The following is a 47,795-nucleotide window of genomic DNA, read 5'->3' as shown; positions in this document are numbered from 1 at the left end:
TTTCCTGATTTTGCTACCTTTCCTCCCCTTCACAATGGACAAAGTCGAGCTTAGCTATTGTAGCTTTAGCCAAACCAAATCTGCGGGTCAATCAGGAGTCTGGTGATTTGCGTAAATTTTTTGCATAAATTTTCGACCAAGCTCTTTTCGGCTCTTTGAAGAACCGGGTCGAAAACCATAAAAGCCAAGTATTTTCGCGAAGAGCTGGGCACAATAGTAAGAGCTAGCTCACGCGCCTAGCGTTTCCTGGAGGCATCTGCTTTTGGGGGCATCGATAGACACATATAGCGATCCTATTTGAATGATGAGAATGATGCTGGTATGAGCAGTCGGCGGTCAGCGGTCAGCGGTCAGCGGTCAATAAAAAGCTAGTTGCTGGTCGCTAAATGATTAAGTCTTGCTTCCAAATGGCTTGTTACAAATGATTTAGGACTGCTGTAGTCGTATAGTCATGCCTAAAAGCGCTAAGCAAAATGAATCAGGTACAGGTAACAGAGACTTCTTGAGACCGTCAGGGGTCTGAGCCATGCCTGGTGCTTTAAGAGTGTGAGCCTCTAAAGCGCTAACCTCTTACTCAAACCGATTCGACAGAATGGTTTTTTGCGATCGCTCAGCTTAGCGACCATTGCACTGTAGGAGAGGTTGCCACTATGAGAATACTGTGAGAACCATGCTGGAACTGCTCAAAAATCTGCTTTCGCCCAGTGGATACATGCCTCATGGACAATGCTATCTCTGGCAAACGCCGTTGGTGGGGTTGCACGTTGTCAGCAATGCGCTGATTGCGATCGCTTACTTTTCCATTCCAGCCATGCTGGTCTACTTCATCCAAAAGCGCAAAGACATTCCGTTCTCCTTTGTCTTTGCCATGTTTGGAGCCTTCATTGTGCTCTGCGGCACCGGGCATCTGCTAGATATTTGGACACTGTGGCATCCTGCTTACTGGCTGTCAGGCGGTGTGCATGCGCTGACGGCTTTAGTCTCTTGCTACACCGCATTGCAGCTTGTGAACCTGTTACCCCAGTTTCTAGCACTCAAGACACCCGACGAACTTGAAGTGCTTAACGAAAAATTGCAGCTTGAGATTATCGAACGGCGGCGGGCAGAAGACACACTGCGCAATATTGTAGCTGGTACGGCTGCTGCCACTGGCAAAGACTTCTTTCCGGCGCTGGTCAAGCATCTGGCGATCGCGCTGGAGGTGCCCTATGTCATGGTGACAGAAGTACTAGGCGACCCACCCGATCGGCTCAAAACACTAGCTGTCTGGTCAAGCCAAAAATTGGCGGAGAATGTCACCTTCCCACTGGCAAACAACCCGTGTGAGGTCGTGATTCAAGAGGCTCAACGATGCTACTACCCCGACACACTGCAAGTCCGCTTCCCAAAGTCGTCTGTGATCAAAGCAATGCAGGCGAAGAGCTACTTTGGAGTGCCCTTAATGAGTGCAACGGGGCATGTCATTGGTCATTTGTGCCTGCTCAACACTCAACCACTAGCGGTAGATGAAACCAAAGCTGCCATTGTGAATGTGTTTGCTGCTCGCGCTGCGGCTGAGCTTGAACGTCAATGGGCAGAGCAAGCCCGCAGCGATGCGTATGAAGCATTGGAATTTCGAGTCGAAGAACGGACAACGGCACTCATTGAGATCAATACGGCACTCGAAACCGAAATTCAGGAGCGGATTGCGGCAGATGCAGAACTACAACGCATGGCAGAACGGGAACGTGCCACTACGAGCGTCATTCTGCGGATGCGACAGAGCTTAGATCTAAACGATATTTTTAGTACGACAACGGTGGAACTGCGGCAAGCGATGCGATGCGATCGTGCTCTCATCTACCGCTTTAACCCAGACTGGAGCGGCAATGTGGTTGCTGAATCGGTGGCAGCAGACTGGAACGCGATCGTGCCGTTTCGCCTTGACGATCCAGAACTCGCAAAGGTAGCTGTTGATCAGTCAGACTGTATTATCAAGCGGCTTGATGGCAATGAGGTCGTGATTCAAGACACGTACCTGCAAGCAAACGAAGGCGGACTCTACCGTGAGAAAACAAACTATTGCTGTGTGCCAGACATTTACGCAGCAGGTTTTAATGCGTGCTACATCGAACTGCTTGAATCGCTACAAGCACGCGCCTATGTTACCGTCCCAATCTTTTGTGGTACCCAACTCTGGGGCTTGCTAGCAGCCTACCAGAACGCTACTCCTCGCCAGTGGCAAGAGGCAGAAATCCGGGTTGTCTCTCAAATCAGCAGCCAGCTAGGGGTCGCGGTACAGCAAGCCGAATTGTTTGCCCAAACGCAGCAGCAGGCAGCCGCATTGCAACAAGCTAAAGAGCTTGCTGATCGTGCTAACCAGGCAAAAAGTGAGTTTTTGGCAAACATGAGCCATGAGTTACGGACTCCCTTAAATGCAGTGCTGGGCTTCTCTCAACTCATGGCGTGTGATTCATCGCTGACACAGACTCAACAAGAGCATCTTCACATCATCAACCGTAGTGGTGAGCACCTGCTTAAGTTGATTAACGACGTGTTAGAAATGTCTAAAATTGAGGCAGGACGTATCTCTCTAGACGTTGAGCGCTTCAATCTTCACACTCTTTTGAACAATTTAGAGGAAATGCTGCGGCTGCGAGCCGAAACTAAAAACCTACAGTTTACGATCGCATGTTCCAATGATGTGCCCCCATTAATCACCGCCGATGAAGGTAAACTCCAACAAATTTTGATTAACCTCTTAGGCAACGCGATCAAATTCACTCAACGGGGTAGCGTCACCTTAAGGCTTTCAAAAGCGATCGAACCAAACTCTTCCAGCAACGAACTACACCTCGAACCAGCGCCCTCTGAGCCACAAATAATGTTGTACTTTGAGGTGGAAGACACGGGCGCGGGGATAGCGTTAGCTGAGCAGCAAAAACTCTTTAAGCCATTTCAGCAAACTCGAACAGGCTTGATTTCGGCAGAAGGTACCGGGTTGGGGCTGGCTATCAGTCAGAAATTTGTGCAGTTAATGGGTGGCGAAATCACATTTACAAGCCAACAGGATCAAGGCAGTCTGTTCTCTTTCGCTATCCCAGTTGGTTACCTGCCGTCGATCGCCACTCCCGCGCTGCGACCAAGCACCCAAGCAGTCATCGGGCTAGTGCCCAACCAAGCGATTTACCGGATTCTGATTGCCGAAGACAACGCAACTAACCGCTATTTGCTTGCACAAATCTTGGATCTACCAGGCTTAGAACTAAAAGAAGTGGACAACGGGCTAGAGGCGATCGCGCTTTGTAAAGCATGGCAGCCACACCTGATTTTGATGGATATGCGTATGCCCGTGCTGAACGGCATCGAAGCAACACGGCAGATCAAAGCTGATGCTCAGACTAAAGACACGATCATCATCGCGCTGACAGCCAGTGCGTTTGAAGAACAGCGGCAGGCATTTCTTGCCGTTGGTTGTGATGATTTTCTCAGCAAACCCTTTCAGCGGCGCACATTGTTTACCAAAATTAGTCAACATTTGGGTGTGCAGTATCTTTACGAAGCGACCGATCGCGCACAGTCAAATCATCACGATCAACGTCATCAGCACACACCTCAACTCGATAAAACTGCTTTGCAAGCCACTTTGACTGAGCTGCCAGAAGCATGGAAAATACAGCTACATCAGGCGGCTTTGGAATGTAGCGACTCACGGGTGCTTGAACTGTTGCAGCAAATACCGCCTGCACACTCAGCTTTAAAAGAGGTTCTGGTTGAACTGGTTGAAGGCTTTCAGTTTGACCAAGTTTTGACACTGCTTGCCACACCTGAAAGTATGCTCGACGAAGCTGAACATTAAGGCATTTCAACCTCAGAGGTTGTTTGAAAAGTGTCTGGCGGTTAAAACCGCGACTACGTAAACAAAGTCCGCCTGCGCGGACTACCGAAACGTGAAGGCTTGGGAACCTGCGAAGGCAGGTTTTGTCCGTGTAGCCGCGACTTCAGTCGCCAGGGCTACAAGAACCTGGATTTTTAAAACATCCTCTCAGACTAACCTTCAAACTGGCGCTATTCTGATGCTTGTGATTAAAGCAGAAGGCAGGAGGCAGAAGGCAGAAGGAAAGCGCTGTGCTCTTTAACTTCTGCCCTCTGCCTTTTTACGACTGTACTTCACTGGATTAGGAACCGCTATAAACGGTCAACGATCAGCTTTTTTGCTGATTGTTAACTGCTAAATGAGGCAGTCTTGCTCACAAAAGATCTAGGACTGCTATAGCAAACTGGTATTAATTGCTGCTCGACCAACAATTTCTAATTTAATTGATTGATGTAAACATGCCCACTTTAGATAGGTACAAAGGGGAGCATGTCACCTTTGCGCCCTCACCCTTTTCTTGTATGCCGTAGGCTTTAAGCCCTCTCCCTGTGGGAGAGGGACTTTGAATCTTGCTCCCTTCTCCTTGGGGAGAAGGGCTGGGGATGAGGGCAAAGGCAGCAACTTACGAAAGTAACATGCTCCCGTACAAAGTCTGTCTGCAACTTAAAACGGCTAGTAGATTGTTAAAGGTATCTATGATTTTCTTAAGCGCTTTAGATGAGGCTACCCTTTAATTCCCCTGCACCGTCTTGCTAGTACGGGTGGCATTTAGGGCAATATAACGATAAGGACGATCGTGAAGTTGGGTGGAAATGCTACAGCAGGAGGTTCAAGGATGTCTACAGAAAGCGCGAATCGATTTCTTGAAGCGATCGCCTACGACGAAACGTTACGCGATCGGTTTGAAGGTGTAACGAATCCAGATGACTTCGTGAGAATCACGGAGCAGTTAGGCTATAGCTTTAGCACAGACGAACTGATGGCGATCGCAAAAGAGCAAAGCCAGGGAGTCATTGTCAGGAGACATACAGGCGTATGGAAATGGCTTCGCACCATTAGTTGGGTTTAAATAAGCAGGAATCGAGCCATAAAGCACTGAGCTTGGAGTCATACCCACACCTTGATGTGTGCTGCTGCTATAGCAAGTGCAAGCAAACGCAGCTGATCGATTGATTGACATTCTACTCTTTACCGTGTAAATTAATTGACAGACTACCGCACAGTGCCATCAGTAAAGTGCCAGTTAAGCTGGACTGTGCTACGGCTAACTAGCATTGCTATCAGTAAACAATACTCGGTAGTCAAGATCACATTTATGTCATCCTGGATTAGCTCTATGCCTGAAAATTTTTTGCTTTCTGCCAGCAACGCGTCTGATTTTACAGCCAGTAAGAAGTCTAGAGACCAAACGTCCGATCGTGAGTCGTTGAGAATTTTAGTGATTGGCTCTCGTCAAGGCGTGACTGGTACGATTCAAACTTTGCATCGCCTGCGGTTTGCTGAAGTGCGTGAATGGAGTCCCTTGTTACCGGGACCTAACCCCGGTGAAGTGATGAGCATTCTCGCTCGCTCTATCGCCCAGTACGGTGAATAAATGGATACATCTGTTTGAGCCGATACTGAGTTAGCTTCGGTGGCGTTTTTGCTTGCGCGTGTGATCCGGATACGAGCCATCGGTAGGCATAGCACTCTTTACAGAGTTGTCGATCGCCTTCACACAACTTTTACTCTAGACCAAAATAGCGCTCCAACTCAGACATTCTTGAAGGGTGAGGAATCAAAACGGTATAAAATAAGACCATAAATCTTCTTGGTTGCCCAATGTTCGTCGATTGCGACAATCATGCCTCTGACATTGCCTCACGCGCGGGTCAAAACTCAGCGGCAGCGCTGTTAACGTCAAGCCAGCCTCTAAATTTGAGCCGTCCTGCCCCTATCTTAAGTGCGCCGAACTTCAGCAATACCACTATTTCTGGGGCGAGTGCTGCCACAGCACCTGAATCGTCGCAAGATCTGGTGTCTGCTTTGCCGCTTGAGGCTCCAGCAGTGCGCCCTCTGAAGGTGGGAGCAGATTTTAATAGTGATGGTCAGACGGATTTGCTGTGGCGCAATTACGCGACTGGTCAAAACGAAGTCTGGCTGATGAATGGTGCGACTCGTGTTTCGACTGTCGCGCTAATGTCAGTTGGCGATCCCAATTGGCGTATGGAGGGGGCAAATGACTTCACGGGTGACGGTAAAACCGACATCATCTGGCGCAACTATGCCACTGGGCAGAATGTGACGTGGGTCATGGACGGTACGGTGCTGCGATCGAGCGTTTCTCTCACAGCGATCGCAGACTTAAACTGGCAAATTCAAGGCACTGTAGATTTCACAGGCGATGGGAAACCCGATCTGCTCTGGCGCAACTACGCCACCGGGCAGAATATCGTCTGGGCAATGAACGGCACAACAATGGGCAGCACAGTGTCTTTGCCAACCGCAGCCGGAACAAACCTTAGAATTCAAGCAGCAGCAGACTTCAACCGCGACGGTAAGCCAGAGATTCTGTGGCGCAATATCCTTTCAGGTGAAAACTTTATCTGGTCGTTGAGCGGCACCACGATCGCGAGCACCACTTTTTTGCCGTCTGTAAGCGACTCAAATTGGCAAATTCGGGGCACTGGCGATAGCAATGGCGACGGCAAAACAGACATTCTCTGGCGTAACAGCGCGACTGGAGAGAATGTTGCCTGGATCATGGATGATCTTAAAGACACCAGCCAGCGGCTCAATCTGTCACCTATGAGCAACTTAAACTGGCAGATTGGGCTACAGGATACGTTTATCGCTCCCAGTACAGTGCAGATTAGCGATCGCACCTTTAATGGTCAAGAAGGCAATACCGGGACGTTTGAAGTCCAGCTAACGCAAGCTCCTGCTAACAACGTGACTCTAACGTTCTCGTCCGGTAGCTTTGTGGTGGTTGATGCTGATGGCATCGTTAGCAACGGTACGCAAAACACGCTGACGTTTACCCCCCAAAACTGGAAAACCGTGCGTACAGTATCGTTCATTGCCGAAGATGACAATTCCAGCAGCGATCGCTTACTCGGCAACACCGTTGGCTACACACTGAGTGGCGGTTTGACGGGCAGCGCTGTGTACGACCTGGGTAAGGTGACCAACACTTATGCGCCTGATTCTACCCGCTTCAACATTGATTTAGATTTCCGCAACGACTCAATCGGCTTTTGGACATCTCAGCAGCGGGCGATCGCTCAAAAAGCCGCTGACGACTGGGCAACGCGAATTGCCAACGAATGGACTGATTTTCAGCTCAATAGCGCGATTAATAGACTGGATGCTAACTCCACTCGTTCTTACAGCTTTACCAGCAAACGGTATGTAGATGATCTCCTTATTTTTCTGAATCCCTATCAAGGTAACGCTGGGCTAGAAGCCGCAAACGGCGGACCCGATTATGAGTTTGGTGGTTGGATTTCTTCTCCAGATCTCATGCCACGAGTCGGGCAGGTTGCCATTAATGCCGATAGCTTCTCTGCTGCCAACGACCCTACAGGTTGGCTACTCTATCAGGTCGTGACGCACGAAATTGGGCATGTGCTGGGTCTGGTTGGGTTGAACTGGATTGGCTACAACCTGGTGGATCGTTCAACCCCTCAAACGGCTGTTTTCAAGGGAGAATACACCAGAGCAGCCAATGGAGGTAGCTATATGCCTCTACAATCCCAGGACGGAGCCAACCCTGTAACGGGCACCTATGACTACGCGCATCCTGCTAACAGCGTGCAGTCAATCTTGTCTTATGAGTGGCTCTACCGTCTGTATGCCCCTACGACAGTAGACTATGCCCTGCTCGCCGATAGTGGCTACCGCGTTGATGGGTTTAACGCGTAACGGTAGGCTGCTCTAACAACGTGTTGCCGAGTAATACCATTTCCCTAAACTGTAGCGACAGATTCAATCTTTGGCTGGCGGTCAGCGGTCAGCGGTCAGCGGTCAGCGGTCAGCGGTCAGCAGTCAGCAGCAAGAATGGATCTGTAGGGCAATTTTGTAGAATTGGTATAAACGTAGGAAGATACGACAGCAGTCATCCCTTGACGCAACACCGCTGGTGCCCAAGCAACGATTGTGCCAAAGACAGTAGATGCCAAAGACAGTAGATGCCAAAGACAGTAAGCCACTCAAAAAAGTACACGTGGAGTCGTACTTGGAGCTGACACTGCATTGCCCTCAGACTGTAGCTGTGAGGACATTAACGTTGCTTCACCAGCGTTGAGGGGCATATTGCTAGTCTCGTTGGTTTGTATACCGTGCGTTGCACTACCGTTCAGCTCAGCCTTTGTGTCTAGAAGGGGCAAGGTTACGATAAATGTGGCACCTTGATCCACACCTGCACTTTCTGCTTGTACATTGCCTTTGTGCTGTTCAACGAGGTGGCGAACGATCGCCAGACCAAGCCCCAGACCGCTTTGAGGACGACTGGTAGTACTATCTGCCTGCCGAAAGCGATCGAAGACATGCGGCAAAAAATCTGGGCTAATGCCACTGCCCGTATCGCTGATTCTGATTTGGGCAGAGCGTATATCAGGCTGTTCCGTTGCTGAGAGCGATCGTTCTTGAGCCAGCGATAGTTGCACTGTCATGCGACCATTAGTCGGCGTAAACTTAATCGCGTTGGTCAACAGATTCCACACCACTTGTTGCAAACGGATAGAATCGCCCCAAATCTCACCAACGGCTGGATCAAGCAACGACTCTAGCTGAATGGCTTTCACTTCAAGCATCGGGCGGACAGACTCGATCGCCGCTTCCACTACTGTCACCAGATTCAACACCTGGCATTTGAGTCGTAGTTTGCCGCGCACAATCTGAGAAACATCAAGAATATCGTCGATTAATTGTGCCTGTGCCAGAGCGTTACGTTCAATCGTCTCTAACGCGCGGACGATCGTCTCCTCATCTAACTGGCGCGATCGCAGCAGGCGAGACCAGCCCAGCATGGAGTTGAGCGGTGTCCGAAGTTCATGCGACAGCACAGCAAGGAATTCGTCTTTCATGCGATTGGCAGCTTCTGCTTCTCGCCGAGCCGTTTGCTCACAAAAAACCTGAGCGCGGGCTTCTTCTGCCTGCTTACGCTCGGTGAGGTCTTCCACGGTGCCAACATAGCCAGTCAGTTCACACAAGTCAGAAAACAGCGGCGAGGAGCGGGCATAGACCCAGCGCACAGTGCCATCACGATGCTGAAACCGATGCTCAGTGGCATATTCAGTTGCCTGCCCATTGATATAAGCCTGCCACGCTTGGACAACGCGATCGCGATCGTCGGCATGGATGCGTCTGACCCAACCGTTACCCAAGCTCTCTGAGAGTGTCAAATCGCCGATCGCCTGAAAGTGTGGATTGGTGTAAGTACAAGCGCCAGTTGTATCGTGCATAAAAATGCCGACGGGTGCATAGGCGCTAAGGGAACGAAACCGCTCTTCACTGTCGCTCAGTTCGGCATTAATTGCCGCAAGCTGGGCTGCCTGTGCCTTAACCGCTTCCGTTTTTTTGAATAAATCGACAAAAACCGTCACTTTAGAGGTCAGAATACTCGCATCGATCGGCTTCAGCAAATAATCAACCGCGCCTAACGAGTAACCTTTGAACATGAGCTGTTCGCTGGTACTAAAAGCGGTGAGAAAAATGATGGGGGTTTGGCGCGATCGCTCTCGATTGCGGATCAGTGTTGCTGTTTCAAAGCCATCCATACCCGGCATCTGCACATCTAGCAAGATGACAGCAAAATCCTGGTTCAGCAAACATCGCAGTGCTTCTTGCCCAGAGTTTGCCCGCACCAGATTTTCACCCAGACTGCCCAGAATCGCTTCCAGCGCCAGCAGGTTTTCGGGATAGTCATCCACTAGAAGGATGTTGACTTGAGACGACAACGTCATACCACTAACTCCGCACACGGGATAACAAATTGACTAAGTAGGGCGCAATCTCTGCTAACGGCAAGACGGCATCGACCGCTGTGGCTGCGATCGCGGCTTGGGGCATGATGCCCGTTTCAGCCGTTGCCGGGTCTTGAACGATCGCCACTCCCCCACACGCTTTGATGCGCGCCAGCCCGTTAGTGCCATCACGATTTGCCCCCGTTAAGATGACACCGATCGCACGATTAGCATAGGCATCCGCCGCTGACTCAAACAACACATCAATAGAGGGACGTGCAAAACAAACTGGTTCGTCAACCGAGAGCGTCATGTATCCTCGTTCTACAAGCAAGTGATAGTCGGCTGGAGCTACGTAGACATGTCCCGGCAGCAACTCGTCTTTATCTTCTGCTTCGAGCACGGGTAACGTTGTGTACTGCTGCATGTATCTACTCATCAGGTTGCCAGATTCTTTATGCCGATGTTGTACAACAGCGATCGCTACGGGAAAGGGTTCTACTAAACTTTCAAGCAGCACTCTAAGCGCCGATAAGCCACCCAAAGAGGTGCCAACGACAACCAGTTCAAAGGGCATTAGTCCAACCTCCGATAGAGCCGTTCCCCCTTCGCAATTTCTTCATAACATGGTTCGTAAGGCGATAGCTTCAGTGATTCTCGTTGTCCCAATCCCAGCACACCAAACGAACAGAGACTATCGTAAAACAGTTGATGTACCCGTTGTTGCAACGTGCGGTTGAAATAAATCAAAACGTTACGACAAAGGATGACATTGAACTCGTTAAACGAACTGTCAGTCGCTAAATTGTGTTGCGAAAAGACGATGTTTTCTCTCAGCGAAGCACGAAAAATCGCATTGCCGTACCCAGCAGTGTAGTATTCGGAGAACGATCGCATACCGCCCGCCTTTAAGTAAAGCTGCGTGTACTCTTGCATGAGTTCAATCGCATAAATGCCCTGTTTTGCCTTTTGTAAAACTAGCTCATTCGTATCCGTTGCGTAGATGCGACAGCGGTGATACAATCCCTCTTCTTGTAGCAAAATTGCCATCGAATAAACCTCTTGCCCCGTCGAACAGCCTGCGTGCCAGATGCGAATAAACGGGTAGGTGCGTAGCAGCGGGACAATCGTTTTTCTAAAGGACACAAAGAAACCAGGGTCACGAAACATAGAGGTGACGTTTACCGTTAGCCCCAGTAAGAACCGTTCCAAGCAGGCGACATCATGCAGAAGGCGATCTTGCAGGGCTGAAATAGTGGTGAGTCCTTCTGCCGCTAAGATTTTGCGAACACGCCGCCTCACTGATGACGGTGCATAGTCTCGAAAGTCAAAGCCGTAGTACCGATAAACGCCCTCTAGAAGCAACTGCACCTCAATATCTTCTAAATTAGGATTGAATGGAGTCATTGGTTAAGGGCAAAATTATTGACTCCAAAGCTGTAGCCTTTTGGGGTTCACTGCTTAAGACTTACTGCTTAAGACAGATTTATAGCCATGTCAACCGACCATAGCAGTTTTGGCTCTGCCTTCAGCACTATCTAAAGGTAGACGATGGCTAGGCAAATGTTTTACTATAGCAACATTTTCTGACGACTGTTTCAGCCGTAAGCAGGATGAACGTGGTGTAGCGATTGAGGTTGCTGGTAAAGCGGCTCAAAGCCACGCGATCGCTTCCTACAACCATGCGCGAGCAGCCGAGGCAACAGGGTCACGGCAGGAGTTGGCTCAAGCTGCATTTGAACACGCCAAAGAAAATAACGAAAAGATCAAAGCCACAGAAATTGATGGAGAAGTGGTAAAAAGTCGAAGCAGCAACCAGCAAAAACGCTAGAGTGTTTGCCAGTCAAATGGTTGGTTAGCTGTAGAGCCATACCCGTAGCAGCGATAGAAGCTGTTCGGTATCAACAGGTTTAGTGATGTAGTCTGATGCGCCTGCTTCCAGGCATTTTTCCCGATCGCCCTGCATTGCCTTTGCCGTAAGCGCGATGATGGGTAGCGATCGAAAGGATTCGATCCGACGAATGGCTTGCGTCGTTTCATAGCCATCCAGTTCTGGCATCATCACATCCATCAAGACGACATCAATATCAGGATGATTTTGGAGTGCTGCGATGCCGTCAACGCCATTCTCGGCATACGACACCTGCATCTGGTAGCGCTCTAAAAGACTGGTGAGCGCAAAAATATTGCGGACATCATCATCGACAATCAGCACTTTTTTATGTGCCAGCACCGGATCACTCTGGTGCAATTGCTCCAAAATTTGCCGTTTCGACTCTGGCAGTGCTGCCTGCACACGATGTAAAAAGAGAGCGGTTTCGTCAAGCAGGCGTTCGGGCGATCGCACATCTTTGACAATGATGGTTTCTGCCAGTCGTCTGAGCTGCGTTTCTTGCTGCTGCGTTAGCTCTCTACCTGTGTAGACAATGATGGGCAAGCGTGCAAACTGCTGCTGCTGTTTAATTTGCTCGATCAAGTCAAAGCCAGACATATCAGGCAAGCCTAGATCCAGCACCACGCAATCAAAGAGGCTCGATTGCAGCGCCCTTAGCGCTTCGGCTCCCGTCCCAACAACGCTTGTAGACACATCCCCATTGCCAATCAGCGCTCGAATGCTTTGTGCCTGCACGGGATCATCTTCCACCACCAGCAGGTTCTTCACCTGGCGTTCCACAAAGCCTTTGATATCCATTAGCGCTTGTGTGAGTGCTTCTGGCGAGATGGGCTTTTGCAGGTAGGCGATCGCGCCCAACTGTAAGCTGCGCTGCTGCTCATCATCCACCGAGAGAATGTGGACGGGAATGTGGCGCGTCTCTGGATTATGCTTCAGCCGATCGAGCACTGTCCAGCCATCCATATCGGGCAGACGCAGATCGAGCATAATGGCGGCAGGCTTAAACGTTTGTGCCAGGACTAATCCTGGCTGACTACGAAGCGAAGCCAACACCTTAAAACCCTGCTGTCGCGCCATATCCATCAAAATGCGCACAAAGTGAACATCATCTTCAATGATCAGCAACACACGATCGCCCGGTTGAATCAGGGCGCGATCGTCATCCACTTCATTAGGAGGTGAGGGGTGAGGAGTGTAGCCTGCTTCCGCTTCGCGGTGGAGTGAGGAGTGAGAAGGAAGGGGTGTTTTTGAGATCGTTCTCATAGCTGACGGCTGATCGCTGACGGCTGATCGCCCTCCCCTTTCCCCTCTCCCCTCACTCCTCACCTCGATCGGCAGCACCAGCGTAAACGTACTGCCCTGTCCGGGTTGACTGGTTAATTCAATGCGCCCACCCAACAGTTGAGCGAGTTCGCGGCTGATTGATAAGCCCAGTCCAGTACCGCCATATTTGCGACTGGTGGTGCCATCTGCCTGCTGAAACGCTTCAAAAATGACTGCCTGCTTATCAGGCGCAATACCAACGCCTGTATCGGTGACAGCGAAGGTAAGCATAGAGACTGAATCTGCTGCCAATAGAGGTGGGCGATCGCTCGGCGCAATTTGCACTGTGACACTGCCACGCTCTGTAAACTTGAAGGCGTTTGATAAGAGGTTTTTCAGAATTTGCTGGAGGCGTTTTGGGTCGGTCAGCATCGCTGGAGGTAAGTTTGGGGCAAGTTCAACGTGAAAGTCCAGCCCTGCATCTTGAGCCACTTGCTGAAACGTCCGCTCTAAAAATTGTTGCAAGTCAACAAACCGTAGCGCCTCAATGTCTAGCGAGACCGTGCCCGATTCAATTTTTGCTAGATCGAGGATTTCGTTGATGAGTTCGAGCAGATCACTACCCGCGGCGTGAATGGTGCGGCTGTACTCCACCTGTTTATCTGTCAGGTTACCCTCGCCGTTCTCACTTAGCAGACGTGCCAGAATCAGCAAACTGTTGAGCGGTGTTCGCAATTCGTGCGACATATTGGCGAGAAACTCAGATTTGTAGCGAGAGCTGAGGGTGAGCTGTGCGGCTTTTTCTTCGATCGCCTGTCTTGCCAGCTCAATGGCTTGATTTTTCTGTTCGCCTTCTTGCTTTTGCTCTGCTAACAGTTGCGCCTTTTCTTCCAACTCTTCGTTTAGCTGCTGCAACTCCTCGTTGTTTTGCAGCATTTCCTCCTGCTGTTCCTTCAGTTGCGCTTCCGATGTTTGCAGCATTTCGGTTTGTTCTTCTAGCAAGCGGTTGCTTTCTTGAAGTTCGTCTTGCTGCTGCTGGAGTTCTTCGGTTAGCGTTTGAGCTTCTTGCAACAGTTCGTTCGTCCGCAGATCAGTGGCGATCGTATTGAGTACTGCGCCAATGCTTTCGCTCACCTCCTCTAACAGCATCAGTTGAACCTCGTTAAACCGCTGTAGCGACGCTAATTCCATCACTCCAGTAACCGCTTGCTCAAACAGGATGGGCAAGACCACGATGTTGATGGGTGGTGTTTCGCCTAAGCCAGAGGCAATACGGATGTAGTCGCTGGGTACGTTGGTCAGTAAAATACGCTGTTTCTCCAGGGCGCACTGCCCTACGAGTCCTTCACCCAAACGAAACTGGTTTGCCAAATGCTTACGTTCTTGATGAGCGTAGCTATTGAGCAGTTTTAGCAGCGGTGGATTAGTATCGGTGTCCATCAGGTAAAAAACGCCTTGCTGTGCGCCAACGAGGGGTGCCAGCTTGGAGAGAATCTGACGCGCTACGGCTTCTTGATCGCGCTGACCCTGAAGCATTCGACCGAAGTCTGCCAGGTTTGATTTGAGCCAGGTTTGCTCATCGTTGCGTTGATTGGTATCTCGCAGATTGGTAATCATCTGATTGAAGGTGCGCGTCAAGATGCCGATTTCATCCTGACGATCGCTCAGCGGCACAGTCACGTCCAAGTCGCCTTCTCCAACGCGATCGGCGACTTCTGAGATTTGACTGAGCGGTCGTGAAATGTGACGTGATAACGCCCAGCCAAGGAGAACCAACAGCAGCGAGTAGACGGGAATGCCATAGGTCACGCTATCGGTTGTTTGCTTGGCAGCAGTCGCGGCGGCTTGCGATCGCTGTTGCAGGAGCGATCGTTCCTCGCTTTCCATCTCTGCCAGCACCTTGCGGATGTCGTCCATGAACTGCTTGCCTCGGTCAGTCAGCACCACTTTCTGTGCGGCTTCAAACCCTCTCTGCTGGCGTAGCTCGATCGTCTGATTCAGTTCAGCCATTTTGGCGTTCACTAACGGTTCCAAAGCATCCAGCTTGCTCTGCTGCATCGGATTGTCTGCCGTCAGTTTTCGCAGCCCTCTGAGCTTGCCATCTAGAGTATCGATCGCTGCGTTGTAAGGCTGTAAGTACTCGTCTTTGCCTGTCAGCAGGTAGCCGCGCTGTCCCGTTTCAGCACTTTTGAGTTGAGACAGCAAATCTTTAAGCTCACCGATCACTTCATAGGTGTGAGATTCATGCTTAGCTGTTTCAATCAGTTGATTGGTGCTGCGGTAAGAGATTGCCGAGAGTACTGCAAAAAAGAGTAATCCAAGTGCAAAACTGGCTCCAATTTTGGAACCAATTTTCAAACGATTCAACATGGCGATCGACAAATAATAGTTGAAAGCACAGATATTCAGGACAGAATGTTCTAACCAGAGCGGGCTGCTTTCGCGCTTTCGCTGAGGCTACAAGCGTTGCAGTTGCCGCAAAACTCAGGTCTGATGTGGCAGAATCAGCCATTCTTCGGATCCTTATTGTAAGTTCATGTTCTTGAAATCTGACTTCTAAATCTTGGTGCGTCGGTATGACCGTTTGAGTGAAGCAGGTGACGATAGAAGGGGAACGCAGACGCTGCAACCTTAAAGATCAGCCCTGAGGTAGAATAGATGTCTGCCCCAGGGACGAGCGTATGCCGATTGTTCTGAAGGTGTTGTCCCCGAAAGACAAGATTCGCGTTTAATGGGGAGCCTGTATGACTCTTTTTCAGCTATCACCGATCCTTGATTTGAGCCAGTTGCTCACCGAGCGATCGCAAACCATTACAGACCAATGGGTAGAGGCGGTATCTCAGGATCAACAGATTAAAAGTGCTGATCACCTTTCACCGACTGCGATTCGGGATCACATTCCCCACATTCTCGCAGCGCTGGCAACGGTGCTGGCAGAAGCGCAAGAAAATGATGTTGATACCATTATCAAAGCAAGCCTCAAACATGGCGCGCTGCGTGCAGGACAGGGCTTTGACCCGACCGAAATTGCGCGCGAATATCATCTGCTGCGATCGCAAATTATCCAGGTTCTCCGCACCGATTTGCTGCAATGCTCGGCTGAAGAAGTGCTGCGGGCGGTTACTCTCATTGATACGGTGGTCGATGGGGCGATCGCTCAGTGCTTTAAAAGTTACGTGACTGAACGCTTGCAAGAACTAGACAACCTCCGGGGACAGTTGCTGCTCACGAATCAAGAACTCGATCGGCTAGTGCAGTCTAGTCAGGAGAATCTGTCGGTGCTGGCACACGAGCTGAAAACGCCGTTAACCTCCATCATTGGCTACTCTGAGCTGTTTTTGCGCCAGCAGCGTCAGCCCGTCGTGCGCGACACACTTCATAGCCTGGAACACATTGAGCGCGTTGTGCGCAACAGCCGCCAGCTTTTGCGTCTGATCAACGATACTCTAGAGCTTTCGCGGTATGAAGCGGGTCAGATGACGCTACGGCTAGAGCCGACTGATGTACGTGGCATTATTCAAACGGTAATGGAGGTCATACAGCCGCTAGCAACGTCTACCAACTTACAACTGGTGCTGGATGATGAACAGGCACCCGATCGCGTGGTCACCGACTCACTACGCCTGCAACAAATCCTGCTCAATCTCATGAGCAATGCCATTCGCTACACTGAGGCAGGCAGTGTAACCTTACAATGTCGTTTGCTCTCGGATGGCTGGTGGTCGATCGCGGTGAGCGATACGGGCATTGGCATTGCGAGCGCCGATCAGTCTCGCATTTTTGAACCATTCTTTCAAGTGCTGCCATCTGAACTCGATCGGCTCCCCAACAGCACTGGACTGGGGCTGGCGATCGTGGCGCGTATGGTGAGGTTGCTACAAGGCGAAATCAGCCTCACCTCGGACGTGGGCGCTGGCTCGACGTTTACGGTTGTGTTACCGCTAGAGACTAGCGCTATCTGAGCGCGATCGTGCGCCCCTTGCTAGGAGCTGTCATCAATTACAACTACCCATGACTTGCAGCAAGGGTTCCCGCCCCTAGCCTGGTGGCTAGGGGCGGGCGCGATTATGCCGATACCGCAAGGTTTTGGAGCTAATTGATGACGCGCCCTAGAACAAACCGGGAGCATGTCACTTTCGTAAGTTGCTGCCTTTGCCCTCATCCCCAGCCCTTCTCCCCAAGGAGAAGGGAGCAAGATTCAAAGTCCCTCTCCCACAGGGAGAGGGCTTAAAGCCTACGGCATACAAGAAAAGGGTGAGGGCGCAAAGGTGACATGCTCCCGAACAAACCGTTCACACATAGCGTGCCGTTGAAGCAAGCAAGCTTTGCACTGGGCTACGTAGCACGATAGCAAATTAGCAGCATGAAAAAAGCGGTATTCAGGACGCTCTTTGGTTAAAACAGGGATTTCTTAGCACTAGGTCATCGTCGATCGCTACATCCTGTTGGATGAATCATTTAACGGGAGATGTTACTGTTAGTGAAACAATTGCTTTTTATACCCAAACTATTTGTGACAGTTGCAAAACAGACCCTTTTAAGCAGCGATCGATTCCAGTAAACCGCTATATCAGATTAAGAAGGGTTAGCTAGCTCTAACTTTTTAAATTGTGAGCCTTACTCTTTTGGCGAAGTTCACACGTAGAAAAGATTCAATCGCTTTTTCTACTGCCAAAGCTGCACACAGCACTTTTATCCTGCTACTCTGTGCGACATTTTTTGGATACAATCTCTGGAACATACTTGATACGTTTTTCGACTTTAACTTTAGCTGGACTAAACAACCTATTCCTGTGAGGAACTCTACCATGCTACTCTCTCAAACTCTTTTAGCAGCCATTCGTAAGGCTCTGCCTGTCGGCATTGTTGCTCTGTCAGCACTGGCGATCGCGCCTGCCGTTCTCTTTGCTGGTAACGCTTCTGCCCAACCCATTACTTTTAACGACAGCTACATTGGGGCGGGTGTTTCATCTGGCGTTACGAACGGTGGACAAAGTGGCGATGCGGCTACCATTGGCGGCAACATTCAGGGTCGTTTTGCCATTCCCAACGCACCCATTTCTGTTAGAGGTGCTGTTTTGTTTGGTGGCGAAAGTGCCGCGATTATGCCTCTCTTAACCTACGATCTACCCATTTCTAGCAACGCTAACCTCTACGCTGGTGCTGGCTATTCCTTTGCCGATAAAGAAGGTAAGCCATCGCCATTAGGTAACAAGAATGCTCCCGTTCTTACTGCTGGAGCTGAAGCCGGATTGGGCAGAAACGTCGTTGTTTACGGCGATGCCAAGTGGGGCATTGATGCGTACAAAAATAGCCCTGCTGATGCTGTAAGCTTTCAGGCAGGCGTAGGTTACCGCTTCTAGTGCATAGCAAGTCGATGCCGCTTTTGTTCTGAAACTGACTGGCTAGTTTAATCCCAACACGTGAAGGGCGCAGAGAGTTGATCTTTGCGCCCTCTATGCTATTGAGGCATTATACCAATTCTAAAAAATCGCCCTACAGATTCGTTCTTATTGCTGACCGCTGACCGCTGACCGCTGACCGCTGACCGCTGATCGCCAGCCGAAGCTTGCCTGTGTAGACACAGTTTAGTGAAATGGTATTAATCACCACCTTGCGAGATGAGTTTTGTCATCCCGTGGAAACCTCTTCGGTTTTTACTACTCGTCTTGGTGTAGATTTCCTACCGCAGGAGGGACGTTAACGGCGGTAGCTTTTGTCAGGATGGAGTGGAGCAGTCAGACAACGATGCTAAAAGCGCAGTTTTAAGATCGCAGCTTTTGAGCACAGTTCTAGATAAAGGTTCGCAAGTTTTTTGAAGCTGAATGCACGTTTGATCTGGCTCATACCACTTATTTAGGAGCTTGTAACCATGTCTACTCCAGTGAAAGATAAGCTTGCAACGGAACTAAAGCAAGTCAAAGAAGTCGGAAAAGTACGGAGCGATCGCATCCGCGAAATTGTTCGTGCTGCCATCTCGCAAGTCACGGCTGAGTTCAAAGAAGGCTCCAGCGACTTTCGTTCGAGCGTGAAGGATGTTTTCTCGTCTGCGATCGCAGGTTTGCAAGAAACCGGCAAGGAAACCAAAGACGAAATTGCTGCCTCGATCGATGGCATTGTCGATGGCATCAGTGGTGCTCGCCAGCAAAAAATCGCTGAAACTGAAGCAGAAGTAAAACGGCTGCAAACCAAGCTTTCAGCGCAGCAAGAGGCGTTAGAGCAGGAAATTACGACTGGTTTGGAAGGTGTTCAAGAAGCTGCCAACACTGCACCGGACAAAATTAGGGCATTGGTTGAAGAGGCGATTGCTACTGCCCAGAACAGCGAAGAAGCATCGTTGTTGAAAAAACGTTACGCTCAACTGCAAGCTCAGGCAGCGATCCTGCGCGCGACGCTAGCTGCACGCTCTGAGTCGTATTACGGGCAGGCACAAGAGCATTTAGACGATGCTAAGCACTGGTACAGTCAGGCGCGCCCTAAAGCCGAAGCTGTGAAGGGTCAGGCTGACCAAAAGTTCGCCCAGTTGGAACAGCAAATTGGTGAGGCTGGTGCTGCCTTGGCTCGTCGAGAGCACAAAGTTCGGAATCTGCTGAGTGCTTTGCTACACAAAGCCTCTGAAACGATTAAAGACGATGATGAGATCGATCGTCCGATCGCTCAGCTTCCCCCAGCACCCAAAGACCGTTCCATTGAGCCATAAGCGCATCCAGTGAAGGCTCACTCAACGTCTGCAAGAACGCTCCTTTATCGCCCTGGGCTTCGGTCTGTGGGCGATAATTTATGGGCGATCAACGTTACAATCGTTGAAGTCTGACTGCTCAAATCATCACGTCTCAACTGGGTTAGAAACGGTTGGAGCCTGTGCGAGTCAGTGAAGCAGTGATAGGATTGTGTAATATTCACACGATTCCGACCGACTTGCTGGGAATTGCAATGACTCCCGCGATCGCTTTGGTAATTAGTTGACTCTTTTTTGTCGCCCTTCTGATGGTTAATACTCAAACGTCTGCTACTGTTCGCAAACCCTCCAAAGTTGAAGGTCTCAAAGACCGTAGCCACTTTCTCCGCGAACCCGTTGCGTCTGAACTGCTGCAAGACACAACACACTTCACTGAGGACGCGATCCAAATTCTGAAGTTCCACGGTTCCTACCAGCAAGACAACCGGGACAATCGGCTGAAGGGACAGGAGAAGGACTATCAGATGATGCTGCGGACGCGTAGCCCTGGTGGTTACATTCCGCCAGAGCTGTATCTGACGCTCGATCGCCTTGCGGATGAATATGGCAACCACACGCTGAGGGCAACGACTCGCCAAGGCTTTCAGCTTCACGGCATTCTCAAGCGCAATTTGAAGGCAACGATCGCGGCGATCGTTCACAGCATGGGATCCACCCTCGGTGCCTGTGGCGACCTCAACCGTAATGTGATGGCTCCTGCTGCGCCTTACCGAAATCGCCCGGAGTACGAGTACGCCCGCGAATATGCCAATAACATTGCTGACCTGCTAACGCCTCAAACAGGAGCCTACTATGAGATTTGGCTGGATGGCGAGAAGGCAATTTCGGCAGAAGAAAGTCCGGAGGTCATCGCTGCCCGTCAACGTAACGGCAACGGCACCATTTTCCATGAGCCGGAAGAACCGCTCTACGGCAAGCACTACATGCCGCGTAAGTTCAAAATCAGCGTCACTGTACCGGGAGACAACTCGGTTGATCTCTACTCGCAGGATGTCAGCCTGGTTGTGCTGACGAACCCGCAAGGCGAATTAGAAGGCTTCAATGTGTTTGCAGGGGGCGGTTTGGGACGCACTCATAACAAAGAAGAAACCTTTCCTCGGATCGCTGACCCGATCGGCTATGTCTCTCAAGCCGATGTGTATGACTTGATGAAGGCGATCGTCGCCACTCAGCGCGACTATGGCGATCGCACCGATCGTCGCCATGCCCGGATGAAATACCTAATCGAAGATTGGGGCGTTGAACGCTTCCGCGAGAAGGTGGAAAGCTATTTTGGCAAGCCGATCGAACCCTTCAAGCCATTGCCTGAGTTTAAGTATCTCGACTTTCTTGGCTGGCACGAACAGGGCGATGGCAAGCTGTTCGTCGGCATCTCCATTCAAAATGGACGGGTTAAAGATGAGGGTAGCTTGCAACTCAAAACAGCGATCCGAGAGCTGGTGCAGACGTTCAATCTGCCGATGCTGCTAACGCCCAGCCAGGACGCAATCCTCTACAACATCGACCCAGCAAACAAAGCCCAAATCCAGACAATCCTGACTCGCTGTGGTATTCAGGGTGTAGAGGAAATCGATCCGCTGGTGCGTTACTCAATGGCATGTCCTGCCTTGCCGACGTGTGGGCTGGCAACCGCAGAATCCGAACGGGCAATTCCTGCCATTCTCGATCGCATCCGTGCCCTGCTCGATCGTGTTGGGCTAGAGCACGAGCATTTCATCACCCGCATGACGGGGTGTCCCAATGGCTGCGCTCGTCCGTATCTGGCAGAGCTTGGCTTTGTCGGCAATGGTCCTGACACGTACCAGATCTGGTTGGGCGCGGCTCCGAACCAAACGCGGTTGTCGCAGGTGTATTTAGAAAAGCTCCACATCAACGAGCTAGAAACTGCCTTCGAGCCGATCTTTGTCTACTTTAAGCAGTCTCGTCAGCCTGGTGAGAGCTTTGGTGACTTCTGCGATCGCGTGGGCTTACCGTTGATTCACCAATACGTTGCTCAGTACCAGCCCGAAAGCGTTGCTGCTGCGACGATTGAGCCTTCTACACCCGATCAGAGTGAAGCGCTGAAAGCAACCAACAAAGCGCGTCGCCGTGTCACTATTCAAGAGAATGTTTACGCACGACTACAAGAAGCAGCATTGCGAGAAGGCAAACCCGCAAGTCAGTTGGCAAATGCTGCGATCGCGGCTTATCTGAGCAGTTTAGAGCAAGGCTAAAGCTAGGGTGTTTATATCTTGCGTCACCCAATCCGCCCTCACCCTAGCCCTCTCCCACAGGAGAGGGCACCCGGAAGCTCCTTCTCCCCAGGGAGAAGGGGTTGGGGGATGAGGGCAAATAACATGGTGCGTTAAGTATATAAATGCCAAAGCTAGAGCCGCTCAAAGGCGCTTACTTGCCGATGCAGAAACGGCTGAAGATTCGATCTAAGACCGATTCGGTGACATCTTCACCCAGAATTTCACCAAGCGCCTGAATCGTGCTGCGGAGATCGATCGTCCAAAAATCTAGGGGCAGGCGATCGGCGATCGTTCCTTGCACTTGTTCTAATGCCGCTTTTGCTCGTGTGAGGGCAGCCGCTTGTCGTTGATTAATCGCAATATCGAGGTTTGCTGCTTGCAGGGTTCCCGCTTGAACTGTTTCCAGGATTGCCGTTTCCAATGAGTTAATGCCTTGGTTGAGGGCAGCGGCAGTTTTAACGGTGGGGTGTGGGGTGTGGGGTGTGGGGTGTGGGGAAGACGCGCTCACTAAATCGATTTTGTTGAGGATCAGGATTAGGGGACGATCGCGTACCTGTTCATAAATCGTTTGATCGGCATCTGTCCAGCCTGCTTGAGCATCAATGGTGAGCAAGACCAGATCGGCGTTCTGGGCAGCTTGGCGCGATCGCTCTACGCCAATTTTTTCGACTTGATCATCAGTGTCACGAATGCCCGCTGTGTCGAGTACCTGAATGGGAATGCCGCCGACCACAAGCTGCGATTCCACTACATCGCGGGTGGTGCCCGGAAGGTCAGTCACGATCGCGCGATCGCTCTGGCTCCAGGCATTGAGCAAGCTGGATTTGCCCACATTGGGACGACCGACGATCGCCACTTTCAGACCCGATCGCAGCAGCTCGCCGCGATCGGCAGTTGCCAAAAGACGACTCACGTCTGCCAATACCTGCTCTAGTTGGGCTTGAAGCTCAACCTCATCCAACGGCGGCAGGTCTTCTTCAAAGTCAATGCGTGCTTCTACGTCTGCCAAAATATCCAGGCACTTAGCACGGAGTTGGCGGATGGGATGCGCGAGTTTTCCCTGTAAGCCAGCCAGTGCGGTTTGAGCCGCCTGGGGCGATCGTGCGCCGACCAAATCTGTAATACTCTCTGCCTGCGTCAAATCCAACCGCCCATTCAAAAAGGCTCTGAGCGTGAATTCTCCGGGTTGTGCCAGATGTGCGCCTTGCTCCAGGCAAAGCTGCAATACCCGCTGCACTGCCATAATGCCACCGTGACAGTGGAATTCCACCACGTCTTCACGAGTATAAGAGCGGGGAGCCAGCATCAGTAGCAAAAGTGCTTCATCTACGACCTGTTGAGTTTTGGGGTGACGCAGATAGCCGTAGAGGATGCGATGGCTTTCCCAGGGTTGCTGACCAGGAGCGTGGAAGAGTGTACGCGCGATCGCGATCGCCTCTGAGCCAGAGACGCGCACGATGCCCACACTACCTTGTTCAGGGACAACAGCGGTGGCAATCGCAGCGATCGTGGTTCCTGAGAGCGACATAACAACCGCTATAGAGTGCTTGAAGTAAAAAGCAAGCAGCCTCTCAAAAATCTTCACCGCTGATCTCAGTCTGAATGTTCAGAGTGAAAGCAACGGTGAAAACAGTTTATGACTACGTTACGGGAAACCGATTCAGAAACGGACATTGATACGGTTATTTTAGAGCAAAGCGCTGACGCAGTTAAGCGACCCACTTTTCAGCGACTAATTCGGCAAGGTCAACTACACGCTGGCTGTAGCCCCATTCGTTGTCATACCAGGCAACCACTTTGACCAAATCGCCACCCATAACCATGGTCAGAGCCGCGTCAATGATCGAAGACTCATCAGTACCTGCGTGATCACTGGAGACCAGCGGCAAGTCGCAGTACTTCAAGATGCCTTTGAGCGAATTTTCGGACGCGTCTTTGAGGACTTCGTTCACCTGTTCGGCAAATGTGGTTTTCTCGACCTGGACGACCAAATCAACGATCGAGACGTTAGGGGTTGGTACGCGCAAGGCAATTCCGTTCAGCTTACCCGCTAGAGCTGGCAGCACCATCGCAACGGCTTTAGCGGCCCCTGTTGAGGTCGGTACGATGTTCATGGCAGCCGCTCTTGCTCGACGTAAATCCCGATGGCTTGCATCCAGGAGCCGCTGATCGCCTGTGTAGCTGTGAGTTGTCGTCATCACGCCCTTGATAATGCCGAAGTTTTCGTGCATTACCTTGGCGATCGGCGCAAGACAATTGGTGGTACAGCTTGCATTGCTGATCACCCAATGATTCTCATGCGTGTAGTCTTGCTGGTTAACACCGACCACAAATGTACCGTCATCACCTTTGCCGGGTGCTGTAATCAGTACTTTCTTTGCGCCCGCTGTAATGTGCTTTGAGGCACCTTCTTTGCTGACAAACACGCCCGTCGATTCAATGATGAGGTCAATGTCCCACGCTTTCCAGGGCAAGTTTTCAGGATTACGATCGGACGTACATTTAATCGTATGCCCATTCACGGTGATGGTGTTTTCATCGGCGCTAATGTCAGCATTGAACTTGCCCAACATGGTGTCGTATTGCAACAGGTGAGCATTCGTTTTGGGATCAGAAGTGTCGTTGATGGCGACGACTTCGATCTGACTGTTGGCGCGAGTCAGCCAGCACCGCATGAAATTGCGTCCGATACGTCCAAACCCGTTAATCGCTACTCTAATCACTGCGTCTTGCCCTCTATCTGTTAAAAAGATTTCTGGTAGTCAAATTGATCATAAGACTCTAAGGATACGAGTGCAATCACTCACTCTATGATCACGGTGTTTCAAGCAACTTACTAGCAACCCGATCGCGCTACTGACAACCACTTTAGCCGCAACCCTCAACGCAGACTTAGATTACCATTTGTATCATCAAAGCTCTAAGTAGGTATTTTAACTCATCTGGTACAAGTTTTGTCCAACAATATAAGAATGCACTGCTTCGGGTACTAGATACCGAATCGATCGTCCCTCCCGACAGCGCGATCGAATCAAGCTAGAGGAGATCGCTACAGATGGCATTTGTAGTGGATACCAGCGGAGATGGGGTGAGAGAGTGGAAAGGTGAGGGGGTAAGGGGGTGAGGGGGTGAGGAGGTGAGGAGGTTAAAGCACGCAGATTTTTGAGTGTAGATTGGTCTTCCTGAATGCTAATTTCCATCGGCTGACCGTCTGGGAAGCTTGGCTCCTCTTTTTGCTCCCCTCTCCCCTCTCGCCTCTCCTCTCTCCCTTCGCCCTCCAACACTCTCGGTGCCACTAGCCAAAGACATTGCTTCATTAATACATGGCTATCTTGCCATTTAGGCAAACTTTGAAACGCATCGTTGCCGACAATCCAATGCCAAAGAGCGTTGGGTTCGAGTGCTTGCAGAAGATTGAACGTCTCGATCGCGTAAGACCTGTCTGACGACTGTCCATTGACCGCCGAGACGGTAAACCCTGGGTGAGCCGCGATCGCACGTCGCACCATTTCCAGGCGATGCTCAAAGGCAAGCAGTGGAGGCGCTTTATAAGATGGGCGAAGCGTGGGCACCCAAATGACGCGATCGAGATGGAACTGATCGAATGCCGTTTCCGCCAGCAAAAGATGTCCCCAATGCACTGGATCAAACGTACCGCCAAAGATGGCAATTTTAGACATCTTTAATAGGGCACCTAAAATCTAGACATCTTCAAACTGTTGCAACCTTTTTAGATGAGGAGACACATACCACTATGAGTTGGTACCGATACAGATGAACCAATAGAACGATCGTGGCTAAATTTTACTGCTACTAATCAGGAAGCGGTCGCAGCAGCAGTGTAACTAATACATAGATCGATTGTTCTTGACGTAATGCTTGGTTTGACAATCCGGGTTTGCGGGTACAATCCAAGCATTCAAGCCAATTTCATAGGAGCAGATTTCTAAACACCAGGCGATCTAGCTTTTAGAGTCATTAAATCTCATCTGGCAATACGAGACTATGTTGTCAAGCTGCGAGATTTATAGAAAAGCTGTATCCCGAAAAGATAATCCTTGATATGATAGCGCGAGATATTGGTGTGGTGTGTGAGGAGTGAAAATGCTGGATTCCGTCGATTTCAGCGGTAGACCATTTCATTTCATTGGTATTGGCGGCATTGGAATGTCAGCCCTTGCTTATGTCTTAGCGAAACGTGGACTACCCGTGTCTGGGTCTGATTTGCATCTCAGCCGTCTGACCCAACGGCTACAAGAAGAAGGTGCTCATATTTTTTGGAGCCAAGATCCTAGCAACCTGGAGTTTTTTCAAGAGCCTACAAAGTCAGAGCAAGCGTCCTTTGCTTCTGCCGCTGTTGGTCTTGCTCCAGCAAAGATCAAAGCTGAGCGTTCACGATCGCTGCGATCGACACGCAACCAAACGCCGACGAATCAGGCAGACGTGCGGCTACCCCAAGTGATCTGCTCGACTGCTATTCATCCAGCCAATGCTGAATATCTGGCAGCACACGCCTTGGGTTGCCCTATTTTTCATCGCTCTGATGTACTCGCAGGGTTGATGCAAAAATACGACAGTATTGCGGTCGCAGGGACTCACGGCAAGACGACAACCAGCAGCATGATTGGCTATATGTTGCTGCAAGCAGGGCTTGACCCCACGATCGTAGTGGGTGGTGAAGTTAACGCTTGGGAAGGCAATGCTCGCCTTGGACAGGGTGCTTACCTGGTTGCTGAAGCGGACGAGTCCGACGGGTCGTTAGTAAAAATGGCGGCAAGCATCGGCATTATTACGAATATTGAGCTGGATCATCCTGATCACTACAGCAATTTGGATGAAGTGATTGCGATTTTCAAAACGTTTGCTGGACGCTGCCAAACGCTGATCGGCAGTATTGACTGCGCAACGGTTCGAGACCAACTCCAACCGACTATCAGCTACAGCTTAGATGTTGATGCGGGTGCTGACTACACCGTTGACTGTATTACTTGCCGGGCAGATGGCACTACAGCAAGGGTTTGGGAGCGGGGTGTCATTCTGGGTCGTCTAAACGTCAAGCTGTTAGGAAAACATAATCTCAGCAATGCTCTGGCAGCGGTTGCTGTGGGACGCTTACTGAAGTTGGAGTTTGCGGCGATCGCGCAGGCGATCGCAACCTTTGAAGGCGCTCGGCGACGGTTTGAGCGGCGGGGTGAGTACAACGATATCCTCTTTGTTGACGACTACGCGCATCATCCCAGCGAACTTCAAGCTACACTGTCAGCTGCACGCCTTCAAGTCAGCGGTATCTCCTCCTCCAAACGCCGAGTGGTGGCTATTTTTCAACCGCATCGTTATAGCCGTACCCTTACATTTTTAGCAGACTTTGCCACATCGTTTAGCGATGCTGATGTGGTGGTGATCAGTGACATCTACAGCGCTGGTGAAGCAAACCCAGGAAATATCAGTGGTCAGCAGGTTGCTGATTTAGTTGCAAACTACCATCCTCAAGTAGAGTATCAACCGTCTTTGCCGTCAGTCAGTCAACGCTTGACTGAACTGTTAATGCCTGGGGATATTGCGCTCTTTTTGGGAGCAGGAAACCTCAATCAGCTGATTCCTGAAGTGATGGCATTTCATCAGAGCATCGAGCAAGGGCGATCGCAGGCATGGTGCAACCAAGCCTAGCGCCATGCTTTACCACTACGACTTTAGACCAACGCACCCACTAGCGCTGACTGGTTGGGTCACAAAAACGATTTAACACCATGACGCTCTCGTACGATCCCCCTAAAGTTGCTATTCCTGGCACCGCTCGTTTGAGTTTTGAACCACTCAAGTATGTCAACCAACTGAGCGATGCCCAACCTGTTCGACTCGCTGGCACTGACTGTATCGTCAAGCCTCACGTGCCCCTGGCAGCGTTTACTTCCTTCCGTGTGGGTGGTCCTGCCCAGTGGTACGTTGCCCCTAAACAAATCACCGAGTTGCAGGCAAGCTTTGAGTGGGCACAAAGCCATGACTTATCAGTGACGCTTCTGGGAGCAGGCTCGAATCTCCTGATTAGCGATCGCGGCTTACCTGGTTTGGTCATGAGCACTCGTCGTCTGCGCCAAACCCAATTTGACCCAGAATTGGGGCAGGTGACGGTGGGTGCGGGTGACCCCCTCCCTCGTCTGGCATGGTCAGCCGCCGATCGCGGTTGGAAAGGGATGGAATGGGCAGTCGGCATCCCTGGCACCGTTGGAGGCGCTGTTGTGATGAATGCGGGTGCTCACGGTGGCTGCGTTGCTGACTACCTGGTGCAGGCGCGTGTGCTGCTTCCCAATGGCACTACCAAAGTGCTGACCGCGCAAGATCTGCGCTATCGTTATCGCACATCAGCGCTACAAGGGAGCAATTGGTTGGTGACACAGGCAACGTTTCAGTTGCAGCCCGGTTTTGATCCAGTAGCACTGACAGAGCTGACAAGCCAGCATCACCAGCACCGTCGCACAACGCAACCCTATCATTTGCCCAGTTGTGGCAGTGTTTTCCGTAACCCGATCGGGTACAAAGCAGGCTGGCTGATTGAGCAAGTTGGACTCAAAGGATACCAGATTGGGAATGCCCAAATTGCTGAGCGTCACGCCAATTTCATTCTCAACTGTGGCAATGCGATGGCAGGCGATATTTTTCGCCTCATTCGTCACGCACAGCAGCAGGTGGAGCAACATTGGTCGCTGCACTTGGAGCCAGAAGTGAGAATTCTAGGCGATTTCCAGGCTGTAGGCATTTGAGCTTAAGGCGGTGCAAAGCCCCGACTTCTCCAAGAAATCGGGGCTTTTGCTGTTTGATCTTACCCAAACTGTTTATTTGAGGTTGGTTCTAGATTGAAGAGCGTGGTGAGGGTTTGCATCGCCTGCCGTCGTACTTCGATGTCTTGCTGTGCTCGTAGCTGTACCATCGGGTCGTGCAAAATTTTGTTGACAATGCCACGGGTAAGGGCTTCGATCACCTCTTGATGCTTTTCGGCAAATTCGGTGCCCAGTCGAGAAAGCGCTTTTTCAAGCTCTTGAGCGCGGATGGTCTCAACTTTTTCACGCAAACTGCTGATGGTAGAGACAGTTTCAAGCGATCGCAGCCAGCTATCAAACGTATCAACCTCTTCATCCAGCAACAATTCTGCCTCCATTGCCATTTGACGGCGGCTTTCCTGGTTTTGCGCCACGACTGCCTTCAAATCATCCACGTTAAACGCCTGTACGTGAGACAGTTCGTTCACATCGCTATGAACGTTGCGTGGTACAGCAATATCAAACAGCAGCAGCGGTTGAGCTGGGTCTAAGACCATTTCTAGCTTGGCGCGATCGAGCAAGGGTTCTGTAGCTGCTGTACTGGTAAACATGATGTCAGAGTTTGACAGCACCGTTGGCAGATCGGATAAGGCGTGCAGATGCAGGGTTGCGTCTGGAAAGAGCTTTGCTAGTTCTTGCGCTCGTTCTAGCGATCGGTTTACGATCGAGATATTGACTGCGCCTTTTGATAGCAAGTGCTGCACCAGCAAGCGTGACATCTTGCCTGCGCCGAGAATGCCGACCCGACAGGCAGCTAAATTTTGGGTTTTAATTTGCGCCAGTTCCACTGCGGCGGAGCTGATTGAGACCGCGCCTGTGCCGATGCTGGTTTCAGTGCGGACGCGCTTTCCTGCTGTCAGAGCCTGTTTAAACAACTGATTGAGTACGCGCCCAATCCCCTGATGCTGTTGCCCTAGCTTGTGGCAGTGTTTCACCTGCGCCAGAATTTGTCCTTCGCCCAGCACCAGACTATCTAACCCAGATGACACTCGCATCAAGTGCATGACCGCATCCTGATGCAGCAGGGTAAACAGATGGGGTCGGAGCTGCGGGAGCAAAAGCTTGCTGTGATCGCTTAAAAATTGGGTCACGTCACGAATGCCTTGCTCTGTCTCACTCGTGACCAGATAGATCTCTAGACGATTGCAGGTGCTGAGAACAGCAACTTCTTCAAGGTGAGGACAAGCACAAAGTTGTGCGATCGCCCGCTCATAAAGGGTTTCAGGAATGCTCAGTTTTTCTCGAACGTCAACCGGGGCTGTTTTGTGGCTTAACCCTACGACGGCAATATTCATTTCAAAATGCGCTCTTTTGATGTGAACCGAATCTCAGCGATTGGTTGTTAGTTGTTAGTTATTAGCGGCAATGCTTCCAACAACTAACAACCAACTACTAACAACTTAATGCAACGGCACGGCTTTTGACTGTCCAGACAAGTGAATTGTGCTGACAAAGCGAGCCGTATTGGACTCATTGGAAATAATCAGCGACTGTGTTCTCATACCGCCGGGGAAAAACCGTACCCCTTCCATGAGGTTGCCAGAGGTGATACCACAGCCAGCGAACATGACATTTTTGCCAGACGCAAGCTCGTGAGCATCATAAACTTTATCGGGATCGGTAATGTTCATGCTCTTGAGGTGATCGAGGTTAGCCTGCTTGCTCTCACCAATCAGCCCTGTCTTCACAATCGCTGGGTCGTAAATGAGTTGTCCCTGGAAGTGCCCACCCATTGCCCGCATTGCCGCAGCGGAGATGACCCCTTCAGGTGCGGCACCAATACCCATCAGTGCATGAATATTTGTACCAGCAAAGCCACAGGAGATCGCTGCACCTACATCGCCATCCTCAATGAGAGAGACTCTAGCACCCGCGTCCCGAATTTCCTTAATCAAGTCAGTGTGTCGATCGCGCTTCATCACGATGACGACCAGTTCTTCGATCGGCAGCTCCAGGCACTCAGCCAGAATCTTGAGGTTCTCGGTCGCCGATTTATTGATGTCTACTTTGCCTTTAGCGGCGGGTGGTGCAGCCAGCTTCTTCATATAAAAGTCGGGTGCCGCAAAAAGCCCGCCTTTTTCGGAGATTGCCAGTACTGCCATGGAGCCAGGTTGTCCGTAAGCGACCAGATTGGTACCTTCGCAAGGATCGACCGCAATATCAATCTCAATCAGTTCATCAGGATTAAATCCCTTGGCGCCTGCTTGCGCACCAATGCCGACCTCTTCGCCAATGTAAAGCATGGGTGCGTCATCCCGCTCACCCTCGCCGATCACGATGCGTCCTCGCATGTGGATTTTGTTCATCCGTTCGCGCATGGCTTCCACTGCAACCTGGTCGGCAATGTTTTTCTCGCCCTTACCCATCCAGCGGGCAGACGCGATCGCAGCCTGTTCTACGACCTCAATAATCTCTAGACCGAGCGTATTCTCCACGAAGTCAATCCTCCAACTGCTTGATTTTGCGCGGCTTCATAAATCCTGTTCTCAGTCTTTAAGTCTACCAAAAGGGGGAGACGCGCTTGACAGCAATCTCGCTGCTTCACGGTGTTAAGTTTTACTGAGCCAATACATACTTTTGTACTATTTCCTTTACCTGTTCTATTTCCTTTTCCTGTTTAACGCGATTGGTATCAGTGCAGAGGCGAGACAGATTACCGAACTTCACGGGCTGGTTTTCTCTCCTGCCAAACCTTTAACAGCAGCGCTAGATTGGATAGAGCACACATACATCGGTGCGAATGAGCAGGTTAACGCCACAAAAACCTGGTTTTACAAAAACATTAGTTACAGGAGATTCATCCAACCATGTCTAAGCGACTCGAAACGAACAGCGCTGCCACACTTGAAGAGCAACTACCATCAATGCTGGAAGACGCACGTATTGCTTGCAGCACCAACGGCGATCTCTCTAGTGAATGTGCTGCCGCCTGGGATGCCGTCGAAGAAGTGCAGGCTACAACTGCCGATCGTCGCCTTCATACTCAAACGAGCTTCGATCGCTACTGCGAGGAACGCCCCGATGCCCTTGAATGCCGCATGTACGATGTCTAGGCAGCACTCTGAGTAAAGCCAAACCTTCGCAGCTTCATTACAGCGTCCCCTGGTTTATGACTGGGGGACTTTTGGCGCGAACTAGCGATAAACTTTAAATTGTCTGGCATTACAAATTTACAGTTGCCACACTGTAGCGCCCATGTCACAGATTACTTGGTTTATTCTTGCCTGGGTTGCAGGTACAGCGGCGATCTTGGGCAGCCTTATGACGCTGGGCAGTATGCTCCTCTGGCTGAGTCCTTCCGTTCAAACTCGATCGCGGCAAACAACCACACCACGGTTACCCACATCCTCGCCCACGCAAAATCGACTGAAGCTACTGGCGTTTTCAGTCGTGATCGCACTCGCTGGAGTTGGCATACTCATAGTCGTACCCTTTCCTTCGTTTTGAACGACTGAATCAACGCGATCGTGGAGTAATAAATCAATGCTGAAAATGCTCAACTCATTGCTCAAGCGCCATCCTGAGCAAATTAATGCCAGCGTCGAAATCTACACCTGGCAGACCTGCCCCTTCTGCATTCGCGCCAAACTGCTGTTGTGGTGGAAAGGCGTTCGTTTCACTGACTATAAAATTGATGGGGATGACGCTGCCAGAACCAAAATGGCAGAACGTGCTAACGGACGACGCTCTGTGCCGCAGATTTTTATTAATCAACAGCATATCGGCGGTTGCGATGATCTCTATCAGCTTGATCAGAAAGGACAGCTCGATTTGCTGTTAGCAGAAGGCTAAAGGCAGAAGGCAGAGGAGGCAATTCAAAATTTAGAACTCAAAACTCAAAACTCAAAACTCTTCCCCTACTCCCCACTCCCCACTCCCCACTCCCCTTGCCGTCCTCTCTCTTCGACCATCCAGAATATCTACGGCATCGCCAGTGGATGGAGCGGGCGATCGCGCTTGCCCAAAGTGCAGGCGATGCAGGTGACGTTCCTGTTGGCGCGATCATCGTAGGGGCGAATGGGCAGGCGATCGCCGAGGCTGAAAACCGTCGCGAACGGGATCATGACCCGACCGCCCACGCCGAAATTTTGGCACTACGCATGGCGGGACGTGCCCTCGGTAGCTGGCACTTGACTCAATGTACCCTCTATGTGACGCTAGAACCCTGCTCTATGTGTGCAGGTGCCTTAGTGCTGGCACGGTTAGGACGGTTGGTTTACGGAGCCGACGATCCAAAAGCAGGCGCTGTGCGATCGGTCTTGAATCTACCGGACAGCGCTTGTTCTAACCACCATCTGTCTGTGCTGGGCGGCATTCTGGAAACGCCTTGTCGTCAGCAGCTACAGTCCTGGTTTGCCTTACGTCGCAGTCGTTCTGCGTCTGATCACTCTGCTCGATCGCACGACCAAAATCAGCTCATGCCACCCTAAAAAGTGTCCTTAGAGAGGACGACGGTGATCCCAAAGCACTCTACGGTAGTCGTACGTGTAGTTTCCGCATCTCGTCTGTCGCTGTGTACGCTATGAACTTGCTTGATCCATCTAGACCGCTTTACGCCACAGGGCAACTGCCATCAGATTTTGATAATCAGACGAGTCCGCTCGGTTACGAGCAAAAAGCTTGTCAAAAACCCGTCTATATCGACGCTGTTCATTCGTCTGCGGGACAGGCAGAGTCAAATGCGTCGCTGGTCGTGCGCGTACTGAAAGGATCAGCCCTTCATCACAGTCAGCCAGTAGCGGTTCCAGCAGACTCTCAGTGCTCTTCGTGGTTGGCATCACTGGTTTATCCGCTGGGTCGCCATATCGTTGCGCCCTTCTACTTCAGGCGGATTGAAATCAACGGGCGCGAAAACCTACCTCGAACGGGTCCGATCATTCTTGCCCCGACTCACCGCTCCCGCTGGGATGCAATGATGATCCCCTATGCGGCAGGGCATGATATTACGGGTCGTCACTTACGCTTCATGGTTTCGGCAGATGAGGTCAGGGGACTGCAAGGCTGGTTTATTCGGCGCTTAGGCGGGTTTCCGATCGACACCAAGCGTCCAGCGATCGCGAGTCTGCGTCATGGCGTTGAATTGTTACAGGACGGACAAGCCCTTGTCATCTTTCCAGAAGGCAATATTTTTCGGGAAACGCAGGTACAGCGACTTAAGCCGGGATTGGCAAGACTGGCGCTACAAGCAGAAGCCAGCCAGCCAGATCTGGACATTAAGGTTGTGCCCATTCGCGTTTACTACAGCAAGCCCTTTGCCCCTTGGCGTTGCCGCGTCAAGGTTTGCATTGGACAACCCCTCCGCGTTGCGGCTTACGATTTGAAAATGCCGAAGCAAAGTGCCCAACTGTTGACGGCTGATTTGAAGCAGGCGATCGAAGCGTTATAGAGCGATCGTACAGGCTGTCAGAAGTCAGTCGTCAGAAAAAGCTGATCGCTTAACGCGTTAGTCCTGTTCACAAGGCTAGAGTGCTACAGCATAGAGCGCTATTGACTGATCGTTAGTTCGTTGGTTACGTCAACCAACAACCCTTCGCAGGCATCGAACAGCAGATCAATCACCTGATTGAATCCTTCTGCCCCGCCGTAGTAAGGATCGGGGACTTCTTGGAGCGTGTGGCGAGTGCAAAAATCACACATGAGCCGCACTTTCTCCCGATATTTGCCTGTTGGGTCAAGTGCGAGGATGTTAGCAAGATTCTCTCGATCCATCGCAAGGATGCGATCGAACGTCTCGAAATCTGAACGAATGAACTGCCGCGCACTACCGCACAGAACAATGCCTTGCTTTTGGGCAGCGATCGCCATGCGTCGGTCAGGTGGACTGCCAATGTGATAACCAGCCGTGCCTGCTGAGTCGCAGACAATGCGATCGCTCAAATTTGCTTGAGCGATCAGATGATTCATAATATTCTCCGCCGAGGGAGAGCGGCAAATGTTACCGAGACAAACGAATAGCAGCTTGTAAGGCATTGGCTATGCCCAAACTCCACAAAATCAACGTGTTGGGGATGAGTCTATCGGCAGAAGCTCTAAACGCCGGACGTTCGGGAGCAATACTTCATCTGATGTCTGCCATCAGCCGCAGCCTGTAATCTCGTCCAAAGTCTCTTACATACCAGGCAGGTTGAGTCCACCAGTTAGCTCTTCCATCCTCTCCCTCATAGTGGCGGTCGATTTGTTGTAGGCATCTTTCATCGCTGCCGTAACCAGATCTGAGAGCACCTCTGCACCCTCACCAAGAACATCAGGCGAAATCGTGACACCGAGAGGCTCCTGGTTGCCACTAAGAACAACCTTCACCAATCCACCACCGGATTCACCCTCAATTTCCATCTGTTCCAGTTCTTCTTGAAGCTTTCTGGCTCCCTCTTGAACCTGTTGCGCTTTCTTGAAGGCTTCTGTCAGCTCCTTCATTTTGCCGAGACCGAAGCCAAATCCCTGTCCTTGTGACATAACGTATAGCGGGTTGCGAATTGAACGTAAGCAGTTAGTGGTTCCATTATGGCATTGCGCATCCAGGCAACGTCATTTTTTGTAAAATCACTGGTTTTTGGTCGTTAGCGGTCAGCGGTTAGCGGTCAGCGGTCAGCGGTCAGCGGTCAGCGGTCAGCGGTCAGCGGTCAGCGGTCAGCCGATCGCTCACTATGCAGAAAATGTCGTTGCTCAAACGGTTGCTGTGAACAGGCAGGAGCTGGGTTTTGTTGGGCTAATGACACCGCTTCGTAACAGTGGCTACCGTTGGGTTGGCAGAAGCTATCGATTTCTTAAGAGAAGCTCAAATAAGGGGACGGTTTTGCTAAAACTATTTCACAATGATCGCTAACGTGCAGTAGTGATGAGGAACAGTGACTATGCCAATGAATCCTCTCTTCTATCCAATCAGCGATTCAGCCCGAACACAAAATCTGCATGATCAGATTCAAATTGCACTGGCGATCGCCGATCGGCATGTACTGCAATCACTGCTCGAAAACTGCATCCCCACCCTGGCAAAAGGGCAGCATGTTCATGCCATCTCAACTCAGGTAGGTGTACCCACAGGCAATCAGCAAACTGCTGACGGCATTGTGCAGTTTGAGTCCAAGCGTTGCAGGTTGGCAGCGCCTGAAGAGCGGACTGAGCGGACTGTGGCGAATAGTAGCCGCACGCTTGAAAGTCGGGAACTGGCAAGGTTGACTCAGCATGAATCGGATCTTCAAACGCTGGGAAACAGTCTGCCACTGTCTCTCACCGTCTCTCTCCTTGCCGAATCGGGGTTTCACTCGGAGCAAATTGAAGAGATTCTACACTTGCCCTATGATGCATGGCACAAATCGTGGTGGTACGCGATCGATCCTGGCGGGAACTTCACCCTCCCCTTTCTACGGCAGATGCGTACCTTACGCTACCCCGATGGCACCTTCACGCTTCAGTACAAAGACTTTTTTGAACAGGACAATCCTAACTGTTTCATTAGCCGTACTGAAAAGGTGCTGGTGTTGATTAAACCCGACTCGCAAGGCTTTGGGGAAACGTTAAGGCAAATCAATTACCAACGGGACGCGCTTGGCATTGATAAAGCAATCCTAATTTGCAGCACGATTTCAGATCTAGAAGCCCAGGGGTTTATCAATCAGGGGATCAGCGTTTATCCTGCGGTTGAGCTAATTTTGCCCACGCAATCAAACTGTACTCAGTGTGGACGCACAGAGTGCGCCATGAATGGTGCTTCAGATTCACCAGTGGCGCTATGCTACGGTTTTTTACCAGAAAGTGAGTTTGTTTAACCTGATAGCGGTGAAGGCTCGACACACTCTTTTTTTTGCTTTTGGCTTGCTGTAAGTTTTAACGAGTAGCGTTGCTGTCGTAGCAGTGCCAATTTCTGCTGTCTCACTTCACGGCGTTGATGCTGGCTGTTGTCGATATAGCGGTTCCTAATCCAGTGAAGTAAAGTCGCAAAGAGGCAGAAGGCAGACTTCGGCGTGAGCTTCGACGTGAGCTTCGACGTGAGCGCTCAGCCGAACAGCGCTCAGTCGAACGAGGTCAGACGTTTAAGAGCACGGCGGCTTTCCTCCTGCCTTCCGCCTTCTGCCTCCTGCCTTCTGCCTTAAACCCTCAGCCCTTGTACCGCACTCTAATGGGAACCGCCATAACTGAGAAACTTAGAGCTAGGATCTGCCAGCGCGATCGGCTCTGTCACACGGTACTTCAAGCTTTAGCCTATAGGGATTGAGTCATCTGCATCCTCCTTTTGATTGAGCGCAGAAACAGCAATCATCGTTAGGCTGAAGTCGTTCTACCGTTCACTCAACACTTGATCATGGCAAAACCAGACAGCCAAGCTAACTTTTTTCTTCGGTATCTTTCTACTGCCCCTGTGCTTGCGATCGTTGCAACGTCCATTGCGGTTTCTACCTGGGCATTGTTCAACTACGTTTTCCCAGACCTTTTGTTTCATCCCATGCCGTAAGAGTTGCTATGTGGAGAGCCGTTACATGTGATGGCTCTACACACAGCCTTATCGTTGAGATAGGTTTGTGGTGATGCAAGAAATTGGCTTGCTGGCTCGATCGCGCTACTTGCCTAGTAGCTTCACTAAACCAACGCCACCAAAATAGAGTCCGACGACTGCGCCACCTAACAGGCTTTGAGTCAGTGGATCAGTGGAAGGGGTCAGGACAGCACCGAGAACGGCGGCTCCAAGGAAGACGTAACGCCAGCCGGACAGCATTTGCTTAGAAGAGACGATGCCCAGTAGACCGAGGAGCATTTGAATGATCGGAATTTGGAAGGCAAGCCCAGTGCTGAACATGAGCAGCAGGATGAACTCGAAGTAGCGATCGATTGACCAGAGTTGCTCCACGACATCTGCGCCGTACGAGATGAAGAAATTGAGCGCCGCAGGAATCAATGCAATGTAGGCAAACGCCAAGCCACCGACGAACAGAAAGCTAGAGCCAAAGACGATCGGGGCGAGTAATTTACGTTCGCTACGGGTCAAACCTGGCAGCACAAACGCAATAATTTGGTACAAAATAACGGGACTTGCCAGCAGTACACCGCTGTAGGCTGCTACTTTCATCGAAACGAAGAAGTATTCTCCCGGTGCCAGTTGAAGAAACTTGACCGCACCAGCCGGAACTTCGAGTAGTTGAACAATCTGCTTAACGAAGAAGAAACAGCCGACAATGCCTACCGCAACGGCGATTAGCGCGTAAAAGATACGTTGACGCAGTTCTTCCAAATGGTCGAACAACGACATTTCGACATCATCCAGCACATCGTCTGCAATGACATCTTCTGTAGCCACGCTCAAATCCTGCGCCAAAGCCGGATTGGCATCAAGGGCGAAGTCCTGTTGGGGTAACGTTTCTAATTCCGAAGGAGCCGTCATGGGTCGCGTCTGTCCGTAGGTCTTCTCACTATTGTATCTGGGTCGGCAGTGGGAGCAAGCGATTGGTGGGAAGTGAGGGGGAGAGGGGAGAGGAGTGAGGGGAGAGGGGAGAGGGGTAAGGAGTTTTGGGAGCAGTCATCGGTCAGTTTCTCACTTTAGCCTTCTGCCTTCTGCCTTCTGCCTCCTACCTTTTCCCTGCTGACTTCCTCCAAAATAGTCTTGGTCGGCAACAATGTGAGATCCTGAAGACAGTCAGTGGGACAACGGAGACTGAACAAAATGACACAAGATCGATCGCGGACAGTCGTAATCACGGGCGCATCGTCGGGAGTCGGGCTGTATGCAGCGAAAGCTCTTGCCGCACGGCATGAATGGCACGTCGTGATGGCGTGTCGAGACTTGGCAAAAGCGGAGCAGGTTGCCCAACAGGTGGCGATGCCGAAAGATAGCTACACTCTTATGCACATTGATGTCGCCTCGCTAGACAGTGTGCGCCAGTTTGTGGCTCACTTCAGGGCAAAAGGACGATCGCTGGATGCCTTAGTAATCAACGCTGCCATCTATATGCCGTTGATCAAAGAGCCTCTGCGTAGCCCTGAAGGTTTTGAGTTAACGGTCGCTACTAATCACCTTGGACATTTCCTGTTGTGCAATCTTCTGCTGGAAGATTTGAAGCACGCTGCGTCTGGTGAGCCACGGCTTGTCATTTTAGGTACCGTGACGCATAACCCCGATGAACTGGGTGGCAAGATTCCACCACGTCCCGATTTGGGCGATCTGAAGGGGTTTGCTGATGGCTTTAAGGCACCGATCGCCATGATTGACGGCAAGAAATTTGAACCCGTCAAGGCATACAAAGACAGCAAAGTTTGCAACGTGTTGACCATGCGCGAGCTGCATCGGCGCTATCACGAGTCAACGGGCATCATCTTTAGCTCACTCTATCCCGGTTGCGTGGCAGATACACCGCTGTTCCGTAACCACTATCCGTTGTTCCAAAAGCTCTTTCCGCTGTTTCAGAAAAACATTACGGGCGGCTATGTGTCTCAGGAGTTGGCGGGTGAGCGGGTTGCCGTTGTAGTTGCTGATCCTGAATACAAGCAGTCGGGTGCTTACTGGAGCTGGGGGAATCGTCAGAAGAAAGATGGTAAGTCGTTTGTGCAGAAAGTTTCGCCCCAGGCACGCGATGATGAGAAAGCCGATCGCCTGTGGGAACTGAGCGCTCAGTTGGTCGGACTTGCGTGACTAATGCAGAGATGGTGATTAAGGCTTTGGAAAGGTCATTGTTGTTTGGCAGCAAGAAACGCTGGACGTGATCTCTGTGCCGATTTCGTGGGTGACGCTGTTACCTGACGCTCGGGGACGTACAAAGAGTTCAGCGATCGAACCAAGCTAACTCAGTCGAAACACCCTCCCCTACTTCCCACTCCCATCTCCAGGGCTTCTATTGCAGGAGTTGGGAACGCCGATCGTGCTTCAGACAGAACTGATCACATCATTCATTACGAGTTAAGAAAATTTCGACCACGTTAGCTATTTTGATAAGCGTTCAAGAACTCATCGCAAGTAATGCCTGCTTGTGTACAAAGGGTTCTCAACGTAGAGCTTTTGATTTGCTTGTGGTTCGGTAAGGTCAGAGGGGTTTCGGTGCCATCCTCGTTTGAGCACACCATTGAAATATGCTCTTTCTCACGCACGATCGCAAAGCCCAGTTGTTCCAGTGCCCGGATGACTCGCGCTTTGGGAGCATCGACTGGAAACTTGGGCATTAGATCAGCGCCTCGGCGATAAACGCTTCTAAGACGGGTGTTTCAGGGTTGAGCACGTGTTCACCAAAGGTTTCGATGTGGAAGCGAAGGGCTGATTTGACATCGGCAAGGGCTTCTTCATAGCTATCGCCTTCACCAATGACGATGCCTTCGATGCCAAGAGGATAGGCAACGTAGCCGTCTGGATGTTGCTCGACAATAATTTTAATGTTTTTCATGGGTTGGTGTTCCTCTCCACTCGTTTCCCAATTCTACCCGCCTGCACTTTCATCCCTCATCACTACAACCCCACTCCCTTGCAGGTCTTGGTTTACGGGAAAGAGCGGTAGATGTCTCGTCGATGCTGGACACGGGCAAAGGTCACGACATTGTTTTGAATGAAGATGCCAATGCGGTAGTCGCCAACCCGAAGACGATACGCGTTGTCGTCTCCCTTGAGCTTTTTAAGCTGACTAATTTGATCCAGGCGATCGTAGCTGGGGATTTCCTGGAAGGCAAGAGTTTTAATAGTCTCGAAAACAGGTGTTTTTTTAAGTGCCTTTAGATCTCGAATAAAGCTGGGGAGGTAGCTGGTGTTCACGATTCTTCCAACGCACTCAGGGCTGCACTAAGGGTAAGCGGCGTTTCGTGACGCACCGCTTGCATAGCACGATATAGCCCTTCGTCCTCTATGGCGGCAAGCAATACTTGGTAATCGGCAAGGTCTAGAATGACTTTGCGGACGTGCCCTTGAGCGTCGGTAATCAATTCTTGCGCGAAGGGATAGGCTTCAGCAGGTTCCATAGAAATGTTGGGTCACGAACGACTGTGCTTTCCCCAATTCTACTCGTCCTTACAGTTCTGAATCCCGATACCCCACACCCCACACCCCACACCCTATTTCTCTCTCCCCTCTCTCATCTGTCGCAACAGGTCTTGCATCATTGGATGGTCGGCGAGATGGGCATGATAGTCTGTAAGAGACACTCTGGTGAAGGAATAGCTGATGGCTTTGCGAGACCATATCACAGCAACAATCTACTTCGGTAAACAAAACGGTTATGTTGCCGAGTGTGAGGAGATTGCTGTTGTGTCTCAAGCGAACAGTCTGGATGAGGTTGTGCAAAGTCTGCGTGAGGCAGTGGCGCTGCATCTACAAGGGGAAGATCCGGCTGAGTTTGGCTTGGTAGAAAAGCCTTCTCTGATTGTCACGTTTGAACTGCTGCCTGCGTATGCCTCTCATCGCCAAACGGTCGCTTGCATGACATCAAAGTGGAAATCATAAGTCCAAACGGCAAGCTTTAGTCGTTGCGAGATCGCGGTGGTGGTGGCATCAAAGAGGGTAATTGCCTGGTCTGAATAGTGCTGAATCAGTTGGGTAGCGGCTTGATAATCGGCGATCGTCGGTTGAAGGAAGTCTGCGCCAGCAGCGATCTCCTGCATGTACCGAAAGCCGATCATGGTTCCCAACCGTTTAACGATAAGGCTATGGGCTTCGAGAAATATAGGGTAGGGAACCAACACGGTGAGTTTTTGGTTCGTCAAGCGTTCTATTTCTGCCAACGCTTGAGCGTGATAGCGATCGCTTGGATCGTAAGCGGCATAGAGAGGTCCTGTATCGGCAAGCACGCTTTTCACGCCGACGTTTCCTGATCGATGTTGGCAAGCACTTGATCGTGTTCGATCGAGGTATTGCGATAGCCACTGCCGTGTTCGGCGGGGGTAATATGGAGGCGTTTTCTGCTTTGGGAGAGATAGCCGCGTTCGGATAAAAAGGTTTCTAGAGCGGTTTGCAGAACGTCAGGGATATTCGTTGGGTGGGGTTGATCTTGAATGTAGTCTGCGATCGCTTGAGCAAGGCGATCGGGCAGTTCGGTGCTCAGATGCATCGGCAAAATCCAAATGAGATATGTCTCTATTATTGCTTGCTGTCTGAAGCGCGATCGCACGTTGCTGAGGAGCCAATCGCCTCCCCCCACTCTTCTCACCTTACTTTCTGCCTTTTACCTTCTACTTCCCACTCCCAACTCCCGACTCCCCACTCCCCTCCCTCATCTGTCGCAGCAGGTCTTGCGTCGCTGAATGATCGGAGAGTTGCCCCGTTTCACCTACCCGAATCAATTTGCCTGGATCGCCTTGCTTAAAGCACCCAGTTATCTAACTCTAGGTTCTGAATGCGAGAGAATTCATTGGTGTTATTAGTAACCAGTGTCAGGTTCAGGGCAATTGCCTGGGCTGCAATCAACAGATCCATCGCTCCAATGACTGTTCCTTGCCGTTCAAGTGTGGCTCGAAGTTCTCCATAAGCTTGAGTTGTTCTTTCGTCAAACGGAACAATTTCCAGTGGCAGTAAAAATTGGCTGAGGGCGGCTCGATTCTGTTCGATGCGCTGGCTTTTGTAAGCGCCATATTCTAGCTCTGCTACGGTAATCGATGAAATGCCAACGTCAGATAAATTCAAAGCTTGAAAGCGATCGACTACTTGCTGCGGTTTGCGCTTAATGATGTAGATGCAGATGTTTGTGTCGAGCAAGAATCTCACTCAAACAGCTCCTCACGCGATTGCAGTGGGAGTCGATCGCTTGCGTCCATAAAGTCATCAGAAAATTGCTCTAGACTTTCAAACAGCGATCGCCACGGATCGTCTTTCGATAGCAGCACGATCGCATTGCCCATTTTTTTGACGTAAACTTCACTACCCGCCAGATGAAACTGTTCTGGCAAAACGACGACTTGACTGTTTCCATCCGTTGTTAGCTTGATTGTTTCCACTTTTTTCTCCGTCTTTAATGGCTGACTAAGATCAATGCCCAGCGCCTTGACTTGCTGATTCATTCAGTCAATCGCCCTTACTCATTCTTCATCCCTCTATCTTCCCTCACTCCCTACTCCCTACTCCCCACTCCCATTTCTCATCTGTCGCAGCAGGTCTTGCGTCACCTCATGCTCCGAGAGTTGCCCCGTTTGCCCTGCACAAATCGCTTGTATGATGAAGTGCCTGAGCAAAATGGATTGCATTACTGATGAAAGTGCCGTCAGGCTTGGTGATTCAAGATCGGAAGTTGACTCATTATCTTCTTGTTTACCAAGCTGAGGATGATAAGTCTGAGTTTTTAGCAAGTGCTGGCTACACGCTACAAACCTGGCAACTGCTCAAGCGAAATAGACTCAGTGCAATGGCAATCGCCGAAGTAGCAGAGGTGATGTCTACTGACTGGGGCGATCGCTTCAAGGTGAAAGCTCAGTGGGATGGGCTGAATGGTCAAAGGCTCAGGGTTATTATAATTTGGCAGCAAGACGAAGATTCAGATACTATTCGCTTCATTACGTTGTATCCAGATAAAGCAAGCGATCGCGACAAGAGGAAGAGAGGTTAGGACAAAATGCCAACGGATGCCATTTTTCATTGGGTTGTTTTGAACCAGGATATTCCTAACACGGCTATAAAAGCGGGCGATCGTGCAGTGATTGTCGATCGCTTACCTGCAACTGCTAAACAGCCCGAACCGGGTTATGTCTTGGAGGTGTTTGAGCAGGGAGAAACGCTGGATGTGGTCTCGGTGCCAACTTCGTGGGTGACACTGCTACCTGATGTTTGGGGTCAGACGGGCGGTGCGGCGATCGAAGCAAGCTAACTCGGTGGAAACTCACTGATCGCTGCCCAGGCGCTGGTATCGACAAAGAGCCGATTCATTCTGGATTGCTGTAGAGAGAGCGATCGTGGTTAACGGCAGTATTTTTTAAGCGACCGGGAACGGCATCGCGTCCGAGGGCAAGAAAAACATCAACGGCTTCCTCAGTCCAAACACTGTTGCTTGCTGCTTTGAGGGGGCTGGCTGTCGCGAGTTTTTCGCCTAAGAGGGCACGTTCTTCGGTTGGGAGGGAGAGAATCGCCTGGACGAGTGAATCAACCAGTTGAGTGTTCATAGCGGCGAGGGTTAGTTTTGCCTGAATCTAGTCTATTGTCTCCAGTTCCTTTCCGTACTACCGCTTTACCCCTACACCCCACACCCTACACCCCACACCCTATTCCTCCCTCCCCTCCCTCATCTGTCGCAACAGGTCTTGCGTCGCTGGATGGTCGGAGAGTTGCCCCGTTTTCCCTGCCTCCATCACTGACTGCAAAAAGCCCCGGAAGTTTTGCCGCAGCGTTTGGGTCTTGGGATGGTCGTCTCCTAGTTTCTCAGTCCGGATGGCTAATGCCCGCAGATACAGCGGCTCTGCCTCCGCGTAACGTTCCTGAGCACGGTAGAGGTATGCCAGATTAATTAGATCGATCGCCACTTCAGGATGATCGCAGCCATAACAACGCTCATCAATGTCGATCGTGCGAATGTACAGCGGTTCTGCCTCCGTGTCGCGTCCCTGAGCGCGGTAGAGGTATGCCAGATTGTTCAATCTGGTTGCCACAGCGGGGTGGTCTGCGCCGAGCTGCTGTTCCCCGATCGCCAATGCTCTGAGGTACAGCGGTTCTGCCTCCGCGTAGCGTCCCTGAGCCTCGTAGAGGTTTGCCAGATTGTTCAGATAGGTTGCTACAAGGGGATGGTCTGCGCCGAGCTGCTGTTCCCCGATCGCCAATGCTCTGAGGTACAGCGGTTCTGCCTCCGCGTAGCGTCCCTGAGCCTCGTAGAGGTTTGCCAGATTGTTCAGATAGGTTGCTACAAGGGGATGGTCTGCGCCGAGCTGCTGTTCCCCGATCGCCAATGCTCTGAGGTACAGCGGTTCTGCCTCCGCGTAGCGTCCCTGATTCTTGTAGAGGTTTGCCAGATTGTTCAGCGTGGTTGCTACCTCCGGATGGTCTGCGCCTAGCTGCTGTTCACTGATTGCCAATGCTCTGAGGTACAGCGGTTCTGCCTCCGCGTAGCGTCCCTGATTCTTGTAGAGGTTTGCCAGATTGTTCAGCGTGGTTGCTACCTCCGGATGGTCTGCGCCTAACTGCTGTTCCCCAATCGCTAACGCTCTGAGATACAGCGGTTCTGCCTGCCCGTAGCGCCCCTGAGACTTATAGAGCAATGCCAGATTGTTCAGCGTGGTTGCCACAGCGGGATGGTCTGCGCCTAGCTGCTGCTCCTGAATTGCCAAGGCTCTGAGGAAAAGCGGTTCTGCCTGCCCGAAGCGTCCCTGCTCACGGTAGAGTTCTGCCAACCGACCCAGGCTGGTTGCCAGTGCGGGAGAGTCGCCGTACTTGAGTTGTCCCAGCAGTCCTTCAAACTGAGTGGTCAGGTCGTGGAGTTGCTGCTGGGCAGCCACGTCGGCAAGTGCTTCCAGAGCGGGCAACAGGTAAGTGGTCAAGAGTTCTTGGGTGGTTGCTCCGGCAGTGCGCGCCTGTTCAAACTCACGGATGAGATGGTGCGATCGCTGATAGGCATCGTCAATATTGGCTGTAGAGCCAGTCGCCTGGGCGACTAAGGGCGACGGCGATGAGTTCACCATTGCCTCGGTCAACTGTAGCTGAAGCATAAACCAGCGGTTGAGGTCGGGCATGGCGTGGATGGCTGTCTGCAAAAACACGGGTGTCATCCACCAGATCTGGCGCAGCGGCAGATGTACCAAACGCTCTCGGTTAAAGTTCACGATTCGCAGGGCATCGGGCAGGGGCGTTTGAGTAGAAAACGCGGTGGCAAAGCCAGTGATGGAGACGACTCCCGATTCAAGCTGGTTGAGTGTCTTTAAGAGATAGTCAACTAAGGCAACCGGGTCTTGATAGGTGGGTAGTGTCACCTCATGCAGGGGAATCGATCGCTCCAGCAGAGCCGTTTTTAACGCCTGCATCACCCGCTGACGGGCAAACTCTGAACTAAACTCCACTCGTGTCATGCCACTCCCCGATCGTCCTGCCCACAGCCGCAAGCGCTGCGTCGTATCAATGATGCTTCCCACTGAGGGGGGCGAGGGGTTAGACGCTTCCACCTAAAATGGCTCCTGCACTGTCTGGTTCTAACTGATTTTGGGCTGCCAGGATGTCTACCACGAGGGGATGCACCCCAAACCAGCGTTGCCCGTTAAATTCCTGTACGGCACGGGCGTTGAGCAGCGAATACAGCACCGGATTGGTCATTTGGGCGGCTTTTTCACCTTTGTAGATGCGTTTGAGCAAGTCAGCTTTGTCGCTATAGGTGACTTCTTCGCGATCGAAGGGGCTTTGTCCCAGTCGGCGCTCATAATCGCTGCGGAGATTCACAATCGCTCCCGTCACGTCTGCTTCATTGATCTGCGTTGCCTCTCGGATCAGGGCACTAATGGCGGCATAATTGACCAGACTGAACACATTGGACAGGTTGCCGCCTGATGCCACAACGACTCGCAGCAGTTGGTTGGGTTCAAAGAGGTTGAGATCCATTCGCGCCTGTAGAACTGCCTCAACTGCCTTACGTCCATCTTCGTTGGGAGTGTGGTCAAGGCGATACATGGGGGTATCGGGAATGACGTAGCTGCGATCGCTGGGAAAGGGCAGGCGAGGCGCGTTGGACGAGTAGTAAAGCCCGATGGGTAAGGTGAAAATCAGGTGGGCGCGGAGGTCTTGAAAGATGTTGGCGTAGGTAATGAACAGATCTTCGATGAGGGTGGATGGAATGCCCGCGCGATCGAAGTCTTCGCCGACAAAGAGCCACTGCCGCCCCGTCACGTCTTCCAGCAGCCGATTGCATTCATCCAGCAGGCGATTGGCAATCTCAATCAACGACGTGAGCCGACTGATGCGATAGGCGACGACTTCGATTTTGCGTGTGGCGGCAAACTTCATTTCGCCTTTGAGGTTGGCAAACAGCCCCAGCACCTTGCCCCATAGCGAATCTTCCTTGACACCTGCCCCCGCTTCAATGGTTGCCGTTGCTGCCTGAGTCTGTTCGCGGGTGTCTTTCTCGGTGGCAAACCACTCCCAAATTTCGCGCAGTCTGGCATCAGAGGGTCGTAAGCCTGCACCGCCTTTGTCAACGGGTTGAGCCGTTCGTTCTGCCACCTCAACGATCATTAACAGCAGCACATCCAGCGGCTTAAAACTGCCGGGATCGAGAGCGGTCATCGCACTGAAGCGAATGGTAGAGAACCGATCGTCGATTTTATTGATGAGCCGCGACAGTTCGGTGGATTTGCCCACACCGCGATGTCCCATCACACACGCTTTGAAGAAAAGGTTTTTCTTCGTCGCCTGGTTCAAGCTAATTTGCAACCGCTGCATCTTATCGCCACCGCGCACCGCGTTAATTTCGGGACGATAAAACGCCTGTAACTGCTCGGACGTTTCGAGCGGGGTCGGTTGTAGGGTGTTATCCACATCCTCTAGCGAGGTCGCAGGCGTTATCTGTAGCAGTGCGGCAGAATCAGCGCTCATGGGTTAGCCATACCTCGTTGCTACTTGCACTTATAGCAGCTTTCGTTACTCAAGACCTCACGTTGGAGGTTCATTGGTTTAGGGCGCGTCATCAATTAGCTCCAAAACCTGGCAGTATCAGCCTGATCGCGCCTGCCCCAACACACCAGTCTAGGGGCTGGAACCCTTGCTGCAAGTTATGTGTAGTGTAATTGATGACAGCCCCTAGCGATTTGCTCGATGAGTCACGGTTGAGCGGTGTTAGAAGTTGTCTGAGAAGTGTCTGGCGGTTAAAACCGCGACTACAACAACGAAGTCCGCCGTCGCGGACTCACTCAAATAGTGAACATCCGAGCCTGCGGCGGCAGGCTTTGTCTCTGTAGCTGCGACTTCCAGTCGCCAAAGCAACTTGTTTCTACTTTAAACAGCATCGTTTCTGTTTTAACTGCGTTAGCGAAGCTTTCCGAAGGAATCGTTCTTACTTCAAACAGCATCGTTTCTATTTCAAACAGGAACATTCTCACCTGAAACCGAAAGGTTCCGACTTGAAACAGGAGTGTTCCGACTTGAAACAGGAGTGTTCCAACTTGAAACAGGAGTGTTCCAACTTGAAACAGGA

The 47,795-nt window shown here is 51.2% G+C and carries 48 protein-coding genes; 24 read left to right on the top strand and 24 right to left on the bottom strand.

All coding sequences use genetic code 11. The features are described 5' to 3' along the window. Positions 1-670 precede the first annotated feature (670 nt). From AC5JO6_RS24515 to AC5JO6_RS24500, 4 genes are all read left to right on the top strand, one after another. A complete protein-coding gene (locus AC5JO6_RS24515; protein ID WP_496083661.1) occupies positions 671-3,838 on the top strand; it encodes a GAF domain-containing protein in 3,168 nt (1,055 codons plus the stop codon). Positions 3,839-4,691: 853 nt separating this feature from the next. Further along, positions 4,692-4,925 (top strand): Nif11-like leader peptide family natural product precursor, encoded by a 234-nt coding sequence (locus tag AC5JO6_RS24510; RefSeq protein ID WP_496083660.1) that lies wholly within the window; start codon positions 4,692-4,694, stop codon positions 4,923-4,925. Positions 4,926-5,192: 267 nt separating this feature from the next. Continuing rightward, a complete protein-coding gene (locus AC5JO6_RS24505) occupies positions 5,193-5,450 on the top strand; it encodes a hypothetical protein (RefSeq protein ID WP_496083659.1) in 258 nt (85 codons plus the stop codon). 227 nt (positions 5,451-5,677) lie between these two features. Next, positions 5,678-7,759: an FG-GAP repeat domain-containing protein gene (locus AC5JO6_RS24500; RefSeq protein WP_496083658.1), complete on the top strand. Its 2,082-nt coding sequence runs from the start codon at positions 5,678-5,680 to the stop codon at positions 7,757-7,759. Between the two features lie 287 nt (positions 7,760-8,046). Here the strand turns inward: AC5JO6_RS24500 and AC5JO6_RS24495 are convergent, their stop codons facing one another. From AC5JO6_RS24495 to AC5JO6_RS24485, 3 genes are read right to left on the bottom strand one after another with little or no spacing between them, the layout of a single operon-like run. Next, positions 8,047-9,801, bottom strand: coding sequence for a sensor histidine kinase (locus AC5JO6_RS24495; RefSeq protein ID WP_496083657.1), 1,755 nt, complete (start codon positions 9,799-9,801; stop codon positions 8,047-8,049). Positions 9,802-9,805: 4 nt separating this feature from the next. Beyond that, positions 9,806-10,378 (bottom strand): chemotaxis protein CheB, encoded by a 573-nt coding sequence (locus AC5JO6_RS24490; RefSeq protein WP_496083656.1) that lies wholly within the window; start codon positions 10,376-10,378, stop codon positions 9,806-9,808. After that, on the bottom strand, positions 10,378-11,208 hold the full coding sequence (locus tag AC5JO6_RS24485) for a CheR family methyltransferase (protein WP_496083655.1): 831 nt from the start codon (positions 11,206-11,208) through the stop codon (positions 10,378-10,380). Before AC5JO6_RS24485 ends, AC5JO6_RS24490 begins: the two co-directional genes overlap by 1 nt. Before the next feature lie 109 nt (positions 11,209-11,317). On the opposite strand from AC5JO6_RS24485, the gene AC5JO6_RS24480 reads away from it, so the two are divergent. Further along, complete coding sequence (locus tag AC5JO6_RS24480; RefSeq protein WP_496083654.1) at positions 11,318-11,632, top strand: hypothetical protein; 315 nt, start codon at positions 11,318-11,320, stop codon at positions 11,630-11,632. 24 nt (positions 11,633-11,656) lie between these two features. Here AC5JO6_RS24480 and AC5JO6_RS24475 read toward each other — a convergent pair whose 3' ends face one another. After that, positions 11,657-15,328 carry a response regulator gene (locus AC5JO6_RS24475; protein WP_496083653.1) on the bottom strand — a complete coding sequence of 1,224 codons (3,672 nt, stop codon included), beginning with the start codon at positions 15,326-15,328 and terminating at the stop codon, positions 11,657-11,659. A 374-nt stretch (positions 15,329-15,702) separates the two neighbouring features. On the opposite strand from AC5JO6_RS24475, the gene AC5JO6_RS24470 reads away from it, so the two are divergent. The 4 genes from AC5JO6_RS24470 to sir all read left to right on the top strand — a co-directional run bounded on the left by AC5JO6_RS24470 (position 15,703) and on the right by sir (position 21,910). Continuing rightward, positions 15,703-16,920 (top strand): sensor histidine kinase, encoded by a 1,218-nt coding sequence (locus tag AC5JO6_RS24470; protein ID WP_496083652.1) that lies wholly within the window; start codon positions 15,703-15,705, stop codon positions 16,918-16,920. An 846-nt stretch (positions 16,921-17,766) separates the two neighbouring features. Then, positions 17,767-18,321, top strand: coding sequence for an outer membrane beta-barrel protein (locus AC5JO6_RS24465; RefSeq protein ID WP_496083651.1), 555 nt, complete (start codon positions 17,767-17,769; stop codon positions 18,319-18,321). A gap of 509 nt (positions 18,322-18,830) precedes the next feature. Then, positions 18,831-19,658, top strand: a complete 828-nt coding sequence (locus AC5JO6_RS24460; RefSeq protein WP_496083650.1) for a histidine kinase — start codon at positions 18,831-18,833, stop codon at positions 19,656-19,658. 287 nt (positions 19,659-19,945) lie between these two features. Beyond that, positions 19,946-21,910 (top strand): sulfite reductase, ferredoxin dependent, encoded by a 1,965-nt coding sequence (gene sir, locus AC5JO6_RS24455; protein WP_496083649.1) that lies wholly within the window; start codon positions 19,946-19,948, stop codon positions 21,908-21,910. 172 nt (positions 21,911-22,082) lie between these two features. Here sir and mnmE read toward each other — a convergent pair whose 3' ends face one another. From mnmE to nadD, 3 genes are all read right to left on the bottom strand, one after another. Beyond that, positions 22,083-23,459 carry a tRNA uridine-5-carboxymethylaminomethyl(34) synthesis GTPase MnmE gene (gene mnmE, locus AC5JO6_RS24450; protein WP_496083648.1) on the bottom strand — a complete coding sequence of 459 codons (1,377 nt, stop codon included), beginning with the start codon at positions 23,457-23,459 and terminating at the stop codon, positions 22,083-22,085. Between the two features lie 181 nt (positions 23,460-23,640). After that, positions 23,641-24,654 carry a type I glyceraldehyde-3-phosphate dehydrogenase gene (locus AC5JO6_RS24445; RefSeq protein WP_496083647.1) on the bottom strand — a complete coding sequence of 338 codons (1,014 nt, stop codon included), beginning with the start codon at positions 24,652-24,654 and terminating at the stop codon, positions 23,641-23,643. Positions 24,655-24,864: 210 nt separating this feature from the next. Then, complete coding sequence (gene nadD, locus AC5JO6_RS24440) at positions 24,865-25,611, bottom strand: nicotinate (nicotinamide) nucleotide adenylyltransferase (protein ID WP_496083646.1); 747 nt, start codon at positions 25,609-25,611, stop codon at positions 24,865-24,867. Between the two features lie 424 nt (positions 25,612-26,035). On the opposite strand from nadD, the gene murC reads away from it, so the two are divergent. Together murC and murB are read left to right on the top strand one after the other, a co-directional pair. Beyond that, the gene (gene murC / locus AC5JO6_RS24435) at positions 26,036-27,598 is read left to right on the top strand and encodes a UDP-N-acetylmuramate--L-alanine ligase (RefSeq protein WP_496083645.1); all 1,563 of its coding nucleotides are present in this window, start codon (positions 26,036-26,038) and stop codon (positions 27,596-27,598) included. An 80-nt stretch (positions 27,599-27,678) separates the two neighbouring features. Then, positions 27,679-28,689 (top strand): UDP-N-acetylmuramate dehydrogenase, encoded by a 1,011-nt coding sequence (gene murB, locus AC5JO6_RS24430; RefSeq protein WP_496083644.1) that lies wholly within the window; start codon positions 27,679-27,681, stop codon positions 28,687-28,689. A 59-nt stretch (positions 28,690-28,748) separates the two neighbouring features. On the opposite strand, the gene AC5JO6_RS24425 is transcribed toward murB, so the two are convergent. Both AC5JO6_RS24425 and glpX read right to left on the bottom strand, forming a co-directional pair. After that, complete coding sequence (locus tag AC5JO6_RS24425; protein WP_496083643.1) at positions 28,749-30,041, bottom strand: glutamyl-tRNA reductase; 1,293 nt, start codon at positions 30,039-30,041, stop codon at positions 28,749-28,751. 105 nt (positions 30,042-30,146) lie between these two features. After that, a complete protein-coding gene (gene glpX / locus AC5JO6_RS24420; protein WP_496083642.1) occupies positions 30,147-31,181 on the bottom strand; it encodes a class II fructose-bisphosphatase in 1,035 nt (344 codons plus the stop codon). Positions 31,182-31,553: 372 nt separating this feature from the next. Between glpX and AC5JO6_RS24415 the strand changes: the two genes are divergently transcribed. The 5 genes from AC5JO6_RS24415 to AC5JO6_RS24395 all read left to right on the top strand — a co-directional run bounded on the left by AC5JO6_RS24415 (position 31,554) and on the right by AC5JO6_RS24395 (position 34,132). Beyond that, positions 31,554-31,799, top strand: a complete 246-nt coding sequence (locus AC5JO6_RS24415) for a Calvin cycle protein CP12 (RefSeq protein ID WP_496083641.1) — start codon at positions 31,554-31,556, stop codon at positions 31,797-31,799. Between the two features lie 142 nt (positions 31,800-31,941). Continuing rightward, entirely contained in the window at positions 31,942-32,193 is a 252-nt protein-coding gene (locus AC5JO6_RS24410; protein ID WP_496083640.1) for a hypothetical protein, read from the top strand. Positions 32,194-32,229: 36 nt separating this feature from the next. Then, on the top strand, positions 32,230-32,538 hold the full coding sequence (gene grxC / locus AC5JO6_RS24405; RefSeq protein ID WP_496083639.1) for a glutaredoxin 3: 309 nt from the start codon (positions 32,230-32,232) through the stop codon (positions 32,536-32,538). A 146-nt stretch (positions 32,539-32,684) separates the two neighbouring features. Beyond that, positions 32,685-33,176, top strand: a complete 492-nt coding sequence (gene tadA / locus AC5JO6_RS24400; RefSeq protein ID WP_496083666.1) for a tRNA adenosine(34) deaminase TadA — start codon at positions 32,685-32,687, stop codon at positions 33,174-33,176. A 92-nt stretch (positions 33,177-33,268) separates the two neighbouring features. Next, entirely contained in the window at positions 33,269-34,132 is an 864-nt protein-coding gene (locus tag AC5JO6_RS24395) for a lysophospholipid acyltransferase family protein (RefSeq protein ID WP_496083638.1), read from the top strand. A gap of 98 nt (positions 34,133-34,230) precedes the next feature. Here AC5JO6_RS24395 and AC5JO6_RS24390 read toward each other — a convergent pair whose 3' ends face one another. Beyond that, positions 34,231-34,716 (bottom strand): low molecular weight protein-tyrosine-phosphatase, encoded by a 486-nt coding sequence (locus tag AC5JO6_RS24390; RefSeq protein WP_496083637.1) that lies wholly within the window; start codon positions 34,714-34,716, stop codon positions 34,231-34,233. 138 nt (positions 34,717-34,854) lie between these two features. Beyond that, positions 34,855-35,199, bottom strand: coding sequence for a YbaB/EbfC family nucleoid-associated protein (locus tag AC5JO6_RS24385; RefSeq protein ID WP_496083636.1), 345 nt, complete (start codon positions 35,197-35,199; stop codon positions 34,855-34,857). A 97-nt stretch (positions 35,200-35,296) separates the two neighbouring features. On the opposite strand from AC5JO6_RS24385, the gene AC5JO6_RS24380 reads away from it, so the two are divergent. The 3 genes from AC5JO6_RS24380 to AC5JO6_RS24370 all read left to right on the top strand — a co-directional run bounded on the left by AC5JO6_RS24380 (position 35,297) and on the right by AC5JO6_RS24370 (position 37,195). Next, positions 35,297-35,569 (top strand): hypothetical protein, encoded by a 273-nt coding sequence (locus tag AC5JO6_RS24380; protein WP_496083635.1) that lies wholly within the window; start codon positions 35,297-35,299, stop codon positions 35,567-35,569. Between the two features lie 28 nt (positions 35,570-35,597). Further along, positions 35,598-36,512 (top strand): hypothetical protein, encoded by a 915-nt coding sequence (locus AC5JO6_RS24375; protein WP_496083634.1) that lies wholly within the window; start codon positions 35,598-35,600, stop codon positions 36,510-36,512. Between the two features lie 533 nt (positions 36,513-37,045). Then, positions 37,046-37,195 carry a PsaJ protein gene (locus tag AC5JO6_RS24370; protein WP_496083633.1) on the top strand — a complete coding sequence of 50 codons (150 nt, stop codon included), beginning with the start codon at positions 37,046-37,048 and terminating at the stop codon, positions 37,193-37,195. Between the two features lie 105 nt (positions 37,196-37,300). On the opposite strand, the gene tatC is transcribed toward AC5JO6_RS24370, so the two are convergent. Further along, the gene (gene tatC, locus AC5JO6_RS24365) at positions 37,301-38,119 is read right to left on the bottom strand and encodes a twin-arginine translocase subunit TatC (RefSeq protein WP_496083632.1); all 819 of its coding nucleotides are present in this window, start codon (positions 38,117-38,119) and stop codon (positions 37,301-37,303) included. Positions 38,120-38,398: 279 nt separating this feature from the next. Here tatC and AC5JO6_RS24360 point away from each other — a divergent pair, with 279 nt between their 5' ends. Next, positions 38,399-39,364, top strand: a complete 966-nt coding sequence (locus AC5JO6_RS24360) for a protochlorophyllide reductase (protein WP_496083631.1) — start codon at positions 38,399-38,401, stop codon at positions 39,362-39,364. Positions 39,365-39,648: 284 nt separating this feature from the next. On the opposite strand, the gene AC5JO6_RS24355 is transcribed toward AC5JO6_RS24360, so the two are convergent. The 4 genes from AC5JO6_RS24355 to AC5JO6_RS24340 form a co-directional block, all read right to left on the bottom strand. Further along, positions 39,649-39,888 carry a type II toxin-antitoxin system HicA family toxin gene (locus tag AC5JO6_RS24355; RefSeq protein WP_496083630.1) on the bottom strand — a complete coding sequence of 80 codons (240 nt, stop codon included), beginning with the start codon at positions 39,886-39,888 and terminating at the stop codon, positions 39,649-39,651. Next, positions 39,888-40,106 (bottom strand): type II toxin-antitoxin system HicB family antitoxin, encoded by a 219-nt coding sequence (locus tag AC5JO6_RS24350; RefSeq protein ID WP_496083629.1) that lies wholly within the window; start codon positions 40,104-40,106, stop codon positions 39,888-39,890. The genes AC5JO6_RS24355 and AC5JO6_RS24350 overlap by 1 nt, the downstream gene beginning before the upstream one ends. A gap of 92 nt (positions 40,107-40,198) precedes the next feature. After that, positions 40,199-40,468 (bottom strand): type II toxin-antitoxin system RelE family toxin, encoded by a 270-nt coding sequence (locus AC5JO6_RS24345; RefSeq protein ID WP_496083628.1) that lies wholly within the window; start codon positions 40,466-40,468, stop codon positions 40,199-40,201. After that, on the bottom strand, positions 40,465-40,671 hold the full coding sequence (locus AC5JO6_RS24340; RefSeq protein WP_496083627.1) for a RelB antitoxin-like protein: 207 nt from the start codon (positions 40,669-40,671) through the stop codon (positions 40,465-40,467). Before AC5JO6_RS24340 ends, AC5JO6_RS24345 begins: the two co-directional genes overlap by 4 nt. A gap of 202 nt (positions 40,672-40,873) precedes the next feature. Between AC5JO6_RS24340 and AC5JO6_RS24335 the strand changes: the two genes are divergently transcribed. After that, positions 40,874-41,152: a type II toxin-antitoxin system HicB family antitoxin gene (locus AC5JO6_RS24335; RefSeq protein WP_496083626.1), complete on the top strand. Its 279-nt coding sequence runs from the start codon at positions 40,874-40,876 to the stop codon at positions 41,150-41,152. Here AC5JO6_RS24335 and AC5JO6_RS24330 read toward each other — a convergent pair. Next, entirely contained in the window at positions 41,107-41,505 is a 399-nt protein-coding gene (locus AC5JO6_RS24330) for a type II toxin-antitoxin system VapC family toxin (protein ID WP_496083625.1), read from the bottom strand. The two genes, AC5JO6_RS24335 and AC5JO6_RS24330, sit on opposite strands and share 46 nt — an antisense overlap. Next, the gene (locus tag AC5JO6_RS24325; RefSeq protein ID WP_496083624.1) at positions 41,502-41,756 is read right to left on the bottom strand and encodes a hypothetical protein; all 255 of its coding nucleotides are present in this window, start codon (positions 41,754-41,756) and stop codon (positions 41,502-41,504) included. The genes AC5JO6_RS24330 and AC5JO6_RS24325 overlap by 4 nt, the downstream gene beginning before the upstream one ends. A 13-nt stretch (positions 41,757-41,769) precedes the next feature. Here AC5JO6_RS24325 and AC5JO6_RS24320 point away from each other — a divergent pair, with 13 nt between their 5' ends. Continuing rightward, complete coding sequence (locus AC5JO6_RS24320; RefSeq protein WP_496083623.1) at positions 41,770-41,949, top strand: hypothetical protein; 180 nt, start codon at positions 41,770-41,772, stop codon at positions 41,947-41,949. Positions 41,950-42,007: 58 nt separating this feature from the next. Here AC5JO6_RS24320 and vapC read toward each other — a convergent pair whose 3' ends face one another. Together vapC and AC5JO6_RS24310 are read right to left on the bottom strand one after the other, a co-directional pair. Then, complete coding sequence (gene vapC, locus AC5JO6_RS24315) at positions 42,008-42,409, bottom strand: type II toxin-antitoxin system tRNA(fMet)-specific endonuclease VapC (RefSeq protein WP_496083622.1); 402 nt, start codon at positions 42,407-42,409, stop codon at positions 42,008-42,010. After that, positions 42,406-42,702, bottom strand: a complete 297-nt coding sequence (locus tag AC5JO6_RS24310; RefSeq protein WP_496083621.1) for an antitoxin — start codon at positions 42,700-42,702, stop codon at positions 42,406-42,408. Before AC5JO6_RS24310 ends, vapC begins: the two co-directional genes overlap by 4 nt. A 188-nt stretch (positions 42,703-42,890) precedes the next feature. Between AC5JO6_RS24310 and AC5JO6_RS24305 the strand changes: the two genes are divergently transcribed. Further along, complete coding sequence (locus AC5JO6_RS24305) at positions 42,891-43,244, top strand: DUF6883 domain-containing protein (protein WP_496083620.1); 354 nt, start codon at positions 42,891-42,893, stop codon at positions 43,242-43,244. 6 nt (positions 43,245-43,250) lie between these two features. Next, positions 43,251-43,502 (top strand): DUF4926 domain-containing protein, encoded by a 252-nt coding sequence (locus AC5JO6_RS24300; RefSeq protein WP_496083619.1) that lies wholly within the window; start codon positions 43,251-43,253, stop codon positions 43,500-43,502. 55 nt (positions 43,503-43,557) lie between these two features. Here the strand turns inward: AC5JO6_RS24300 and AC5JO6_RS24295 are convergent, their stop codons facing one another. The 4 genes from AC5JO6_RS24295 to AC5JO6_RS24280 all read right to left on the bottom strand — a co-directional run. Further along, the gene (locus tag AC5JO6_RS24295) at positions 43,558-43,794 is read right to left on the bottom strand and encodes a hypothetical protein (protein ID WP_496083618.1); all 237 of its coding nucleotides are present in this window, start codon (positions 43,792-43,794) and stop codon (positions 43,558-43,560) included. Between the two features lie 99 nt (positions 43,795-43,893). Beyond that, positions 43,894-45,777: a tetratricopeptide repeat protein gene (locus AC5JO6_RS24290; RefSeq protein ID WP_496083617.1), complete on the bottom strand. Its 1,884-nt coding sequence runs from the start codon at positions 45,775-45,777 to the stop codon at positions 43,894-43,896. Beyond that, positions 45,764-47,197 carry a hypothetical protein gene (locus tag AC5JO6_RS24285; RefSeq protein ID WP_496083616.1) on the bottom strand — a complete coding sequence of 478 codons (1,434 nt, stop codon included), beginning with the start codon at positions 47,195-47,197 and terminating at the stop codon, positions 45,764-45,766. Before AC5JO6_RS24285 ends, AC5JO6_RS24290 begins: the two co-directional genes overlap by 14 nt. Before the next feature lie 314 nt (positions 47,198-47,511). Continuing rightward, on the bottom strand, positions 47,512-47,795 hold a 284-nt coding region (locus AC5JO6_RS24280; protein ID WP_496083615.1), incomplete at its 5' end, for a hypothetical protein.

The organism is Tildeniella sp., assembly GCF_059505325.1.
This window is presented reverse-complemented; position numbering and strand designations above follow the sequence as displayed.

Bases quoted from the DNA above. Each gene is read 5' to 3' on its own strand.
- AC5JO6_RS24335 (WP_496083626.1), top strand. From the start codon at position 40,874: ATGGCTTTGCGAGACCATATCACAGCAACAATCTACTTCGGTAAACAA.
- AC5JO6_RS24515 (WP_496083661.1), top strand. From the start codon at position 671: ATGCTGGAACTGCTCAAAAATCTGCTTTCGCCCAGTGGATACATGCCT.
- nadD (WP_496083646.1), bottom strand. From the start codon at position 25,611: ATGTCTAAAATTGCCATCTTTGGCGGTACGTTTGATCCAGTGCATTGG.
- AC5JO6_RS24350 (WP_496083629.1), bottom strand. From the start codon at position 40,106: ATGAAAAACATTAAAATTATTGTCGAGCAACATCCAGACGGCTACGTT.
- AC5JO6_RS24470 (WP_496083652.1), top strand. From the start codon at position 15,703: ATGACTCTTTTTCAGCTATCACCGATCCTTGATTTGAGCCAGTTGCTC.
- sir (WP_496083649.1), top strand. From the start codon at position 19,946: ATGGTTAATACTCAAACGTCTGCTACTGTTCGCAAACCCTCCAAAGTT.
- AC5JO6_RS24300 (WP_496083619.1), top strand. From the start codon at position 43,251: ATGCCAACGGATGCCATTTTTCATTGGGTTGTTTTGAACCAGGATATT.
- murB (WP_496083644.1), top strand. From the start codon at position 27,679: ATGACGCTCTCGTACGATCCCCCTAAAGTTGCTATTCCTGGCACCGCT.
- AC5JO6_RS24370 (WP_496083633.1), top strand. From the start codon at position 37,046: ATGGCAAAACCAGACAGCCAAGCTAACTTTTTTCTTCGGTATCTTTCT.
- AC5JO6_RS24385 (WP_496083636.1), bottom strand. From the start codon at position 35,199: ATGTCACAAGGACAGGGATTTGGCTTCGGTCTCGGCAAAATGAAGGAG.
- AC5JO6_RS24340 (WP_496083627.1), bottom strand. From the start codon at position 40,671: ATGGAACCTGCTGAAGCCTATCCCTTCGCGCAAGAATTGATTACCGAC.
- AC5JO6_RS24395 (WP_496083638.1), top strand. From the start codon at position 33,269: ATGAACTTGCTTGATCCATCTAGACCGCTTTACGCCACAGGGCAACTG.
- AC5JO6_RS24360 (WP_496083631.1), top strand. From the start codon at position 38,399: ATGACACAAGATCGATCGCGGACAGTCGTAATCACGGGCGCATCGTCG.
- AC5JO6_RS24325 (WP_496083624.1), bottom strand. From the start codon at position 41,756: ATGCATCTGAGCACCGAACTGCCCGATCGCCTTGCTCAAGCGATCGCA.
- AC5JO6_RS24320 (WP_496083623.1), top strand. From the start codon at position 41,770: ATGAGATATGTCTCTATTATTGCTTGCTGTCTGAAGCGCGATCGCACG.
- AC5JO6_RS24500 (WP_496083658.1), top strand. From the start codon at position 5,678: ATGTTCGTCGATTGCGACAATCATGCCTCTGACATTGCCTCACGCGCG.
- mnmE (WP_496083648.1), bottom strand. From the start codon at position 23,459: ATGTCGCTCTCAGGAACCACGATCGCTGCGATTGCCACCGCTGTTGTC.
- AC5JO6_RS24485 (WP_496083655.1), bottom strand. From the start codon at position 11,208: ATGACTCCATTCAATCCTAATTTAGAAGATATTGAGGTGCAGTTGCTT.
- AC5JO6_RS24415 (WP_496083641.1), top strand. From the start codon at position 31,554: ATGTCTAAGCGACTCGAAACGAACAGCGCTGCCACACTTGAAGAGCAA.
- AC5JO6_RS24490 (WP_496083656.1), bottom strand. From the start codon at position 10,378: ATGCCCTTTGAACTGGTTGTCGTTGGCACCTCTTTGGGTGGCTTATCG.
- AC5JO6_RS24495 (WP_496083657.1), bottom strand. From the start codon at position 9,801: ATGACGTTGTCGTCTCAAGTCAACATCCTTCTAGTGGATGACTATCCC.
- AC5JO6_RS24460 (WP_496083650.1), top strand. From the start codon at position 18,831: ATGTCTACTCCAGTGAAAGATAAGCTTGCAACGGAACTAAAGCAAGTC.
- AC5JO6_RS24305 (WP_496083620.1), top strand. From the start codon at position 42,891: ATGAAAGTGCCGTCAGGCTTGGTGATTCAAGATCGGAAGTTGACTCAT.
- AC5JO6_RS24390 (WP_496083637.1), bottom strand. From the start codon at position 34,716: ATGCCTTACAAGCTGCTATTCGTTTGTCTCGGTAACATTTGCCGCTCT.
- AC5JO6_RS24310 (WP_496083621.1), bottom strand. From the start codon at position 42,702: ATGAATCAGCAAGTCAAGGCGCTGGGCATTGATCTTAGTCAGCCATTA.
- AC5JO6_RS24505 (WP_496083659.1), top strand. From the start codon at position 5,193: ATGCCTGAAAATTTTTTGCTTTCTGCCAGCAACGCGTCTGATTTTACA.
- AC5JO6_RS24425 (WP_496083643.1), bottom strand. From the start codon at position 30,041: ATGAATATTGCCGTCGTAGGGTTAAGCCACAAAACAGCCCCGGTTGAC.
- grxC (WP_496083639.1), top strand. From the start codon at position 32,230: ATGCTGAAAATGCTCAACTCATTGCTCAAGCGCCATCCTGAGCAAATT.
- tatC (WP_496083632.1), bottom strand. From the start codon at position 38,119: ATGACGGCTCCTTCGGAATTAGAAACGTTACCCCAACAGGACTTCGCC.
- AC5JO6_RS24355 (WP_496083630.1), bottom strand. From the start codon at position 39,888: ATGCCCAAGTTTCCAGTCGATGCTCCCAAAGCGCGAGTCATCCGGGCA.
- AC5JO6_RS24410 (WP_496083640.1), top strand. From the start codon at position 31,942: ATGTCACAGATTACTTGGTTTATTCTTGCCTGGGTTGCAGGTACAGCG.
- AC5JO6_RS24295 (WP_496083618.1), bottom strand. From the start codon at position 43,794: ATGAACACTCAACTGGTTGATTCACTCGTCCAGGCGATTCTCTCCCTC.
- tadA (WP_496083666.1), top strand. From the start codon at position 32,685: ATGGAGCGGGCGATCGCGCTTGCCCAAAGTGCAGGCGATGCAGGTGAC.
- AC5JO6_RS24285 (WP_496083616.1), bottom strand. From the start codon at position 47,197: ATGAGCGCTGATTCTGCCGCACTGCTACAGATAACGCCTGCGACCTCG.
- murC (WP_496083645.1), top strand. From the start codon at position 26,036: ATGCTGGATTCCGTCGATTTCAGCGGTAGACCATTTCATTTCATTGGT.
- AC5JO6_RS24465 (WP_496083651.1), top strand. From the start codon at position 17,767: ATGCTACTCTCTCAAACTCTTTTAGCAGCCATTCGTAAGGCTCTGCCT.
- AC5JO6_RS24510 (WP_496083660.1), top strand. From the start codon at position 4,692: ATGTCTACAGAAAGCGCGAATCGATTTCTTGAAGCGATCGCCTACGAC.
- AC5JO6_RS24475 (WP_496083653.1), bottom strand. From the start codon at position 15,328: ATGTTGAATCGTTTGAAAATTGGTTCCAAAATTGGAGCCAGTTTTGCA.
- AC5JO6_RS24375 (WP_496083634.1), top strand. From the start codon at position 35,598: ATGCCAATGAATCCTCTCTTCTATCCAATCAGCGATTCAGCCCGAACA.